This window comes from Coprococcus sp. AM97-35, from assembly GCF_027697525.1.
In the GTDB taxonomy this organism is placed as follows: domain Bacteria; phylum Bacillota; class Clostridia; order Lachnospirales; family Lachnospiraceae; genus Allocoprococcus; species Allocoprococcus comes.
Map to the genome: position 1 here is coordinate 1 of NZ_JAQESL010000003.1, position 57,671 is coordinate 57,671.

Genomic DNA, 57,671 nt, shown 5'->3' on the forward strand with positions numbered 1-57,671 from the left:
GCAATTCAGAATATTCTGACATTAGTTCAGCCATCCGTATAGTCAGACGGATTTCATGCTCGCATGAAAAGACGGTTGATTATACGGATGAGATGAGCGCCACACTATGAGCAAAATAGCTGCGCAGCAGCGACAAGTGCCGCAGGCACGCTTTTGCGAATGGCGCGGCTGAACGTCCCTTATTCCATTTCAGAATATAGCCTCAGCAATCGTTCTCCAACTTTTCCAAAACTTTTATTACAAGCAATTTTCCGTTCTTCCTTTTTCATCAAACGAACATCCTGACTGAAAATCGCAGTTATCTTTTCCTGAAACTCTTTTATTGTCTCTGCTTTATATACCTGTTTTTCATCTTCAAGCCATCCTTCATACACAGGAATGTTTCTTACTATTGTCGGAATTTCACAGGCAAGAGCTTCTAAAACAACGATTCCTTCCGTTTCTTCATAACTCATAAACGAAAATACGTCTGCCCCACAATATGCATCACGCAGTTCATCAGACTTTACGAATCCTGCAAACAATACATTATCCGGTTTCTTTGATATCGCCTCTTTGATTTCTGCTGTCACCAAGCTTTCATTACCGCCTCCAAACCAGATAAACTGTACTTTCGGCATCATTCTGGCCAGTTCAAGAAAATCCAGAATTCCTTTTCTTCCAATCAAATGTCCCACAGATATCACAACCTTCTGCTCTTCCGTTAGCTGATATTTTGCGCGGAAGCGTATTCTCCCCTCTGGATCAGGTTTGAAAAATTCTGTATCCACACCATTAGTAATCGAATAAATTTTTCGTTTCAATCCATACCCTTCCAACAATTTTCTGGAATACTCGGTTGGCGTCACAACAACATCCCCCAAATTATAACAAAAGCAGATCCATTTTTTAAAAATCGGCGCTGCAAGATTAGAACCAATAAAGGAATTTTTAAAATCTTCCATTGTAGAATGCCCATAATAAATCACTTTTTTCTTCTGCATTTTTGCTATAAAGGCCGCAATCACCGAATCTGGAAAAACTGTATTCATATGAACCACGGTTGCTTCTTTCCACCTGGCTGCACGCGGTGCCTCTACTGCATTCAGCATTTTCTCCTGATGCTCGATTGCTTTTCCGACACCACTTTTTTCTACAATCGGAAACCCACCTCTGTATATATATGTTTTCATAATCTTTACCCTATTCCTTTTATAATGAAAATAACATCTTAAATGCTGTCGTAAGCCCCAGACTGTAAAGTGCAATAGAAAATGGTTTTCCAAGTACAATAACTGCTGTAAACTGTTTCCACGTCATTTTTGTAGTTCCCGCAAGATAGCACAAGAAATCATCCGGTGCCACCGGGAAAAAGATTGCCAGCGCAAATAATTTCAAAAACTTACCGTCCTTCTGGGTCCATCCATCATATTTTTCTATCATTTTTTCAGAAAACATTTTGTATAAAACCGGCCTTCCTATTGTCTTTGAAATTCCAAACACTGCAATTGATCCTATACAGATACCAATATAATTATAAAGAAATCCTAGCCACGGCCCAAAAAAGATCACACCACCCAGGCAACTGACTCCACCCGGTAGGATTGGAATAATAACCTGCACAACCTGGATCAGAATAAAAACGAGCATTCCAGTATAACCGAATTTCCAGATAAATGTCTGCAAAGAATCTACCGAATTTAAAATGCCGTTTTTATATGCCCAGATTGCAAGAAGCGCACATCCGGCCAGTCCGGCTATCGAAAGCAGATTGAAAAATCTAGTCAGATTTCTCTGTTTCTTAGGCTGCATTTTCATATCGGTATTTTCGTATTTGCTGTTCATAGATTTTTTCCACTCTTTCGGCAAAATTTCCGGAAGAAAATTTTTCTGCTGAAATAGCAGCCTTGTTTTGCATCCTACCTCTTGCATTTTCACCCATCCCCTTCCATTCTTGGATTCTCATAAGATAATCTTCTTTTTTATCATACTGCCATCCATTTTCCCCATCTGTCACAACTTGTTCCAGACATCCGTCTCTTCTGCAAAGGAGCGGAATACCACCTGCAAGCGCTTCTGCATAAGTCATTCCCTGTGTCTCGCTGGTAGAAGCACTGACAAAGAGATCTCCTGCCTGATAATAGCGTCCCACTTCTTCCGGTATGATCATTCCCGTAAAAATCACATTTTTAGCAAGCTTTAGCTCTTCGACCTTTTTTTTCAGCTCCGGAAGATATGGTCCATCCCCTACAAGGACTAAAATCACCCCGGATTTTGCTGCATCTTGCTGATATTCCAGAAGCTCTTCAATGTTTTTTTCCTTTGCCATTCTGCCTACATATACCAACACCAGTGCATCCTGTGATATACCAAGCTGCATACGGATTTTTTTACGCCAGTCTTCTTTTTTACATAGCTGATATTTTTCCAGATGGATTCCAGATGGAATAACTTCCACCGGACAAGACACCTGGTATCCTTCCAATATCTTACGGATCTTATCACTGGGTGCAATTAGGGTTTCTACCGCATTTGCAAGTTTCTTTGTCATCAACTGCACAATATTTCTTCCCCATACTTTCTGCGGTGAAAAATAATGGGTATAGTCCTCGTAAACTGTATGGTACGTATGTACAATCGGAACATGAAGTTCAGATGCGATCCTTTTCGCTAAGAAAAATGTGGAAAATTCACACTGTGAATGCACAATATCCGGTTTCCACTCAAGCAACATTTCCATATAGTCACCTGCTGCCTTTGGAATTTTTAATCTTGCCTGCGGATAAATGCATCCAAGTCCAATTGATCCTGCATAAACCACATCGCCTTCTATATAAGAATGAAATGTTCTTGATAATGTAAGAATTTTTACTTCATGTCCTCTTTCTCTTAGCTGTCTGGAAAGATTCATAACTGAAGTAACAACACCGTTTATAACCGGTTCGTACCAGTCTGTTGTAATCAATACTCTCATTTATTAATTCCTCCCGTTATCTTTTTATGAGCATAGTTTAACAGGAGATTGTTAAGATATGGAAAGGGCATTTCTAAAGAATTTTTAAACAAATGCGAAATATTCATTCAAGACAATATTTCAAAAAAAGTGTATCACTTTTTAGAACTCTCTAAAAAATGATACACTTTCTATTTACTCACTTAATACATCCAATGCACTCATTGCCAAGAGCTGAACAGAAGCATGCAGATTTCTTTTTCCTTCTTCTCCGCCTGCTGCTACTGCAAACTCTTTTGTATGTGTCCCTACATGCTCTTTCAATTTCACATAAAACTGAATTGCCGGTATTTCATGGGTTACATTTCCAACATCAGTCGAACCGATTCCCTGAGTCAGGTCACGCTCTATATACTCTTCACCAATAAAGTCCATGTTCTTACGAACATACTGAACCAGTTTCTTATCATTACGCACATCTTTGATAACTTCATCCAACTGTCTTTCTTCAACTTCTGTCCTGGTTGCAATTGCCGCTCCTTTCGCACAATCACGAATAGCATCAACCATTTCCATCATATAATCATATTCCAGTGAACGAATATTAAATACTGCTTTCGCTTCATCTGTTATAGTATTATGAGCTACTCCGCCTTCTGTAATAATTCCGTGTACTCTGCTGTAATCTTTAAAATGTAAACGCATCATATCAACCGCATGGAACATTAACTGAACTCCACTCAATGCATTTGCTCCCTTCCATGGGCAAGCTGCCGCATGAGCCGGTTTTCCTTTGAAGGTGAATTCCAATGTAATTGCTGCAAAAGAAATATCATCTGGCATAGATTCATCACACGGATGCATCAGAAGTGCAGCATCAATTCCTTCAAATACTCCATGGCGAACCATAATCGCTTTGCCACTGCCCTTTTCTTCGGCCGGAGTACCTAATACTTTTAACACGCCACCTATCTCATGCTTTTCCATAACTTCCTTTAATACAATTCCTGCACCGGCTGCTGATGTTCCGATCAGATTATGTCCGCAACCATGTCCGATTTCTGGAAGACAATCATATTCTCCCATAAGTGCTACTGTTTTCCCTGGTTTTCCAGAATCAAAAACTGCTTCAAAAGACGTCGGCATTTCTGCAATTCCTCGTTTAACAACAAAGCCATGGCTTTCCAACAGTTTGCAAAGTGCTTCCTGTGATTTATATTCTTTAAATGCCAGTTCAGGGTTTGCAAAAATATAATCACTTACTTTTTCAAATTCTTCCTTTTTCTCTTTTGCAAGATTACTGATTTCCTGTTTCATTAATTCTAAATTATCCATATTCTTCACCTCTCATTTTATCTGTATGGTTTTAGATCATTCCTTTTAAAGATAAGATAATATTTGAAATTGCTGCTGATCCAAAATAAGTAGATGCCATAACCACAAAGGATACAATTACGATTTTCCAGCTGAGTTTTTTGAAAACCTCAAGCTGGTCTCCTACAGCAATTCCAGCAAAAGCAAGTAGCGGAAGTCCTACAAGTCCAAAACTATATGCACTCATTGCATTTACGATAAAATCTGCAATCGGAGATATCGGCAATGTCAAAACAAAGGATACCAGTGTAGCCCACGCAAATCCTGGAAGATTAGGTTTTTTCACAACATTTTTCAAGGTAATCGCAATCACTACCATTACAAAGCTTACCACTGTCGACTTTGCCAAATCCGGAAGTTTGCTTCCAATAGAAACCATATGTATAATTATGACAATTCCATAAATCACCAATACTATTTTAATTTGTTCTAAAATATTACTTAATGTCGATTTTTCTTGTGGAGTTTGTTTTGTATTTTCCATCTTATGCCTCCTCAGATGCTTTTTTAAATAATTTAGCCCTTAATTTTTCAATACCTGGATTAACACGATTATAATACCAGTTCGCTAATGGCAATGCCAAAAACATTTCCACATACACACCTGTTACTGCAGTTAAAAGTCCACTGGTTGCAGAATATGCAAGAATTTGTTCTGCATACATAGGTGCCGCTGCATTTGTCAACGCTGCAGTAGCCGCATTCATCATAGATGCACTTCCCATACCTGATGCCATCGCAAGTGCATAAGGATGAAATCCGATTGCTAACCCGATCGGTGCCAGGAAAGAATAGAAGAGAGTACCAAATACACTTCCGCTAATATAAGTTCCAAGTGTTCCCATTCCTTCTCTGGATTCCAGACCATATTTATCTCCGATAATACCAAGTGCCGTATCTCTGCAAAGAGAGAACGTTCCACCCACAGCACTTCTTCCTAATCCAAGGAGTAAGCCAAGCGGTAATGCAATCAGCATCGTCATCATATTTCCCGCTTCCTGAAACAGTAAAGCAGGACCTGCCTGTAAAACAATTCCAACCTTTGGACCTGCATTGATACCAAACATAATTCCAAGCGGATATAATGTAAGAGACAACAAAAACGGTGCCCGTTTAATTTCTGCGTTACTAATAAATTTCTTCAGTGGGGGAATCACTTTTCCTAATAATGTTGGAGATAAAAGAATTCCCATGATGATAACCCAGATCATCGTCAATATCTTCACGTCAATCCCCATCACCTTAAATTGAAGTGGACCAATCAGCTCCGCAATAATGCAAATAATAATAGTTGCGATCATGCAATTTACAGTCCCTGTTCTTTCTTTCACATTTCCTTCCTCCGTTTCTTCCGAATTCTTATTTGACTACAGTATAACATTGACTTCTTAAAGTGTCGACGCTCTCCATGCACCATAATGTCCCTGTTTTTTATGCACTTTGCACATTTATTATTCTTCCAAAAATATAGCATGTGCATTTCGCCCAACTATTTTCTTTCTTTTTAGGCACGCACAATATCGACTTTCCTATTTAGTAATGCTAAACTTTGCTTGTCAATTAAAAAACTATTTTAGTTAGAAAGAGAGGATTTAAGATGTTATTCAAACAATTAATAGAAGCTTTCGACATTATAGACAGTAAGAACGTAAACGGCAACTCTGTCGCATCTTATTTAAAATCCATAAAACAAGATGCGGATATTCAGGTTTATCCTTTAGTTGGACCAAAAGGTTCTACAGATATGTTAAAAATTCGCATCCCGGGTCTTCACGGAAAGACTTCCGGAGGCGATGCTCCGACAATTGGACTTCTTGGGAGATTAGGCGGACTTGGTGCTCGTCCTGAGCGAATCGGGTATGTATCTGACGGTGATGGTGCCCTCGTTGCAATTGCTCTTGCTGCCAAATTATTAGATATGCAGAATAAAGGGGATTTTTTAGAAGGTGACGTATTCATTTCTACACATATTTGTCCGGATGCACCGACCGCGCCACATGTTCCGGTTCCATTTATGGGATCACCTGTAGAAATGGCACAGGTAAATGCCGAAGAGCTCACACCGGAACTTGACGCAGTTCTCTCTGTAGATACTACTAAAGGAAATCGCGTGATCAATCACAATGGATTTGCAATCTCACCTACAGTAAAAGAAGGCTACATCCTTCGTACTTCCGAAGATCTTCTTGATTTAATGCAGATTACTACGGGAAAACTTCCAAAAGTATTTCCATTAACACAGCAGGATATCACTCCTTATGGCAATGATCTTCATCATCTAAACAGTATTCTGCAACCGGCAACTGCTACTAATGCACCTGTAGTCGGGATTGCCATCACAACAGAAACAACTGTTCCCGGTTGTGCAACCGGAGCCAGTCATATGACTGATCTTGATGAAGCTGCACGCTTTATGTTAGAAGTTGCCAAATCCTTTGGCCGTCGTTCTCTTAAATTATACGACGAAGAAGAATTCGAAAAATTACAAAGTTTATACGGTTCAATGAATCATTTCCAAAAACTGAATCCTTTCTCGTAATAGATACATACTGTTTTGAAATAAAAGATGCCCCGAAAAGGCATCTTTTATTTCAAAAATTTCTTTATTCGAAGCGCAAGCGCTATCTCAAGAATACTATTCGGATCTGACAAATCATATCCTGTCTGATTTTCAATTTTTTTAATTCTGTATATTAAAGTATTTCGATGCAAATGAAGTGCATTTGCTGTTACATTTCTTGCCCCTAAATTATTCACGAGAACTTCCAGCGTTTCTAAAAGTTCACTTTCATTTTTTTGATCATATTCAATAAACGCATTCAACTTGTCCTCCATAAACTCCTGACACATCTCATGCTTACTGATTTCTTTCATGATTCTCCAAAAGCCTGCATCTTCTATACAAAGTACTTTTGAATTGAATTCCTGGCACACTGCAATTTCTACTGCATCCCTTGCATCCTGATAAGCCTTTCCGAAACGTTGGTAGGAATTTTCGACTTTCGAAACACCTATCGCTGCAGTATATCCTGTCTTTTCCGAAATATTTTTCTGAATCTTCTCGAAATACTCCTTCGTTATAGTTTTCTCTTTTGTCCGTTTTAATATGCATTGAAAATTATCATTATTCGACAAAACAATTACTTTTTCCTCGCCAAAAGATTCTTTTATCATATTTTCGATTTTCTCAATTTTTTCATGAACAATCTCTTCCTGTAGTTCATGTAATTTTTGTTTAATTCCATCAATTTCAATATAAACGATCTGGTACGGAGGTGATGGCCATTTTTGTTCTTCGATCCGATAGTTTCCTTCTTCATTACATGTGATATTTCCTGTCAAAAGATCAATAAACAATCTTTTATCCATTTCCCGACGGTTATATTTTTCAATTCGAGAATAAATGCTATCCATCAAATTATTCTGTGATTTTATCAATGCCTCCATCACAAGATAATTCATTTCTATGAAAGGCAAATCTTCCGGCCACAAAATGATTGGGAACTGTAATTCATTAGCCAATTTGATCGCATCATCCAAAAAACAACCAATATATCTATATTTTGTCGCGAGCGCAGCTGCCTTTGCTTCATACAAATTTCTTATCAGATTCATTATTTCTTCTTTTGTGTCACTATATGCATATCCAGTTGTAATATACAAAACATTTGGGCGCATCCATGCTTTCATATCTGGTATTTCCATACAATCCACAAAGCGAACAATCCTATCAATTCCACCTTCTCCGGCTGCTAATGTACATCCTTTCGACTGTGCCAGCTCTAATACCTCTTTTACTTTTATTGACACTTTCTATTCCATCCCTTTTTATTTGTATTATAGATAAATATAGAATATCATAAAACACTGTTTTTTCAAATATCATCTTACGCTTAACTTTATCCAGATTGCGTTTCTGACCGAACGTCATTTTTTCTCATGGATTTTTTCCACACTTTTTGCTATACTATTCTCAATACTGGCACTATTAACGACATTACACAGGAGGTTCACATGAAGAAAGTGCTTCAAATATTTCAGAGAGATTTAAAGAGACTCTTACGTAGCCCTGCTGCTGCTCTCGTCATGGTGGGAGTCTGCATTCTCCCTTCTCTCTATGCATGGTTCAACATTGCCGCCAACATGGATCCCTACGGCAATACAAAAAATGTAAAAGTGGCGATTGCAAATTGTGACACCGGTGGACACACCGGTTCGATGGATCTGAATGCCGGAGCCACCATCGTACAGAATCTGAAAAAAAATCACCAGCTTGGCTGGACCTTTGTTGATGAAAAGAAAGCCAAAAGCGGTGTCCATTCCGGCAAATACTACGCTGCCATTGTAATCCCGGAGGATTTCAGCGAGTCTCTCCTCAGCATCCTTTCCGGGAATTTAAAGCAGCCGCAGCTCGACTATTATATTAATGAAAAGAAAAACGCGATCGCTCCGAAGATCACCGCCACCGGCGCAAGCACGATCCAGCAGCAGATCAATGACACCTTTTCGTCCGTTGCCGCTGACTCCATTGCGAAGATCGTGCAGAAATCGGCCGGTACACTGACCGGCAAGCTTGACGGAACAAATTCTACGCTGATGCAGGCACTTACCGATACCCGTAAGAATCTTGCTGACTATCAGAACGCCCTGAAGGATTTCCAGGCTACGGTAAAAGATTCCGGTTCTTTGATCGATGACACTCTGAAAACACTGGACTCTGTAAATGCTGTTGCCTCTTCCGGTTCTGCTGCCCTTGCAGATACATCAGATCTGCTTGCCACCAGCCGGACAGCAATCGGAACCTTTTCAACAGAATTTTCTACCAGCCTGTCAGATGGCGAGACGCTTTTAACCAATGTCTACACCTCCGCAGCCTTAAAGCTCGGAACTTTTGAGACAAAAGCCACACAGGTCAACACTGCGATCGGAGACAGTATTTCTTCTGCCAGCTCTTTAAATAAGAAAAATGCAGAAATTCTGGAAAAGCTTGCCGCCCTTCAGCAGCAGATCGGAAGTGATTCTTCCCTGTCCGGTATCGTCAGCGAAAAAATTGCAGAACTCCAGGCACAGAATGATTCTCTTCAGGAACTCATTGATTCTCTTGGGAACAGCAATTCCAGCATAGGAAATGCACTGACTACAGCAAGTAATACCAGAAGTTCTCTTGAGACACTCACTGCCCAGAACCGACAGTCTCTGCAGAATTACCGAAGCAGTCTGAACCAGTCGCTTCTGCCACAGCTGAACCAGTCACTTGACGGACTTGCCACATTAAGCGGAAGCCTTTCTTCTACTTTAACCGGGGTAAATCCGACGATCACACAGTTAAAGGTGATCCTTACCCAGTTAAAGAGCAGTTTAAACGAAAGTGCAGACGCACTTGGTCAGACCGGAGGAACTCTTGAAAGCGTAGATACTGCTCTGGAAAATATTACCGCTGACCTAAAAGCTCTGCAGAGTTCCGAAACCTACCAGCATCTGATCTCACTGGAAGGCATCGACTCAGATTCCATTTCTGATTTTATGTCCTCACCGGTTTCGATCAATTCAAAGGTACTTTATGATGTGGAAAATTACGGTTCCGGAATGACTCCGTTTTACACTAATCTGGCACTCTGGGTTGGCGGACTGATCCTGGTATCCATCTTGAAACAGGAAGTAGACAAAGACGAAACCATTTCCCGTTTTACTCCGACAACTGCTTATTTCGGACGTTGGATGCTCTTTGTCGTGGTCGGACTGATCCAGGGATTTATTGTGTGCATAGGAGATCTGCTGCTTCTGAAAGTACAGTGCGTCCACCCGGTTGCATTTGTGTGCGCTGGTATGCTCTGCTCCTTTGTGTATGTCAATCTGATCTATGCAATGGCGCTGACCTTCAAGCACATTGGAAAAGCACTTGCCGTTGTCCTGGTCATCCTGCAGATCCCTGGTTCTTCCGGAACCTATCCGATCGAGATGACACCGGTCTTTTTCCAGAGACTGCATCCGCTTCTGCCGTTCTCTTACGGAATTGGCGCTATGCGTGAGTGTATTGCCGGATTTTACAAAAATAACTACGCAAAGGATCTGCTGACCCTGCTGCTTTTCCTTCTCCTTGCATTCTTCATCGGACTGCTACTGAGACCACTTCTGATGAATCTGAACCATCTGTTCGACAAACGTCTTGCCGAGACAGATCTGATGCTGGGAGAGACTGCAACCGGTGAGCTCTCCCGCCCACAGCTTACACTGATGATGAAAACCATGATGCAGGATGAAGACGGACGGGCTGATTTTATCCGACGTGCCAACCGCTTCGAAAAACGGTATCCAAAGCTGATCCGTACCGGTTTTATCCTGATCCTTGTAATTCCACTGATCTTTCTTCTTCTGATGTTCAGTCTGGAATCCAAGATCATATACCTGACACTGTGGATCATTTCCCTGATCGTACTCGCCGTCTATCTGATCTGTGTGGAATATATTCACGACAAGACCTCCAGACAGCTTTCCTATATCCATCTGTCTGAGGAAGAATTTTTTAAAAAAGTAAAGGAGGGAAAAGACAAATGAGAAATATATGGACCATCTTCACAAGAGATATCCGGAAAATAAGAACAAATGTCATTGCTCTGATCGTCGTTCTTGGCGTCACAGTGGTTCCCTGCCTTTATGCATGGTACAACATTGCGGCAAGCTGGGATCCCTATGGGAATACCGGGAATCTGAAGGTCGCCGTGGCAAGCGTAGACGAAGGCTATATAGGAAATCTGATCCCGCTCCAGCTGAATCTTGGCGATCAGGTATTGTCTGCTCTTCGGGAGAATACACAGCTCAACTGGGTATTTACAACCAAAAGTAAAGCAATGAAGGGTGTAAAATCCGGAGAATATTACGCAGCGATCGTAATCCCGGAAGATTTCAGTACGAACCTGATGAGTGTATTTTCCAGTGATATTAAGAAACCAGAAATTACCTATTACTCCAATGCAAAAGAAAATGCCATTGCACCGAAGGTAACAGACAAAGGAGCAACCGCAGTCCAGACACAGGTCAACGAAGTATTTATCGAAACCATTTCCGATACGGTGCTGACTGCACTTCAGACTGTTGCAAATACCGCAGACTCCAGGGATTCGGATGAGCTTGCAGGTACACTGATCACAAACCTGAATAAAATCGGTTCTGATCTGTCTGCTTCTTCGACGACTCTGCATTCCTTCTCACAGATGACCGATTCTGCGCAGCAGCTTCTGGACACAACTGCCGGGTTCTTAAAAGTAACGAAAGAACAGGCTTCTGCAAATGCAGATACTCTTTCCGGTACACAGCAGTCCTTCTCCGGGATTCAGGAGACTCTGGACGGAGCTACAGACGGAATCAATACTGCGCTGACCTCTACCAAAAGCTTTTACGAGCAGATGTCACAGACGATCGATCAGGCATTCCAGTCGCAGTCACAGGATGCTTCTTCTGTTGCCAGCACCCTTGACCTTCTTAGCGACCGTGTCAATGCGATCGTACAGTCTTACCAGGGAATCCGTGACAGCATTGCACAGATTGCAGATGCACACCCGGAGCTGTCTGATCTTACCGCACCAATCCTTGCAAAGTTGGATGACTCCATAGCTGTTCAGGGAGAACTTCGTGATAAACTCACAAACGCAGCATCTTCTCTTCGCGATACAGCCGGCAGCGTAACGACCTCCAAAAAAGAGCTAGATGATCTGATCAGTTCCAGCATTTCAGGAATTACTGCTGTCAAATCTGACTATGAAACCAATGTATCCGGTTCTCTAAAACAGCTGTCTGGCTCCCTTGGTTCTACCAAAAATGATCTGTCCGATCTGCTCTCCCAGCTTGGTGCAAGTGCAGATGGAATTTATACCCTTGCCTCCTCCGCAGGTTCTGATCTGTCACAAATCCAGAAGGCTCTGGAGACCTCTTCTGATCTGTTGGAGACAGCATCCAAAAAGATTACCGATACAACTTCCAGGTTAAGCCAGATGGAGGCAACCGGAGACTTTTCCGAACTGGAAGACCTGATTTCCGGCGATAAGAACAGCATCAGCTCCTTCCTCGCTGCACCGGTAGAGCTGAAAACCAACAAAGTGTACCCGATTGAAAATTACGGTTCTTCCATGGCCCCATTCTACTCTACACTTTCCATCTGGATCGGCGGAATTGTCCTGGTTGCCATGCTCAAGGTCACTGTATCCGAAAACAGCACCACCGGGCTTAAACATCTGAAGCTCCATCAGATTTATCTTGGAAGATACCTTATCTTCCTGATTCTCGGGCTTTTGCAGAGCACCCTTATCTGCCTCGGTGATCTGTTCTACCTTGGCATCCAGTGCAAGCACCCGTTCCTCTTCCTCCTTGCCGGATGGATATCCAGCATCGTATATGTCAATATCATTTATACACTGACTGTCTCCTTCGGCGATATCGGAAAAGCGGTCAGTGTTGTGCTTCTGGTTATGCAGGTAGCCGGAACCGGTGGAACCTTCCCGATCGAAGTCGCACCTAGATTCTTCAAAGCGGTGTATTCACTGTTTCCATTTACCCACAGTATGGCAGCACTGCGCGAAGCAGTCGGTGGACTGTATGCTATGGATTACTGGATCGATATTGGAAAGCTTTGTATCTTCCTTGTTGTATTCCTGGTCATGGGACTGGTGCTTAGGAAGCCGATCATTAAGGTGAATGAGGCGTTCTCAGAGAAGCTGGAAGAGACGAAGATTATGTAATTTTCAATATTTTTTACCAGAATACGTTGGATTCTAATTTACGTTCGAAGCCCCCAATAAAAGGAGCCCGTCAGCACGATTTTCAAATCTGCCGACGGGCTTCTTGCAATTATACGCTTCTCTCTTTTGCTACCTGAACATATCCAGTTTTACCGGCGTTCCATCATCATAAAATTCATACAACTTTTCTCCGTCCTTTACCCGAAATCCCTTTCTGTCCGTTCCGTCCGAACAAGGCTGCCATAGTTCCTCCGGAATATCTACATAAATAATCGTTCCTTCTGCCTTTGTACACGAAACATCATCAATTGTAAGCTGAAATTTTGTTCCGTCCGATTTATTCTGCCCCCAACCCAATGTACCTGTTCCTTTTTCAAATACATTATCTCTGGACTCCATATCATCATTTACAATATCAAATACCATGCAGAAATCCTTTTTCTGGTGTACCTTATAGATTCCAAGATGATACAGATCTCCTTCTGACTGATATTCATTATATTCTAAATGTTCTTCTCTAATGCTGAAAAATTCCTTCCAGTTCTCTTTCGTAAACTTCTCTTTCTTTATGTATGAACGGAATTTATCGCCTGATAATTCATAAAATTCTGTATTTACAATTTCATTCTCCTGTATCGTTACCGATTCATTGTCATCATCATATACTTCTATCTCCTTTATACGATCTTTTTCAGACGCCGTATCCTTTCCACCACAGGCAATGGTTCCTGCTACGATCAAAATAATTCCCAAAAATATAGCATATTTTCTCTTTTTCATCTCATCCACCTCCCGTTTTGAATAGTCTGCCTTTTTCTTTTATTCTATCATATATTCAGTCATTTTATCCATCCAAAGAAAAATGATGCCGATAGAATTTTTCTATTTCTATCAGCATCATATAACATATTTTCTATATTCCAAATCCACTCAGCAATACATAATATCCTGTCAAGATCACTACAAACACCACAATAACCGGGATTGTCTTCTTCATCAGCTGCCCCCAGGATACCCGGAAATATTCCGTAATGATCGCAAGGCAGATGTGCGTCGGCGAAATCTGCATTGCCGCATAAGAAAGTGCCATCAGGTACACCAGAAGTCCGGCTCCTGCATGCGGTATGCTTGCAAATGCCAGCGGAATCAATAGCACAATCATAGAATTTGCTCCACTGATAATCGTTCCAAGAAACATAATGATTCCAAATGCCGCAAACTGTGGAATTGCAGATCCTGCAAACAAATCCGGAAGTTTTCCGATTGCCCCTGTATAGGTAAGAATGTTCTTGAACATCATCAGAATGATCGTATTGAAGATGATTCTCCACTCTACCGATGTCTTTGCAAAATCCAGTACTTCCTTCAGACTTAACCGATATACAATAATCGAAAGCACAATAATAAACGGCAGTACCTTGATCACAGAAAGATTCAGTGCGATCACAAGCACAATACAAAGCACCAGTGGCCAGAAACAGTACAGAAGCTGTTTGAATTCTTCTTTTTTGTCTATCATTTCATCCTCACTTGCTTCATATCCTTTCGAAAGCTTCCGCAGATAAAATACATATCCCAGTACCAGAAGCACCACAACCATCGGCGCCATAAAAAGTACAAATTGCCCGGTTGATACCGCTGTAATGGAAAGTGCCAGCAGAATTGCATTATAAGTCGGCGAAAAGCTTTCTGAAATATGGCGGTAGTAACTGGTCACAAACGTCTTTTCTTCCACATCCAGATCTTTTCCTGTCGCCTTATCTACGATCGCCCCACAGATATTGACAGCTCCTGCAGACGGAAGGAATCCAATGATCACCGGCGCAATTACACACACCATACGCCTGTCTCCGCTAAGCCTCTGCAGTGCCATCTCCGCTCTTTCCAGAAGTTTCCGGTTCTCCATGATCCGCTGCAAAAAGGTTACAAGAATAAAGCTTCCGACCACCAGCAGCGTATCCTTTTCATAAACCGACTGTATCATCAATTTTGCTGCATCCCCAAGCGGAATTCCAAACAGGATCACAGTCAGCAAAATGGCAGCGATCATCGCATCACGCAGTTTTAATTTTGCCAGGACCATCACCATAATGACAATAAAAATCACTGCAAGCTTTATAAATTCGGTCTGCATCTCTTTACTCCAATTCTCTTTTTTCTAATTTCCCTTTTTTCATCCACAGACACCGGTCCGCATAATTTGCGAATTCTCTGTCGTGGGTACTGACCAGGATTGTCGTTCCTTCTTTTGCCATTTTTTGAAAATATTTCATAATGATCTCTGAATTTTCCATATCCAGACTGCTTGTCGGTTCATCTGCGACTACCAGTTTCGGGTTCTGCGCAAATGTCCTTGCGATCGACACACGCCTTTGCTCTCCGCCGGACAGATTTGCCGGATATTCGGAAAGCATATTCTGGATTCCAAGAAGCTCCGTCAGATACGTGATCCTTTCTTTATCCGGTTTCCGGTTTTTCCCCAGCGAAAGTGGCAGCAGGATATTTTCCATGACCGTCAGATTCTGGAGAAGATTTTGTCCCTGCATGATATAACCAAGGTCGCCTCCCCGCAGAACCGATAACTGTCTGTCATTCATTTTTTCAATCTCATGATCCAGTACTGTGATCTTTCCTTCTGTCGGTTTCAGGATCCCGGTCAGCATATGGAAGAGGGTGGATTTTCCACTTCCTGACTGTCCCATGATCGCAACCAGTTCTTTTTCTTCCACTTCCAGATTCACGTGGTCTACTGCGTAAAACTGATTCTTTCCACGTACAAATTCCCGACTCAGATTTTCTGTCTTTACAATCATGATTCCACCTCCTGGATCAGTTTATATAGTTCCATACGATTCGCTCTGACTGCCGCATATAAGGTGGCAAGAAGGCTGACACCAACCGCAAGCCCCAGGCTCTGCAATGCAAGAATCACATATTGGGAAACATTTACATTCAGATACGGCATATTCATACTTTCCATGATCACGTCTTTAAATAACAGGATTCCGCCTCCGGAGAACACCACTCCAAGAAATCCTCCAAGCACACCGATCATTCCTGCTTCCAGAAGAAGCATCTGGAAAATCTGGCTTTTTCGTGCACCAATAGAAAGTAGTACCCCAAACTCCTTCAAACGTTCATTCACAGTAATGTTAAAAATGCAGATCAGTGCCAGGACTGCCATTAAAAACAACAGTCCGATCAGAAGCGCGCTGTAAGACCGCATCTGTTCCAGTGTATCTGAAACTTTTCCGGACATTGCTTTTGCCGTATAAGCTTTCAGACCGGAATCTCTCATCTTTGTGTTGATCGTGTTCGCCACTTCTTTCGGATCTGCTCCGTCTTTCGTCCGGATCGTCAGAAGGGAAACATATTTCTGCGGTTCTGTAAGATCCGTCACATACTTGATCTGAAAACTGTCAAATAATGTATATGCCGTCTCAAAATTCATGAATGCGCAGTTATCATAACTGGTTCCTGTTTCTTCGAGTTTTCCTGCAACCTCGTATTCCTGTCCAAAGAAAGAAATTTTATCTCCCGCTTTTGCCGTAATCTTGCTTCCAACAACAGTCTGACCCTTTTTCAATTCACTCACATTGCTTCCAGACATCCACGGCTGTACAATAAAATCACTTTCCGGTTCAAAAGCAACAATCTGTACCGGAACTGAACAGCATGCCGCATCCAGTGATGCAATGTAGAGCTGCGGAGAAATTTTGTCAATTCCATCCGTCTTTTTCACCTGATCCACCAAAGACTTTTCAAAATAGAAACTGCACAACCCTCCCGAAAACAGAGAATCGCTTAAATCTGATTCATATTCTCCCGGTGCTACGATCACATCCGCCCCAATCCGATCTACTGTCTTATCAATACAAGTTTTCATACTTTCTGTCAATACTCTACTGGTAAACAGCGCTGCCGATAAAATCAGCACCAGTGCTGCCAGAAACATCGTCCTGACTCTTCGATGCCGCAGATTTCTGACTGCAAGTCCAGGTACAGTCAACATTTTCTGTTCCATTTTTCTTTCCTTCCTTTTTTAACATTTTGTTCGGAAAACCCCCGTAATTTTCCAATTAAAATAAGGAATGTGCCTTGGCACTTTCCTAATATATAAGACAAAAGAGGAGCTTCCACTCATCCCAGAGTTCAAAGCTCCTCCACCTCATTCATTTATGTGTCTGATTATTTTGTGCTTACTTTTTCAGCAAGTGGCTGCCATGCTGTCTCTACGACTTTATCTACAGTCCAGTCAGAGGTAATGATTCCTGCCTCAATGTAGTCCTTTGCAACAGCTTTAATTGTTTCCTTTGTATCTGCATTGGATACTGCCCAGTTCTGCTGATCAAGCATGTATTTTGTAAGCTCGATGTCACCAGATACCATACCCTCATCAAGCATGATCTGTGCAGCTTCGTCTTTGTTTTCTGCAATGTACATATATGCATCCATTACACATTTTGTAAGTACCTGAGAGATTACCGGATTTTCTTTTACGAATTTTCCGCTCATAGCCATTACGCAGCATGTTTCATCTTTGAAATCATCATCCCATGTGATAGAACGAAGAACTTTTAATGTTCCGTCATCTACGAATTTCTTTGCAAAACGGTCACTCAGAAGGCAAGCTTTGATGTCACCTGACTGAAGAGACTGGATTGCTGCACTTGATTCAACCTGTACACATGTTGCTGCATCCTGTTTCAATCCATCTGCAAGGAAGAAACGGATGATCATGTTGTGTGAAGATCCACCGATCGGGCTATCCATACCAACAGTTGTGCCTTCCAGGTCTTTTGTTGATTCGATTCCTGAATCAGCAAGTACATATAATGATTTGCATCCTGTCTGCGCACTTCCTGTAAATACGATGTCCATTCCGTTTGTGATCGGAACTAACATATGTGCAATATGGTGTACTCCAAACTGAGCTTTTCCAGTTCCAAGTGCTTCTGTGATTTCAGTACCAGCTGCGATCTGAACATCTAATCCCCAATTATCATAGTATCCGAGTGCTTTTGCCATGCTAGGTCCTGATGTACAGTCACCACCATCATATTCGGCTGTGATGGTTGTTCCCCATGCCGGCTCTTTTTTCATTGCTTCTTTAATTTCATCATCTGACATTTTTGTGATATCAGTCACTTCTTTCTCTGTAGAAGCTTCCTGTTTTTTGGAATCACTTGTGTCTTCCTTCTTTTCTGATGAGCTTGATGAACCGCCACATGCAACCAGTGATACGGTCATTGCGCATGCAAGTAACGTTGCAAACAATCTTTTTTTCATAATTCTTTTCTCCTCTTCGTGTTTTTACTTTGTTGCTTTTATATTTATCTTTCAATAAATATCCATTTAATGATCTGTATGATGCTTCAGATCAAGCATCTTCAGAATCCTGTTCCGATATGCTTGGAACTCTTCGCTGTCTCTCTGCTTTGGTTCAGCCAGTTCAATCGGTATATCTGCCTTTACACGTCCCGGTCTTGGCTCCATAACCAGCACTCTTGTTCCCATATAAATTGCTTCTTCTACATCATGTGTAACCATGACGACCGTCTGTTTCTGTTCTCTCCAGATATTCAGGATCTCATCCTGCATATTCATTCTGGTAAATGCGTCCAGCGCGCCAAGAGGCTCGTCCAGAAGCAGAATATCCGGATGATTGATCAGCGATCTTACCAGCGCCACTCTCTGCGCCATACCTCCGGAGAGCTGATGCGGATAGTCTTTTCGGAAATCTTCAAGTCCTACCATTTTCAGCATATGCTCTACCAGTTCTTTATCCTGCTTTTTCTGCATACGCAAGCTGAAGGATACATTCTTCTCTACCGTAAGCCACGGAAACAATGTTGCTTTCTGGAATACCATTCCACGATCCGGTCCGGCTCCAACAATCGGTTTTCCGCCAAGTCTGATCTCACCGGTAGTCGGTCTGATCAGTCCTGCGATCAATCGCAAAATCGTTGATTTTCCACATCCACTTGTTCCAACAATACTGACAAACTCACCCGGCTGGATCGTCAGATTCACCTCTGCCAACGCATGTGTGATCTCGTTACTGTCTGTCTTTGCAAAACTCTTTGTTACTTTGTCAAACTCCAGGACACGCCCGTGTCCCTGCTTCTCATCCACTGATGCCATCTTATTTCACAACTCCTTCCTGCCAGCGAAGCACTATTCTTTTGATCACATTCAGTATAAAGGTAACTGCTGTGAAAATAAGACAAATTAAAACGATAGCTGCATACATTTTAGAATAGATCGCCCATGATTTCTGCCACTGGATATACCATCCAAGACCTGCCTCGGCTCCCATCATCTCAGCAACCAGAAGTGCTGTACAGGCAGAACTCATTCCCTGTGTCATCCCCTGAAGAATGTTTGGCATTGCATGTGGGATTGCCACCCGGAATACCAGCTGGTGACCTTTGGCACCTAATGTTCTGGCCGCTTCCAGATATGCCTTGTCTACATTCTGGATACCGGTTGACGATGCGATCGTAAGTGCAAACCATACACCAAGAGCGATGATAAATACACTTCCTTTAAACAGTGAGGATACCAGAACCATGATGATCGGGATCCATGTTGTGGAAGGGATCGGTCCAAGCATCTTAATGATCGGTGAAACCCAGTAGTTAATCCTTTTGCTGTATCCACAGGCAACACCTGTGATCAGTCCAAGGATCGCTCCAATAAAATATCCCGTGAATAATAATCGCAGTGAGTACAATGTACTTTTCAATAACAGTGCCCGGTCATCAATGATCGCACACAAAATCGTATTCACACATGGGAAGAACGGCTGTTTTAAAATACCTGTCTTAACCGTCAGAAAATCATACAGCATAATTACCAGTATGATCACAGAGTAAAGCGGTGCTTTATGACGTACTTTTGCAAAATAACTTTTATTCAGTAATCCTCTCATTACCATGATCAGATATAATGCCAAAAAAAAGCAGACGACAATAGTAAACACATGCGGATTAAAATTCTGAACGGCATCCGGCATCAGATAATATATTAAAAACATAATTATCGCTGCAAAATACGGACAAAAACAAATTACCACATCCAACATATGTTGCATCTTCGTCTTCGGAGCACTTTCCATTTCTAGCAACTCTTCTCTCGTAAGCTGTCTTTTACTCTCCATTTTTCATTTGACTCCTTTGTAAATTTTTACCATTTCCTTTAAATGCTTTTTAACTATATCAGCATTTTGCACAAATGTAAAATTGTTATTTCTTATATACAATTTGATTTATTACAATTTTCTATAGTTTTTATCTGGTAAAAGTAAACTTATTAACCATAAGTATGTTATACTAAATACAATAAATTTTTAAAGGAGATATGAATTATGAATTCACAAAAATTATCCGGAGCAGTTTCCTGTCTTGCAGCAATTCTTATTCTTGCAGCAGATAAGATCTTTGCCCCGGTATGCAAAGGAACCATGGAACTTGCAAACGGAGGAGAATGCATGATGCGGTGTCATTATTATGGAATTGCACTGTTTCTTTTTGGTCTGCTCCTGCTTGCAGAATCCGTTCTTCTTTTCTTCGGAACACACGATTTTAAATTACCGGTTGTCATCATTATCACTGCTGTTCTGATCCTGCTTCTTAGCAATACTTCAATTGGCATTGGTATTTGTGCCAAGGCAGGTATGATGTGCCACAAAACTGCTCTTTGGGGAAGAATTGGTGCTGTTCTGGCAATCATCGGTGCCGGAATCAGTCTCTTTGTACATAAATCACAGATGCCACAGGCGAATTAGGATTCACGCAACAACATTTCAAACAGAATATCTGATTACCTTTCCTGTAATCTATAATCAGGAGTCAAAACTTTCTGTGTACGCAAAGAAGCCGGAGTCTGACCGATAACACAACTGCCTATATCCAGGCTTTTCTGTTATCAGCCAGATCCCAGCTTCTTTTTTCGCTCTTTAAAGTGTTTCTGCCACTTTCATATTTGCAATCAGTCCCCGCAGCTGAATCAATGAAGAATATCCATCAGTACAGTCATCAATCTTTCCATTTGCCGCAGGATGGAAATAGCGTCCTTCCTTCTCCGCTCTCTTTCCCTCGGCAATTGCTTCTCTCAAAATCTCCCTGTCTTCTATCCGCCTTTCTTCCGGGATTTCATTGATGATGAGCATTGGTGGCTTTACCGTTTCTGTACCGTTTTCTGCCTTTCCCTGCAGTTCAACTTTTTCTCCACAAAATACATAGCCGGTACAGTAATTTCTTTCTGTTCCGATCACCTTCACTCCGTGCGATATCAGCCAATCGATCGTTGCTTTCCGGTCCAGCATATCTTTTGGTCCTGCCGAGATCAGGATCACCGGAATCTGCTGAAGAGCCGGAAGATCCGGGCAGAGTTCTTCTCCTTTGATGTCCCCGATTCCACCCATTCCACAGGTAATTGCAACCGGAATTCCCATTTTCACACAGACTGCCATTGTCCCGGAAGCGGTAAGTGCGCCTGATTGCTTTTCCGCTAATGCCTTTTCCAGCAGATCACAGTCAATTCTTGGATAAGCGGCTGCCCGGCTTCTAAATTCAAGAAACTCATCGATATCCCCGATCCTGATTTCCCCATGATCAATCCAGGTGATCTTTTTTCCCGGATCTTGCCATTCTTTTTTTATTGTTTCATTTGATACCGATTTTAATCCATGTGTCAATAATGCTGATTCTACTAAATATTCCATCTGTTGTTATTCCACCTTTCTCCTTCTGGATATCAATCCCGTACTTTTTCTCATCATATCATACTTTTCCAGCTCAAATTAAAAAACCGGATAAAAATTTGCATTTCTACCCGGTTCCTGTATTATTTCAACAATTGCATCAGCTCTTCAAAAAAGCTTTTTGAGGTTTCTTCTGAAATCGTATAATCTGACGTTATCTCTTTAATGATCTTTTTCAACCATTCGTCCCATTTCATAGTCCACCTTCTTTTCCGCCAAAGGCTTCTATTTTGTATTGTCTACCGCATCCTCCACCAAAGAGTAATCGGCATTATCGCCCACAACATCTGCGTATAGATCATCCAGTGTCGGGTATCCATAATATTTCCATACCATGCTGGAAATACCGTCTGTCTTTGCATCAGTCTTGATCTTAAAGAAATTGCCAGGTGTTCCATAGTCAGACAGATCAATATCTGTATTTCCTTCCCCGTCTGCAAGAATTGTTCCATAATGCATATACCAGTAAACATCATTCACCTTGTCATAAGATCCATCATCATTACTGTACTGATCCCGTACTTTTACATGATAAATAAGATACAGTTCATTTCCATTGCCCACAACAGGCTCCAGCAGATAATCTCCCATATAAGTAAGGCTCTCCAGAGATTCGGAATCTACCCAGCTGCTCTCCACATGATCATTGTATTCCTGTTCCGCCCGGTCCTTCATTTGCTGCATTGTATCATCATCGATGTCACTGGCTGATGTGATATAATACCACAGTCCTTTTACGGTATATTCTTTTTCCCATTTTTCCGGCAGCTTTCCTATGTTGGCGGCATAGCTGTCTGCCATAGATTTATCCAGATATACTTTAATCTTGTCTCCGTTTGCCAATGTTCCATTTGATGCATCTGTCTGAAAATCAGCAGATGTAAGATCAGATCCTGTATAATCAAATGAAACGGCTCCTCCCGGGCTTATTCCGTTAAATGATACCTGCAGGTCTTTGAATGCATCAAATGTCTTAACCTCTTCCAGCCCTTTGATTTTATAGGTTTTATTTTTATATTTCAGGTTGCATTTCACATATTTTGCATAATCTTTATTGACATTCCAGTTGTATTTGACTTTATCTTTGTTGGAAAGATTGCTGTCCGATTTCATTTCCACACTAACATAGGACTGCAGTACCGCTACCGGTGATATGGAATCTGTATTTTTTCCATACTGTTCTTCAAATTCTTTTGTAAACTTCAGTCTGGAATCATATTTTTTCTGAATCTTCTCCCAGTCGATCTGCGGATATACATTTCCATATCCGTTATATCCTGTTGTTTCAAAGGTGACATACTTGTTCAGATCGATTGTTCTTCTTGCACGCGATATCAAAAGCCCTGCTGCGATCACTACAACGACAACCGCACATGCCAGACCGATCAGGAACTTGTTCAGTCCTCTTGATTTTTTATGTGTGAGTGATTTTGTTTCTGCTGTACTTGTTAGCGTCTCTTCTGTATTCTGGGCAACCTCTTCTTTCTGCTCTTCTGCATTCTGGACAGTCTCTTCTTTCTGTTCTGCTACATTTTTAGCAGGTTCTTCCTGTTCCAGTGGTTTTCCGCATGTTGCACAGAATCTTGAACCATCTGGATTCTCAGTTCCACAATTTTTGCACCTCATATCTCTTTTACATCCTTTCTGTATGCTATATTTTTCTCGTTTATATTATTAAGACGAGTCAAAATCTAGTTTGGTTTTAAAAACAAGAAAAAATTTTTATTTTTTTAATAATGACTGATCTGGTTGATGATCTCATGGTATGAAACAGCTTCATTGCCCAGTGCTTCCGGCTTTCTGTTTCCAAACAATTTCTTTAATTTCTTTTCATATTTCTTATTTGTGACTTCTTTTCCATCCCATTTATACTGGAAAACATAGTCTCCATTTTCATCATACTCCGGATTCGTATTATCTTCTATTCTACATTCGCCATCGCCGATCTGTAACCATTCCCCATCTTTGATTTCAAAAACGCGGTCATAAAAAACACCCATATTTCCGTCATTGTTGTCCAGTACATTGCCGCCCGGAATATACCACATCCCGATCCGGTAGATCTCTTCTTCCCGGATTCCATCCGGTGTACAGGTCGCTACGGTCGCACCATCCGCCATGCAGGATCCAACCCGCACGATCTCGGGTACATCATCTCCATTCATGTCAAAGAGTTCAAACCTTGTGTCATCACTCCACTTTCCAACCCAGTCTTTGTAAGCCGCCTGCCATTCTTCTTTGGTAACTTTCTGCTCTTTTGCCTGGTGGATATGATATCCCACGACAGCACCTCCGCCGATCACTGCCGCTCCTACAACTCCGGCAACAGCCTTTGTACCGATGATTTTCCCGGCTGCTTTTCCTGCCGCACTCTTTACAATCTTTCGTCCGGCTGCCTGCCCGTTCTTTACCGGATCTGTCTTCCTGATTCCACTTTTACCCGAACCGGTATTTCCGCTTGTGGGTGCACTTCCGCTTTTTACGATGCCGGCACCCTGTCTCACCAATTCTTTTCCAAATGAACCAGGCACCGATATCGTCTGCTCGCCCTCTCTGAGCATCCAAAGTATAAACGGAAGCGGCGCTACGCTGTATAATTTTGTTCCTTTTCTTTCCAGTTCTTCTACATCATTTCTGATCTTTTTCCGGGCATAATTCAGTCTGCTCTTTACTGTTCCGGTCGAACATCCAAGTGCATCTGCAATGTCTGCAACCGACAATTCCTCATAATAATACATCAGCACACACAGCTTCTGATCTTCTGGCAGACCGTCCAGAATTTCTTTCATCAATCGCTTTGTCTCTGCATAATCCACGGACTCTTCCGGTGAAAATGTCAGATTCTCATCTGCAATTGTATCTTCAAATTCCCGGTCATCATCCCCTGTCGGTATATCAGAAAATAGCTGCGGCTTCTTCTTTTTCAGCCAGTCTTTACATTTGTTTGCCACAATGCAGTTGAACCAGCTTTTCAACCGCTTTGGATCCTCAATCTGCTTCAGATTACGGAATGCAGAAATATAGGCATCCTGCATGATATCCATTGCATCCTGCTCATTTTTCACCATCTGAAGTGCGATTGCAAACCCTTGCACATAAGTCAGATTGTAAATTTTCTCCAGAGCGTTCTCTTCTCCGGCGGCAGCTTTTTCTATCATCTCTTTCAGATCATTTTTTTCTTGATAATTGACATTCTTCGCTCCACAGTTTCCGCAGAACTTCTGATCACTCCTGATTTCTTTCCCACATCTGGTGCAATACATGTTTTCTGTCCTCCAACGCATCAACCGGTCGTTCCTGTGTAAGCACAAATCTGTAACCGGCTCATCATATACATAAAAGACCGGATAGACTAACTCCTATCCGGCTTTTTGCATATACTCTTTCATTTTTTCATATTCTGACCTGCATTTCATCACTCGATGCTTTGCCTTCTAGTTTTCCTCAGTTGCCTTATCATCTTCTATTTTTGTTCCACAGTTTGTACAGAATACAGCCCCCTCTTCCAGCGGCTTTCCACAGGACTTGCACACTTTCACTTCTGCCTTTTCCTCCGGTTGTTCTGTCGGTGCTTCCAGTGCCGCTCCACAGTAAATACAGAATTTACTTCCAGGGTTCACTTTCTTTCCACACTGCGGGCAGATCTCTTCTGTCGATAATTTTTCAATCATCTCTTTGTTGACCGCGATCTCATCCTGCAGGGATTTGATCTGTGCTGCAAGCTCCGGCATCTTTTCCATGCATTCGTCCCTGTAATTGGCATAGTATGTACTGCCAATCTGGTAAATGACTTTTTCAATTTCTTTTTCTTTCGTCTTATTTAAATTTGTCAGGCGGAAAATCTCTGTCGTATCTTTTGCCTTCTGTGATAAATCCTGACCGGTTTCTGTCAGGCTGTTTTTCAGATTATCAAAAAATCCCATTTGTCTCATTCCTTTCTGTAAATTTTATCTTACCACTTTTCTTGCATTTATCAATAAGCAATTTGTATAATTTACAGCTACTTTACAATCTTTAAAAATCATGATTCAAAAAAATCAAACACTTTCTTCCAGTATTCTTCCGCAATCGTATTTTCCGCATTGAATATCTCATGCTTGGACTCCGGGAACTTCACAAGCTCGGCACTTTCCGGTCTGTTCTTGTTTAGTTTTCGCACAAAACGTTCCTGCGCTGCATTCGACACCAGATTATCCTTGCCTGCCGAAAAGAGCATGACAGGTGCTTTGATCTTCTTCCATCCGGTCTTTTCCAGATACCGGTTCAGACGCATTGCATTTCCGAGCCATCCATAAGACGGTGCGTTCAGATGATAATGGGCTTCCTTCGTCCTTTTTTCTTCATAATACTCAAATCTCGGACGGGAAAGGGAGCAGCTCTCTTCAAATTTTCCTGGCTCCTTGTATGGCTTCTGACCGACTACATATTTTTTATTCCTTCCCACCTTGCAGGATGTCTTTGCGATCGCCTTTGCCACATGCCACGGCACCCCTCCGGTCAGTGGGCGGATCATCGGTGACGACAGAATTACCTTCTCAAACATTTCCGGTGCTCTTGCCGCAACTGCTGCCGCAATTCCGCCTCCCATAGAATGTCCGTACAGATAAATCTTCATCCCCGGATTGTCCTCTTTTGCCTTCTTGGTTACAAAGATAAAGTCCTCTACATAACGTTCAAAGCTGTCCAGATGCACCAGGGATTCATCTTCTGTCAGACGATAGCTGAAGCCATGTCCGCAGTGCTCCGGAAGATATACGCTAAAACCTTCTTTTGCAAAATAATAGGCGATCTCCTTATATTTTTCCGCGTTTTCAATAAATCCATGTGACAACATCACAACCGCATGTGGGTTCTCCGGAACATAATGCATACAGTGGATCTTCTGCCCTGCATGTCTTTCCAGATAGAATTCCGTTCCGATAGATACAAGATACGGTTCTACGATGGTCTGCATTTCTTCTTTGTAGTTACTTTCCTGTAAAATAGGTGTCTGCATGTGTGATAACCTCCCCGATAGATTTTGGTTCGTACTTTTTATTTTCTGATATGATTATAGCAGAGAGGGGAACTCTCTGCTATAGGATTTCTGTATACAGTTCTTTAAAGTTGTTCAAAATTATAAAGTTGCGCTTTTTCCACTTACATAATTCAGCAATCGCATTAAATCTGTAATCGTTACGTTTCCATCTCCATTGATATCCGCTGCATGACTTTCGAATATCCTTTGGCTTAAATATCATATGCATCACAAGTTAATTATAACAGAAAGAAAGACCTTGAGTTCATTATAAACTCTTGGTCTTTCTTTTTTTGGGGACTATTCTTTTTTCACAGCCCCTTTCTCTCCACATTTAGTGATGTCCTGCAATCAATGCCTCAATTTCTTCCGGTCGTGGCATCACCCGCAATGCTCCCTTACGTGTTGTGATAATTGATGCGGCAGCATTTGCATAAGTCAGCATTTCCTTTAAATTTTTCTCAGTCAGATTTTCTAGTCCATGTTTACATATGTAATGCAAAACACATGCGCAAAATGTATCTCCGGCACCAGTTGTTTCTATTGTATTTTCGTTTATAAAAGGTGCTTTTTCAACCATCCTGTCCTGATAATAAGCTCTACTGCCTTCTTTTCCCATAGATACCAGGATAAGCGGGATATCATATTTCTCCCTGATCCATTTTACAGCCTCTGTATAGTCATTTTTTCCTGTCAGCCACTGAATTTCATTATCTGAAATTTTCAGGATATGACACTGTCCCAGACCATACAATACCTGCTCTTTTGCCTCATCCATTGTATTCCACAGTGGCTCACGTATATTAGGATCAAATGAAATGATCGCACCAGCCTGTTTTGCAATTGCAACTGCTTTTTTTGTCGCTCTGCGTACTTTCTCATGTGTCATAGACAGGGTCCCAAAATGAAAAATCCGTGTCTCAAGAATTAATTCCTCTGGAATTTCCTCTTCTGTCAGCATCATATCCGCTCCCGGATCTCGATAAAAAGAGAAATCTCTGTCTCCATCCGGATAAGTATGAACCAATGCCAATGTCGTATGTACTTTATCATCTTTTCTCAGACCGGTCACATTGATTCCAATTGCTTTAATTGCATCTTCCAATTGCTTTCCAAAAAAATCATTTCCTACTTTTCCAATAAAAGCCGTTTTGTGTCCCAACTTCGTTAACATTGCCAGGACATTGCATGGTGCCCCTCCCGGATTTGCCTCAAACAATGGGTTTCCCTGGCTACTAATACCATTTTCTGTAAAATCAATCAGCAATTCCCCTAAAGCTACTACGTCCATTTCTTATTCTCCTGCTTTTTACATTATAATATCATGCTTTTCAACACTCATTGTCATTTTCTTATCGCTGAAAAAATAAATATCTTTCGCATTCAGAGGCGTACAGATTGCAGTGGTCGCCGTCTGCTGTCCATCATTAATAAAAAGTTCGATCGAATGATAATCCAGGATAAAACGCATCTTTTTAAGCCCTGCCGGATCCTCAATTCTGAATTTTCGTACACATACCACATCTTTTGTAACACCGCAGTATGTACGGTCGATTTCCAGAAGTCTGGTTTCCTTATTATAGGTATAACTCGTTTCATACTCACTATCTGCTGCCAGTTTGATAGAAAAGATTGTATTTTCTCCATCTTCCAGTGTCACCGTAAGATCAATTGTGCGTCCCTCTACTCCTGCAAGCACTGTCTCGCCTTCGATTTCTGCGTGTTCATAGCAACATGGATTCTGATGATAATTTTCCAGTTCTTTCACCGGATTTTGCCAGATACGGTTTTCTTTTATCTCCAATTCTCTCGGAAATGTCATCATTCCCTGCCAGTCCTGCGAATTCGGTATCACACAGGCATCCCATGATTTCATCCATGCGATCATGATCCGTCTGCCATCCGGAAGTTCTGTTGTCTGTGGAGCATAGAAGTCCATACCATAGTCAAGTGTATGCGGCTGTTCTTTGCTGAATCTGCATCTGTTTGCATCGTAGTCTCCCAAAAAATACACCGAATTATGTCCATTGTGAAACTCATATTTCCGCGCCTTCATATCCTGTGGCGAACAGATCAGCACATGTCTGTCTTTTAAAGCAAAGAAATCCGGGCATTCCCACATCGTTCCTATATCACCATTTTCATTTGATGCCAGAATTGTCTCAAATTTCCAGTCTGTCAGATTTTTGCTCGAACAAAGCACAACTTGCCCAACCTGATTATCATTCTTATTTCCAACGATTAGATAATAGGTATCGTTTTCTTTCCAGATCTTCGGGTCACGGAAATCAATCCGGCTGCATCCTTCTGGAAGCATCTCACCTGTTACAACCGGATTCTTTTCATACTTTACATAATCTTTTCCATCACCAAATGCAATACACTGATTCTGCCGTTCCTGCTCACTTCCATCTGCCTGCTTTACTCTGGTAACTCCGGTATATACAAGTACATGCTTTCCATCTGCTTCGATCGCACTTCCGGAAAAACATCCTGCCTTATCATATTCCTGATCCGGTGCAATCGCTGCCGGAAGCTGCTCCCAGCGGACCATATCGTCAGTCACACTATGTCCCCAATGCATTGGTCCCCACTCTCTCTGATATGGATTGTACTGATAGAACAAATGTATTTTCCCATCATATACGGAAAAACCATTCGGATCATTGATCCATCCGGTCGGTGCCGTAACATGGAACAGTGGTTTGGTCGTTTTCTTTACATACACTTGTTTTTCTGTCTCATAATTTCTTGCTTTTTCTAACATCTCACTCATGCATTTTCTCCTGCTACTTATTCTCTTCTGAAAGCGATTTCTGGTACTGATCGAAATACTTCTGTTTAATAGCCAGATAATCGGAAAGTCCGTACTTTTCCATTTTATCAAGGTAAGAATCCCACTCTTTTTCGATTCCACCATTTAAGATCCAGTCGGCTTTCTTCTGCTCTGCATATTTTTTGATGTCGGTATCATACTGTGACACTTTATTGGTATCTTCGATACTCATGAATACATTTGGATATACATATTTGCTGTTCATATCTTTCAGAAAAGTGCATGTAGCCGTCAGGCCACATGCACTTTTGCATTTTCCTATCTTCTATTCCGCCAGCACTTCTTCCGCAATATTTCTGGCATGGTCGGAAATTCTTTCCAGGCATACCAGAGAATCAAGGAATACCACTCCGGCTTCTGTGTTACACTGCTGGTTGGTAAGACGCTTAATATGCTTTGCGCGGAGGGAAATCTCCAGCCCGTCTGCCTCTGTTTCTTTCTCGATGGTCTTTAACGCACTTTCGCGGTCATTGGACTCAAAGGCTTCCAACGCATACAGATAACTTGCAATGCAGACATCCAGCATCTTGTTCAGATGTTCCACTCCAACCTCAGAGAAATCCACCTGCTTTTCCAGCAGTGATTCCGCGAACTCAGAAATGTTTTCGCAGTAATCACTGATACGTTCCATATCCGACACGATCTGGAGCATATGCGCCACCTCTTCATGCTCACGTTCATTGATCTGCAGAGTCGACAGCTTGATCGCATAGGATGTGATACCGGCACTTAACCGGTCTACCTTGCTTTCTTCTTCCTTCAGGAACGCAATCTGTTCTTCTTTTCGTTCGAACATAACTTTTCTTGCAACCTCCAGAGAATCCGCAACCACATGTCCCATTCGGACAAGCTCGGAAACGGTTGACTGAATCGCGATACCAGGGGTCTCCAGCATACGGTCATCCAGAAGGACTACACTTTCATCCTGTACCTCTTCTTCCACATGTCCGATCTTCTTGGCAAGCTTGATGATCCAGTCAGAAACCGGGAACAGCAGAACGGTTGTCACAATATTGAATACCGTATGCACCATACTGATCTGTGTCTGGGTGATATTTCCATGCGCCCATGCCGGATTCACAATACTCAGATATGCGATCGCAATAATACTGAAAATGATCGTTCCGATGATATTAAAGATCAGATGCATCAGCGCTGCGGTTTTCGCATTTTTCTTTGCACCCACACTGGACAGGATTGCAGTTACGCAGGTACCGATATTCTGTCCCATGATAATATAGATTGCTGCGCCAAACGGTACAAGACCTGCTGCTGCAAGGCTCTGCAGGATTCCGACCGATGCAGATGAGCTCTGGATGATCGCCGTAACGGCTGCACCCGCCACAATTCCAAGCAACGGATTGTGTCCCAGTGATACGAAAATATTGCAGAATGCTGCATTATCTTTCAGTGGTTCCACCGCTGAGGACATGGATGAAATCCCGACAAATAAAAGTCCGAAACCAACCACAATACTTGCGATATCTTTTGTCGAACGCCTCTTTCCGGTCAGCATAATGATCACACCGATCATGATCGCAACCGGTGCCAGATTGGACGGACTTAAAAATTTGGCCCATTCTACACTGGATACCAGCCATCCGGTAACTGTTGTACCGATGTTCGCACCCATGATAACTCCCATCGCCTGCTGAAGGTTCATGATACCGGCATTTACAAAACCGACTACCATGACGGTCGTCGCAGATGAGCTCTGGATCACTGCGGTAATGAACGCTCCAAGCAATACGCCGAAGAACTTATTCTTTGTAAGTGCTTCAAGCAATGACTTCATCCGGTTGCCGGCAGCATTCTCCAGCCCCTGTGCCATGATCTGCATTCCATAAATGAACATACCAAGGCCTCCGACAAACGGAATAATGATACTTGTGTACTTCATAGTCGTGTTATCTCCTCTTATGTACTTTTTCTTTTTCACTCTGATTCTTATTTTACAGGCCATTTACACAGCCACGATTTCATCTTAACATCATTTTTCTCTCTGTACAATAAATTTTCTTTCGTAGTTCTGACGAAAAATATTCCCATTACCCCTTCATCTTTGGTTCAAATATCCATGATGCAATGTACCCAAAAATCAATGCGCCGCTGATTCCTGCCGCACTTGCCTTGAATCCTCCAAGAAAAATTCCGATAAATCCTTCCTTGTCGACTGCCTCTTTTACCCCGTTCCATAAAGTATTTCCAAAACCGAGCAATGGCACGCTCACGCCTGCCCCCGCATACTCCTGCAGTGGTTTAAATATCTGTACAAAACCAAGAATACAGCCAAGTACCACCAGGCTTACCATGACTCTTCCCGGCATCATTTTCGTCCGGTCAAGCAGGATCTGCGCCAGTGCACAGATGAGTCCTCCTACCCAGAATGCATTGATATAGTCCATTTTCTTTCCTCCTTTAACAATGTTCCAGCACAATTCCATGTGCAATTCCCGGAACGCTTTCTCCTTCATTGAAGCTGACCGTCGACATCAGCGCCCCCGTTGGTACAAAAAGGATCCTTTTCCACTCCCCCGATATCAGCTGTGGCATAATATATGCTGCAAGAGTGATCGCCGCGCAGCCGCAGCCGCTTCCACCGGAATTGGTATGCTGTGTCTGCTGATCGAAGATCGTCATTCCGCAGTCCATATGATTTTCTTTGATATCCAGCCCTTTCTTACGAAGCAGGTCAAATAAAATCGATTGTCCCACATAGCCCAGGTCTCCGGTAATGATCCGGTCGTAATCCTTTTCACCCCTTCCAAAATCCATAAGATTCTGCAGAATCGTATCACACGCTGCCGGTGCCATACACGCTCCCATATTCTGTGAATCCTTCAGCCCATAATCCACAATTTTCCCAATCGTCACTCCACTGATCCGCACCCGGCTTTTCTTTTTTCCTACCAGAAAGGCTCCGCTTCCTGTCACTGTCCAAGTAGAAGAAAGTGGTCTCTGATTCGCATAGCCAAGTGGAAAACGGAATTCTTTTTCTGCACTTCCAAAATGACTCGATGTTGCAGCAAGCACCAGATCTCCATAGCCTGCCGCCACAGTCATTGCAGCAAGGGCAAGTGCCTCTCCGGATGTGGAACATGCGCCGAAAAGACCAAACACCGGAATCTGAAGTTCTTCCGCCCCCATCGATGTAGCAATTCCCTGTCTTAAAAGATCACCGCCAAAGAGATAGCGTACCTCCTCCGGTTGTACTCCCGCATTTTTCAATGCCAGCTTACACGCAAGCTTCTGCATTGTTCCTTCTGCAAGCTCCCAGGTTTTCTCTCCGAAAAGGTCATCCTCCGATGCAATATCAAAATATTTTCCAAGTGGCCCTTCTCCTTCTTTTTTTCCGGCAACCGATCCGGCGCTTACCAGATACGGACTTTCCGAAAATGCAATACTCTGCGTTCCTTTCATCGCATTCATGTCCATCCCTCCTTGCTCACACAATTCCGATCAGCGTCCCAATCCAATAGAGCAGTCCCAGAACCCAGCTGGTGAAAACTCCGTACAGGATCACAGGTCCTGCGATCGTAAATATCTTGCAGCCAATTCCGAAAACCTGCCCCTCTTTTTTGTATTCAATTGCCGGCGCCGCAACGGAATTGGCAAATCCGGTGATCGGCACCAGTGCTCCCGCTCCTCCCCAGTTCGCGATCTTCGGATAGATTCCAAATCCGGTCAGCACCACACTTGCCAGGATCAGAATCAGTGAACACCAGCTTGCAGAAATATCCTTTGACATTCCCGCCTTTTCGCACGCATTTAAGATCGTCTGTCCAATCGTACAGATGATCCCGCCGGTCACGAATGCTTTTGCCATCGCAGGTCCAGGCTTCCTGACCGGTGTTTTCTCTTTTACATATGTTTCATACTCTTTTTCTTTCTCTTGTTGCTTCATTTTCTCCTCCAGTTACCATCTTTTATAGAAAAACAGAAGTGCTCCAAGGCTTTTCCCAAGCGCCATCCCAAAAATCAGCCATGGCACACATTTCAGAATTTTGATCCTCCGGATAAAAATCGGAAAAATATTCAGGATTTCCGCAAGTGCCATTGACCAGCAACCAACAAAAATTCCGGAAAAAAGTCCAAACACCGGAACGATCCATTTGCCGCCAGGCATCGCGAGCCCGTATACCCAGAAAATATTTCCAAGGATCCCACCTGCCATAATGCAGTTTTCATACAGCATGACATGCTTCCCGGTATGTGTCCGGTCTGCAAAATCTGACACTACGCCAAGTCCGATAATAAATGAAAACAGTCCTGCCGCGACTGCAAATCCGGATGCAAGACCAACCACCGCCACCAGAATCTGCCTAATCCACATCGACTTCTTTTTCCTTTCTCGCATAAGCTTCGATCAAAGTTTCCTGAATATCATTTTCATACAAACGCATTTCCACTTCCATCGGCGTCGGATCTGCTGTAAATTTCTTTCTTCCTAAATGATTGAAGAAAATCAGGATCCCTACGATCAGCCCGATGCAGTAAGTCAGCTCTATCAGGGTAAATCCATTCGATTCTTCTCCGGTAAGAAGCAGATAAATCCGGGAAAACATCTTTGTCACCGACACATCATTGTTAAATGCCATGATGGAAAATGCTGCTCCGATAAATGTGATTCCCGCAACTACAACCACTTTAATTCCCTGCCAGATAGCATTTCGTTTTTTCTCCCCTTCATAGGTAATGATCAGGTCACTTTCTCCTTCGTTCTGAATCTGTAGTCCGGGAATTTCCCGATGGATACATTCTATGATTTTCAGAACAGACACCACATATCTGTGCTGTTCTTTTTTCGGGATTTTCAGGATCCGCAGTGGTTTAATCCTGTTCATGATGGAAGAATTGCTGCATTCCATTGTCAGGATATCTCCCAATGTCACATTTGGTTCTTTCACCTCGGTATTCTTTTCCCCTTTGATATAAAGTATTTCATTTCCCGAAGACATCTGTATCCGTCCTTTCTTTTACCGGTAGCGCCTGCCAGATCAGCGTTCCTTCACTTACCTGGTCTGTCCCCCGGACGTCATTATAATAGTAGATCATTCCGATCAGAACAGCTGTCAGCAGGGCACAAAGAACACAGCCCCAGATATATTTTTTTCTTCTTTCCAATCGCATCCGCCTCCTTTGTGATCTGTTTCAGATAGGAAATAGTATCCCTGTTTTTCCAGAAAACATACATCCTTTTATTCTTTTGCGTGTTCCCGCATGGTTTTCAGGATCTTTTTCTCCATCCGCGATACCTGCACCTGGGAAATTCCAAGCTCTTCGCCGATTTCTGTCTGCGTCTTATCTGCAAAATAGCGCAGATACAGAAGCTTTCTCTCGTCTTTTTTTAATTCTTTTATCAGCTCTGTAAGCAGAAGATGATCCAGGATCTTTTCTTCTGCACCGCCTGTATCTGCAATCTTTTCCAGCAGCATTACTTCATTTCCATCTTTCATACCGACCGGTCTGTGAAGCGATTCCACTTCTCCTGCTGCCTCCATCGCCATCACCAGCTCCTCTTTTTCCACACCCGTTTCTTCCGCAATTTCTTCCAGCAGCGGTTCTCTTCCAAGCTTTTCCGTGAGCGCCTCCTTTGCCTGATATGCTTTATATGCAATCTCTTTTAAGGAACGGCTGACCTTCAACATCCCGTCATCACGCAGGAAACGCTTTATTTCTCCTGTGATCATCGGAACTGCATAGGTAGAAAATTTCACATCATAGCCCAGATCAAACTTATCGATCGCTTTTAAAAGCCCGATGCTTCCGATCTGAAATAAATCCTCTGCCTCTGTGCCCCGTCCGTAAAATCTTTTCACCACACACCAGATCAGACCGGTGTTTTCCTCCACAAGCTGTGCCCTCGCATTTTCATCCCCTTCGTGAGCCCGTCTGATCAATGCGATTGTGTGGTCCATACAGCTTCCTTCTTTTCCCCTCCTGTCGTTTTCTTCATCCAAACCGTAGTCCCTTTTCCAGGCACAGATTCCACCTGTACTTCATCCATAAATGCCTCCATAAATGCAAATCCCATCCCGGACCGATCCATATCCGACCTGGTCGTATAGAGTGGCTCCATCGCCTGCTCCACGTTTTCGATACCGATGCCCTGATCCTTCACTGTGACCAGAATGGTCTTCTTATCTTTTTCAATCCCGCACCAGACCGTGATCTTTCCGGACGTCCGGCCCTCATATCCATGAATAATGCTGTTCGTCACTGCTTCGGAGACCGCTGTCTTCACGTCTGCCACTTCCTCCAGAACCGGATCCATCTGCGTCATAAACGCAGCCACTGCCACCCTTGCAAATCCCTCATTCTCCGATCTGCTGTCAAAAACTACTTCCATCTCGTTAAAATATTCCATTACATCATTCCCTCCTCATAAATCTGTATGATCTTCGTCACGCCGGACATATTCAGAATCTGCCGCATCCGTTCACTTGTATGTATCGCCCATACTTCCCCGCCAAGAAGAAAGATATGCCGGTACCGTCCCATGATCACTCCAATCCCGGAACTGTCCATAAAATTCGTTCTTCCAAAATCAAAGATCACATATTTGATATGTTGCTCCTCGATCACCTTATCCGCCTCCCGTTTGATCTCCTCCGCATTGTGATGATCCACCTCCGCCGGAAGAAAAATCGTAAGACAATTTTCTTTGATCTGATACTGCATTTTTGCTTAAACCCCTTTCTGTCTTTTTTATTTATACAAATACGCCAATAGCCTTGATGGATTTATAAAAAGAGTGCGCATTTACAGCACGTAGTGCTTTTTGTTTTATAGGAAGTTCCTTCGGAATTTCCTATAAAACAAAAAGAGAAAGTAACGCCTTTTTTCGCTACTTTCTCTTTTGTGCCTTTTATATTTTATTGTCCCTGGGTGCCTGTTCCACCGGAAGTATTCTCCGAAGTTCCATCTGATCCCATTGCATCCAGTGCGCTCTGTGCCGAATATGCTGCCTGTGTTCCCGGATAATCGGTCGCTGCTTTTTCGTAATTGCTCTTTGCATTGTCCTTATCACCTTTACCGGCATACGCGTCTCCAAGAAGCTTGTACACACCACCATCACTATAAGAGTCATCCATCTTCTGGATCTTTTCAAGATCCGAAATGGCATCATCATAATTTCCACTCTGCACTTCATACTGCGCGGTCGAATACAGGCTCACACATACTCGCGGGAACACGGAACCGGAGATCGAATCGTAGATTTTCTGTCCCTCTTCTCCCAACGAATCCCTGTTCAGTCCAAGCAACGTATCTGCCATATCCGCATTGCTCGTTGTTCCGCCATAATACTGCTGATATACCTTGATCAGGGCATCATAGCTGTCCTGTGTGGATGCGGCGGTCTGCTTTGCCGATTCTACCTCATCACTGCTGTTACGGTATCCCTCCAGTTCATCCTTAAGCGTCTGGATCTGTGTCTTCTGTGAAGCTATCTGCTCGCTTAGTGCAATGACATTCCGGTTTTTTGTAGACGACTTTGTCTGGTTTACCGCCGGAGCGATCAGGAACCACACCACTGCCGCTCCAACCACCATACCGATCAGAATATTGACAACTGTCATCACTGCCGCATTATCTCGCAGTGTTGCTGCAGGCTGGATGATCGTCTCATTTCCCAGATTGTATGTGACAACCGACTGTCTGCCATGCTTTTCCTCTTTAATATGTGCAACCTGCCGATTCCGCTGACGGTTCAGCTCATGCATATACCGGAGCGTAATATCATTCGTCACATCCAGCTTGAGTGCCGTCTTCAGGCTCTGTCTTGCTTTGGAATACTGTCCGGAATGCATATAAAGAAGTGCCAGAAGCTGATATGCCTTCAGGAAAGACGGATGTGCCACAACCACCTTTTTCAGCTGGATGATCGCAAGATCTTCTCCATTCTGTCTACAGTATCCAAGACACTGGTTGTATTTGTGAACTGCCTGATTCACCTTCTCCAGCTCACTTGGATTATCCTGAACCTTACTGATATAGTAGCTGGCAATATTCTCTGAAGCCCTGAAGTTTTTACTGATGATCCACTCTACAAGAGCCTCCGCTACTTCTCCACGTCCATAATAGACAAGTCCGAGAAGATTCCTCGCTGTGATATTTTCTCTGTTAAACTGCAAACTTCTTTTTAACGACACAATTGCCCCGGACAGATCCCGGATCTGCGCTTTCTTCAGTCCATCATTGTACCAGTAGTTCGACTGGTACTCGAGTTTCTGCTTATAGTCCATCAAAATCTCCCCTATTTTTTCTGATCCATCATCTCTCTTAAGATATCTGTCATATCAGACAGATCCTCCTGATATACTGCATTCTCGATATCTTCTACTTCCAGACTTGGTTTGAACTTCTTAAGTTCTTCTTCAAAATTAAGCATCTTGTCCTCCTATCAGTTCTTTTAACTCCCCTATCAGATAGAGCGACCCCAGACAGTAAAGTTTCCCTTCGCTGCCCTTTTCATTCAGTGCACGTGTAAATGCATCAGCAAGCGTGTCCTCCCGATAGACCGGTCTGTCTGTATACTTCCGGAACAACGCGGCAAGTGTATCTGCCTGCGCTCCCCTTTTATTATCTACTTTGGCAATGACATAATCATCTGCTTTCGATTCTCTGCATAAAAGCTCGATCATATGACTATAATCCTTATCTGCAACGGCTGAAAAAAGGATTATCAGTGGATGGATTTCCCCTTCCACCTCTCTTTGCAGCCGGATACTCTTTGTAAATTCACGGATTGCCGCAAGATTATGCGCCCCGTCAAAGATAACTCCGGGAAGAACCTCTTCCATTCTTCCCTGCCATTTAACAGATGCAACCACCTTCTGCCATTTGCAGATTTCTGCCTTTTCGCCAAATGTATATCTCATCGCCCGGATTGCAAGTGCTGCGTTCATCACCTGATAGATTCCGGTGCTAGCCACCTGCCATACGGTATTATTATCATACTCATCCAAAATAGAAAAAGCAATATGTTTGTCTGTAATTTCTCGAATTTTCAACGCATCTTTTTCCATTTTATACCACGGTGCTTCTACATTTTCGGCAGTTTCTTCTATAACCCGACTACTTCTTTCATCAGAGCCGTCAAAAAATACCGGTACGCCTTTTTTGATGATTCCGGCTTTTTCTCCCGCGATCTTTTCAATCGTATCTCCAAGGATCTCTGTGTGATCCAGTCCGATCGATGTGATCACGCTCAGGAACGGATGCTCGAAGGAATTAGTCGCATCCAGCCTTCCGCCAAGTCCTGTCTCCAGTACAATATACTCTGCATCATTCTCTTCAAATGCAAGCATACCCATTCCATACAGGAATTCAAAATAAGAAGGATGTTCCATCCCTTCCTTTTCCAGTTCTTCTGCCACCTGCCGCACCTTTGCAAAAATCCGGCAGAAGGTATCATCGTCAATATCTTTTCCATTGATCCGGATCCGCTCGTTGAGCTTCACCAGATGTGGTGATGTAAAAAATCCGACACGCTTTCCCTCAAAAAGAAGAATCGCCTGCATATATGCGCAGACGCTTCCCTTTCCGTTCGTCCCTGCCACATGAAGAACCTTTCTTCCCTGGCAGGGATTCCCCAATCTTCTCATAAATTCACGGGTATGCAAAAGCGTATGCTTCTTTGTAAATTTTGGTATGTCCTCTATATATCGGACTACTTCTTCATACTTCACAATCTTTCCCGTCTTTCTTAAGCGGAACTCTACTGCTGCCCGCTCTTTTCTTCTTTATTATTCTGATCCTGCTGTTCTCCGGACTGTCCGGCATTTTCTGTCTTCTGCTGATCGCCGTCCATCTTTGCAGAATTCTTCTGTTCTTTTACTTCATCTGTATATTCCAGGATTTTTCCATCCATGTAAATATATTCTCTTGAAGTCCTGAAGATGGTATTGCTTGATCCGACCTGGCTGACCGTAATGATGTCTCCATCCTTCAACTTACTGTCCGGAAGTTCGATCCTTGTATTATTGAGGAAAGTAGATTCCTGCTTTTCATCATTGATGTAAACCTTGCTCCATTTAGTAAAGTTTGTTCCGTAGAGGCTGTAGGTCTCATCCAGATTTTCTACAAGATCCGTGAGCGTAACCTCCTTGATCCCCATCTGCATATGGCCTTCTGTGATCGGCGGCTTACCATTGTATACATACTGGTCTCCATACAGAATATCATACTGTAACAGCTCCAGATCCTTCAGATAATCCTTTGTCTGGCGTCTCTGCTGGTGATAGTTGAATACCGTACCGGAATGTAATCCCAGGCGGTCCATCACATCCGCCATGATCTGGTAGGACGGAATGTTCCGGTCCTCTTTCTGAAGTCCAAGATTGTCCCAGATCACATAATTTGTATTGTACAGATAACGGTTCTTCATATCCTTTGCTTCCAGTCCCATTGTCGGCAGATGGTCACCATAGAATACGACCACAGTCGGCTCACCGCGTTCTTCCATCATTTTTACCAGATTACCGGCAAACTGATCCATCTCATATACCTGGTTCACATAGTATTCCCAGGCATTGTTCTTCTCTTCTGTCGGTGCTCCTGTTACGGTGATCTTCGGGTTCTCAATCACCTTTTCTGTCGGATAATTTCCATGTCCCTGTACACTGACTGTAAATACAAAATCCTCCTGCTCGGTAGAGTCCAGAGCGTCTTTGATGTGCGTCAGAAGAATATCATCCTTCGACCATCCATTCTCTGTTGTCTGGAGAATATTCATAAACTCTTTACTTGTAAAGCTGTCAAAACCAATATTGTTAAATACCTTCGCACGGCTGTAGAAATTACCACCGTTGTTGTGAATCGCATGGGTTCCGTAACCGAATGCAGAAAATGCAGTTGCTGCACTTTCACATACCTGATTCTTAAGCTTTGTCTTATAAGGATACTCGCCCGGTCCGAAATAACGCAGGTTCATACCTGTCAGCACTTCAAATTCTGTATTGGCTGTTCCGGCTCCTACCGAAGGAACCTTAAAATATCCGGAAGAATAATTTTCAAACATCTTGCGCAGATTCGGAATCGGATCCTCTGACATCTGCAGATCCTCATATTCAATAGGATCAAAGAAAGATTCCAGCTGTACAAACAAGACATTCGGTCTCACACCATTGTCGGATGTGCTCTCTGTCATCTCTCTATTATCCGTGATCTTCTCGATCGTGTCTTTGTTATAATCATTCGGTTCTGAAATACCTGTATTAAAAAGGCTGGCCGAGAAACAATACGGAAGTCCGTAATCCTGATAAGCAAATGCGATATTTCCAAAGTAAGTAGAAATAATCCTCTTATCTACAGCAACATTTGTCAGTACAGAATATCCAAAAAACGCTGCAACAACAATAATCAGCATCGGGATCCTGTGCATCTTTCCTTCATACTGTCCGGCACGTCTCCACATGGCAACCAGCCAGATGAGCAGTGCCGGAACACCAATTCCCATCATCACAAGCTCTGCCACCGAGAAATAGTTTGTAAACAGTGACAGTCCTTCTGTAAATGTCTTTAGATCCTGTGCATTAAACGGCGTAACACGCTTTGCCAGCATCACTCCGTTGACAACACCCAGAAAGAGCCACAATGCACTGATGATCAGTCGTGTAAACACCCGGCGCCGCACCAGATAAGCGATTAAAAGTGTAACGAAAATCATTCCGGCATTGTACAAAAATACCAGCGGTGTTCCTGTCATATACTGCCAAGCTGCAATTGCAGAATGTCTGGACAGTGCTTCAATGATAAAGTTAATGATACAAGCCCACAGTGCCTGAAGCGGCAAAGAGAACCGGTTCATTATCTTATAGTACGGTGCCATCTTTTTTGCGAATTTGCTGTTTCGCCGCTTTTCAAGAATCTGCTGTCTTCGCTCATGCTGCTTTTTTAAATGCGCCTTTATATCTCCTGGCTTCATATTCTTCAGCTTCTGCCATTTTCCTTTCAGATCCGGTTTTTTCCACTGAATCTTTTTAAAATGAATTTCCTTCATCGTCTTTTAACCCCTTACGTGTTTCTGTACCGTCAGGCGCAGTTTATGCTGCGCCTGACGGTATATCCGGCTAAAAAAGAATATGCCTTAGTACTTTCCTGCAGTGATTATCTTCCTGCCTTTAAAGCCTCCAGACGTTCTTTCACCTGTTCCATCATCTGTGTATACTTTTCAAGCTTTGCTTTTTCTTCATCAACCTTTGCCTGTGGTGCTTTGCTGACGAATTTTTCATTTGAAAGCATTCCCTTTGCACGGTTGATTTCTTTTGTAAGCTTTTCTTCTTCTTTTGTCAGACGCTCGATTTCCTGTTCGAAGTCAATCAGCTCTTCCAGTGGTACATATACAGAAGCATCCGGTACTACGATCGATACGGCATCATCCGCAATACCTGCCTTATCAGCCTGGACAGCAAGTTCAGAAGCACTCATAAGCGGGCATGCGCATGTTGTCAGCTCTTCGAATCCTTCACAGAGCTTCTCATCTTCGCATACTACATAAACCTTTGCTTTACGGCTCGGCGGTACATTCATTTCTGCCCGCGCATTTCTGACACCACGGATAACTTCTTTCATATGATCTGTTATATTTTCAGCGTCTGCATAGCACCAGTCTTCGCTAAACTGCGGCCAGTCTGACATCATCAGAGATTTTTCCTCCGGTACCAGTGCGCTGTAGATTTCTTCTGTTACAAATGGCATAAATGGATGTAACATCTTCAGTGCATTACCAAGAACCGTCTTCAGTGTCCAAAGTGCTGCATTGGCGCTCTTATAATTTTCATCAGAATGGTAGATCCTGTATTTTACAAGCTCGATGTACCAGTCACAGAATTCATCCCAGATAAAGTCATATACTTTCTGTACTGCAATACCCAGTTCAAATTTATCCATGTTCTCAGTTACATCTTTTGCAAGTGTATTTACCTTGGATAAAATCCATTTATCGGTTACTTCAAAGTCTGCCTCATCCGGTTTGGAAATTACCTTATCTTCCATGTTCATCATGATAAATCTGGATGCATTCCATACCTTATTGGCAAAGTTACGGCTGGATTCTACACGTTCGTTGTAGAAACGCATATCATTTCCTGGTGCATTTCCTGTGATCAGAGTCAGACGGAGTGCATCTGCACCGTACTCATCAATGACCTCCAGCGGATCGATACCATTTCCAAGAGATTTACTCATCTTACGTCCCTGGGAATCCCTTACCAGTCCATGGATCAGAACAGTATGGAACGGTGCTTTTCCAGTATGTGCATATCCGGAGAATACCATACGGATTACCCAGAAGAAAATAATATCATAACCAGTTACCAGTACATCTGTCGGATAGAAATACTTGAAGTCCTCTGTCTCTTCCGGCCATCCAAGTGTTGAGAACGGCCACAGTGCTGAACTGAACCAGGTATCCAGTGTATCTTCATCCTGTGTCAGATGTGTGCATCCGCAATGCGGGCATTTTTCCGGCATCTCACGTGCAACAACCACTTCTCCACATTCATCACAATAGTAGGCCGGAATTCTGTGTCCCCACCAGATCTGACGTGAAATACACCAGTCACGGATATTTTCCAGCCAGTTCAGGTAGATCTTACCAAAACGTTCCGGTACGAATTTTAATTCGCCGGTCTTGATCGCATTGATCGCCGGTTTGGCAAGCTCATCCATCTTAACAAACCACTGTGGTTTAATCATCGGTTCAACGGTTGTCTTACATCTGTCATGTGTTCCAACGTTGTGTACATGTTCTTCGATGCTTACAAGGTATCCTTCTTTTTCCAGATCTTCTACGATTGCTTTTCTTGCTTCGTAGCGATCCATTCCGGAATATCTTCCGTATCCTTCTACGATGGTAGCATCATCGTTCAGGATGTTGATTTCCGGAAGATTATGTCTCTTTCCTACTTCAAAGTCATTCGGGTCATGTGCCGGTGTGATCTTAACCGCACCTGTTCCGAATTCTTTATCAACATAAGCGTCTGCCACGATCGGGATTTCTCTTCCAACTAACGGAAGGATGACATTCTTTCCTACGATATCTTTGTACCTGTCATCGTCCGGATGTACGGCGATCGCTGTATCTCCAAGCAGAGTTTCCGGACGTGTAGTTGCGATCTCAAGGAAACGTTCTGTTCCTACGATCGGGTACTTGATGTGCCAGAAATGTCCTGCCTGTTCCTCATGCTCAACTTCTGCGTCAGAAAGGGAAGTCTTACATACCGGACACCAGTTGATGATTCTGGAACCTTTGTAGATAAATCCTTTTTCGTGAAGACGAATGAATACTTCTTTGACCGCATTCGAGCATCCTTCATCCATGGTGAAACGTTCTCTGTCCCAGTCACAGGATACACCAAGCTTTTTCAGCTGACCTTCGATGGTTCCTGCGTACTCTTCTTTCCACTGCCAGGTTCTCTTAAGGAATCCTTCTCTTCCGAGTTCTTTCTTATCAATTCCCTCTGCCTTTAACTGGTTTGTAACCTTTACTTCTGTTGAAATTGCAGCGTGGTCTGTTCCCGGGATCCACAGTGCATTATATCCCTGCATTCTCTTGTAACGGATCAGGATATCCTGAAGTGTATTATCGAGAGCATGTCCCATATGCAGCTTACCGGTGATATTCGGTGGCGGCATTACCGTTGTAAATGGTTTCTTACTTCTGTCAACTTCAGCGTGAAAATACTTTTCTTCACACCATTTTTCATAAAGTTTCGCTTCAATCTCTTTCGGATTGTAGGTCTTTTCAAGATTCTTACTCATTGTTTCCTCCTCTTATAAGTCCACCGCGCACTTTTGCTCTCTCTCTAAAGAATAAAAAAAGCCCTTTACAATATGTAAAGGGCGTGTATAAACGCGGTACCACCTTTGTTCCACGAAATAAATCCATCTCGTATCTCTCACAGTTCTATAACGGAAACCACCCCGTGATATCCTACTCGCCCTTTTTCAGATACCCGGCTCCAAAGCTACCTTCTGCAACCACTTCCCGTAAACCGTCTCTCAGCCTGTGAACGGTTTTCTCTTCTTCGGACCAGTCTGCATACTCCTCTTTCTCATTGCCTTTTCCCATAACTATTGATAATCATAGTATTCAAAGTCCGATTTGTCAAGAAGTTCATGAAATCTTTAGAACTTCTTAAAGATTAAATTTTTCACTTAACTCAAAAAAGGCGAAATCCCTCTGAATAAGAAAGATCCCGCCCTAAATTCCTAAGCCTCGTCAATCGCTTTTCCGATATCGTGGCGCATATATTTGTTATCAAATTTAACCCATTCGGTTGCTTTGTAAGCATTGGCACGGGCCTCTTTGAGCGTTGCTCCTTTGGCTGTCACACCGAGGACACGTCCTCCGTTTGTCACGATCTGGTCTCCGTCGAATTTGGTTCCGGCATGGAAGCAATAGTATCCTTCATGTTTCTTGAACTCGTCAAGACCTGTGATCGGAAGTCCTTTTTCATAAGCGACCGGATAACCGTCAGATGCAAGTACCACACAGACTGCTGCATTGTCTTCAAACTGAAGATCTACCTGATCCAGTGTTCCGTCGATACAGGCTTCGATCACATCGATCAGATCATTCTTCATACGCGGAAGAACAACCTGTGCCTCAGGATCTCCGAATCTGGCATTGTATTCCAGAACCTTCGGTCCGTCTTCGGTAAGCATCAGTCCGAAGAAGATGATCCCCTTGAACTCTCTTCCCTCTGCTGCCATTGCATCTACCGTCTTCTGGTACACATATTTCCGGCAGAATTCGTCAACTTCTTTTGTATAGAAAGGACTCGGTGAGAAAGTTCCCATACCACCGGTATTCAATCCCTGATCTCCGTCTTTTGCTCTCTTGTGATCCTGCGCGCTTGTCATAGTCTTGATGGTCTTTCCATCTACAAAGGAAAGAACAGAAACCTCACGTCCTGTCATGAATTCTTCTACAACCATGGTATTACCGGATGCACCGAATTTCTTGTCCAGCATGATCTCTTTCACGCCGGCTTTTGCTTCTTCCAACGTATTACAGATCAGTACACCTTTTCCAAGTGCCAGACCATCTGCCTTCAGAACGATCGGAAATTTGGCTGTCTCCAGATAAGCCAGCGCTTCGTCTGCATTGTCAAAGTTCTCATATGCTGCGGTCGGGATGTCATATTTTTTCATCAGATCTTTTGAAAATGCCTTGCTTCCCTCCAGGATTGCTGCATTTTTTCTTGGTCCGAATGCGCGGATCCCAGCTTTTTCAAATTCATCTATAAGACCGCCAACCAGCGGATCATCCATTCCTACGATTGCCAGATCGATCTCTTTTTCCTTTGCAAATGTAACCAGCTTGTCAAATTCCATCGCACCAATCGGTACACATTCTGCAAGCTCTGCAATCCCGGCATTTCCCGGTGCACAGTACATCTTCTCTACCTTGCTGCTCTTTGCTACACAATATGCAATTGCGTGTTCTCTTCCGCCACCGCCTACGATCAATACTTTCATTGGTGCTCCTCCTTCTCTAACGGGCAATTGACACTCTGCCATCTTTTACTGTTACTTTTCCATTTGCGATCAGGTCGATCGCATGTGGAAGGATCTTCCACTCCGCCTGCTCCATCACACGTCTCTGCAGAACCTCCGGTGTATCGCCTTCTTCTACTTCAACAGCCTTCTGGAGAATGATCGGACCGGTATCCGTTCCTTCGTCTACAAAATGTACGGTTGCTCCAACCACCTTTACCCCTCTGGCAAGTGCTGCCTCATGAACCTTCAGTCCATAATATCCCGTTCCGCAGAACGACGGAATCAGAGATGGATGGATATTGATGATCTTATTCCGGTATCTGCTGATCATTTCTTCCGGGATCACAACCAAAAATCCCGCCAGAACGATAAGATCCGGTTTCAGTTCGTCTACCTTTTCAAGAAAAACTTTGTTAAACTCTTCTCTTGTCTCAAAATCCTTCGGCGAAACGCACTGTGCCGGGATCTGATGATTCCCGGCTCTTGTGAGTGCATATGCGTTCTTATTATTGCTGATGACACCGACCAGCTCTGTATTGGTGATCGTGCCATTTTCCACTGCATCAATGATTGCCTGCAGATTGGTTCCGCCTCCGGATACAAGTACAGCAACTCTTAACATAAAGTAACTCCTTTTTCTCCTGCTTCTACATAACCAACCACAAATGCTTCATCTCCAGCTTCTTTCATTGCCTTAATTGTAGCATCTACATCCTTTTCATCGACAGCGACAACCATACCGATACCCATATTGAAGGTATTGTACATCATCTCTTCTGCAATGTTGCCAGTCTTTGCAATCAGGTTGAAGATTGCAGGGATTTCATAGCTGTCCTTCTTTACCACTGCACGGATTCCTTCCGGAAGCATTCTCGGAATATTTTCATAGAATCCACCGCCTGTGATATGGCTGCATCCTTTGACTCTTACACCGGCTTCTTTTACGTTCTTCAGTGCTTTTACATAAATTCTGGTCGGAGCAAGAAGTGCTTCGCCAAGTGTCTTTCCTAATTCATCATAGTATGTATTTAAGGATTCTTCTGTAATGTCGAATACCTTACGAACCAGTGAAAATCCATTGCTGTGAACCCCTGTAGACGGCATTGCAACAAGTACATCACCTGGCTTAATATCAGAACCATCGATAATATCTTTCTTATCTACAACTCCGACTGCAAAACCTGCAAGGTCGTAATCATTCTCCGGCATCAGTCCCGGATGCTCTGCTGTCTCTCCACCTACAAGTGCACATCCTGACTGCTTGCAGCCCTCTGCCACACCGCTTACGATGGTAGCGATCTTTTCCGGGTAATTCTTGCCACAGGCAATATAATCCAGAAAGAATAACGGTTCTCCACCAGAGCATGCGATATCATTCACACACATGGCAACGGCATCAATACCGATCGTATCATGCTTGTCCATTACAAATGCAAGCTTCACCTTTGTTCCACATCCATCTGTTCCGGAAAGAAGTACTGGTTCTTCCATATTCTTGATTCCGCTTAGATCAAATGCACCTGCAAAACCGCCAAGTCCACCTAATACTTCCGGTCTCATGGTTTCTTTTACATGCTTTTTCATAAGTTCTACTGATTTATATCCTGCCTCGATATCTACGCCGGCTGTCTTATAATCCAACATTTTCTATATCCTCCTGGTATTTTCACTGACATCTGTATGCCTACATCTGCTTGATATATTCTTTGTGTCCGATTTTTTCAAGCTTTTCTGCTTTTTTCTGGACGGTTTCTTTCATTTCTGCAGTGTAATCCTTCAGTTTCTGAAGAAGCTCAGGATCTGAGGTTGCAAGAATCTTTGCAGCCAGAATTGCTGCGTTTGCTCCGCCGTCGATCGCAACTGTGGCAACCGGGATTCCAGGCGGCATCTGAACGATTGAATAGAGTGCGTCGACACCCTCCAGATTCTTCCCTGACATTGGGATTCCGATAACCGGCATCGGGAAGATTGCTGCACACATTCCAGGAAGATGTGCTGCCATACCTGCACCTGCAATAATTACTTTGAAGTCTTTTGCTTCTGCAGACTTCGCATATTCATAGAATACGTCAGGCTCACGGTGTGCCGAGATGATCGTCATCTCATAATCGATTCCAAACTTTTCCAGCATGTCAGCAGCTTTTCCCATTACTTTCATATCTGAGTCGCTGCCCATTACGATTCCAACTTTTGGCATAATGATCTCCTTTTCTTTTATCTATAAGTATTTTAATAAATAGCTAACCACTTATAAGTTATTTTACTAAGTCTGTTGCGGTATGTCAACCGTTACTTATCTGACCATTATTTAATTTTACTTATTGGTATTATTGAAAATCCATAACTAATACTAATTCAGAGGTTCATTGAGGATCTCTGTTCCCGGAAGAACAAACCGTCCATCACGGATAATTTCTGTCTCTGTTCCGTCTTTCGCCACTACAACAATGCTTCCCAGCTCATCATAAGGGATGGTGATATCGGTATGGCACTGGAAATATGCTTTCGACGGATCCTCTTTTCTCAAGATCGATATGCTGTTGTCTCTTGCAATAATCTCTTTTCCATCCGGATTGTAAACCTTTACATCCTCTGCCCAGCTATAGCAGGTATCCCCTACTGCAAAATGCGGTCCCGTCTTTTCAGCGATCAGAATCGTATATTTATCTGCAATATCATATTTCTTCGCAACCGCATAAGCTGTGGTATTGGTTCCGATCGCAAACTCGCCAATCGGAAGTGTCTGATGATTGTGCAGAATGTTATCGAAAATATATTTTTTATTTTCTTCTTCTGAATCAAAATTGGTGCAGGTATACTCTGTGATCTTTCCTTCTTTAAAACTGATCTTCAGATTGTAATACGGAAGTCCGTGAAGGAATACCTTGCTCACAAAAAGGGTACCTTCTGTTCCTTCCAGTACCGGGGAAGTGAACACCTCACCTACCGGGATATTGACATCGGCAACACAGTTTTCAAAGATCGTCTCTTTTGCCGGATCGGCAAGCGGATGAAGCATCACTTTCAGATCCGTCTGGTTTTCGCCTGAGCCTGTTACTTTTACATACTCTCCTTTATCCAGTGCATCGATCATTGTCTGCTGCACCTTCTGGTAAAGCTTGTAATCCAGAGTATTGATCTTGATCGTTTCATCAAAGATCTCATGATACTGCTCTCCGATTTCCGGAACCGGCCAGGAAATGATCGTAAAACTTCTCTCATCTCCCGGAAGATATTCATTGGTCAGACGTCCGGCCCTTCCATTCATCGCAACCAGAAGTTCTTCCTGCTTTTCGCTTAATTTAACTGCCTCTGGTTTAGCCTGCGGAACAAAAGTCTTTTCTCCGAAAATGTCGATCACTGCCGGTCCTGCATAGCCTGCTGCAATCTCTTTATTCTGCTCGTAAGTGGTACGCATCACTTCCAGCTTTCGCTCTACATACTGTTTATCCATCACAAGCCCGATATCATCTCTGTGGTCATAGACATACTGCTTGTTGCCGGAAATATTGAAAAATCCGATCTGGCTGTTGCGTCCTCTTGTGATCACGCTGTGACTTGTCCGGAAAATACTCGGCTTTAATCCCATTTTGGCAAAATTCTCAATGGCTTTTTTTACGATCCGTTCAAATCCCATTGCATAGTAAATGTTGACTACAGATTTTTTTGACAGGTCTTTTCCGGTATTTACAAAACCAATCCTGTATCCTTCACTGAAGGTATCTGCCATCTTATCAATCTTCTCCTGTGAAAGTGAATTTAAGTATGCGGCTGTCTCTCTTTCATTTACCCCCACATATTCTCCCATACGGTAGAGATAACGCAGATCGGAAAGATCTTCATTCATGATCATATTCACAATGAAGCATCCTCTTTCCGGATCGATCTGGTCTTTGATGCGGTCTGCCGCAAATACATCGCAGTAATCACTTGCATACCAGTAAAAGATTTCCTTCAGGCTTTCCGGCTGCGGCTGCTTTTCTTCTTCAAATTTGTTGTAAATTTCAATCAAAAGCTCTGCTCCGATCACAACATACTCCATACGCTGTTCCTGAACATAAGAAATGCCTCCGCGGATCTCGGTGTAAACCGCAGACAAAAAGCTTCCCAGTTCTCCTCCCAGTACCAAAACCGCATAAGCCGGATTTGCATAAGATTTCTCATAGTTTGCTTCCAGTTCATCTGCATAAAGATCCTTCATCTCTTCCTGCAGCTCTTCTTCTGACATCTCTTTCTGCTTTCCGCTTTCCACATTCTGTTTCAGCTCATCAAGCTTTAAAATAAACCGAGCCACATGCTGGAAATACTCCCGATATGGCTCTGCTACTGTTTTTTCTTCTATTATTGCTTTCATTCTGTCAATTGCCAGATTATATCTTTCTTCCATTTATACACATCCTCTTATAAATACTAAGATCAGGGCAAGTAAAATAAGTCCGTTTACAACGATTCCGATCTTGCAGGTCAGATAATTTTTATCTCTTTCTTTAAATCCTTTTACACCCGTTACAATACCGATGCAGGCAAGAATCATATCGAAAACCCCAAAGCTTCCTACCATTGCTGCTGATTTCCCTTTATTCATAAATGCCATTACAATCAATCCCGCTATCACTGCCGTAACAAGTACTGCCATCACACAGGACCAGATTCCCTTGCGGGAATGCTTTCTTTTTATCTGACCATACTTCCGGCTTCTTTTATTTCTGTCTCTTTCACGTGCTCTTTTTTTATCTCTCCTGCTTCGCATCGTGCCATCTCCTTATCATATTACAAATCGCGAAGACGATATACCCAATCACACCGCCAAGGGTGTTGAGCAGCATATCATCCACATCAAAACTCCCCACTCTTGTTACCAGCTGAAAGCACTCCACAAAGAAGCTCACTCCAAAACTGTAGAAAAGGGTAAGAAAAAAGCTGCGATAACGGCTTGCCATCGGCATAAAAAATCCAAATGGCACGAAAATCAGGACATTTCCGAACAGATTTGCATAAGCTACCCATCCCAAAACATCTCGATACAGCCAAAATCTTTTTATTTCACAGAAAAGAACCAGGTTATAATGATATTCCCCGGTTCCTTCCCGTCCATACCAGTCAGAAAAAATCAGAAAGTAAAATAAAAATCCAATATACAGGACAAATAAAATCTTCCCAAGAACCCGAAGTCTTTTTCTGTTCTTTGCTTTCAACTTAAAGCGCCCTTCCTAAAATGTCAGTCCCTTTTTCGCACCAAGCAGCTTTCCACCGCTGACAAGCAAAATGATCCCGGTTGTCACACCAACAACAATAGAAATAATTCCGATCGCAATATTGGCACCGCCGGCAAGTCCCATCACCTTATATGTCTTTTCTGTCACTGTAACTCCTCCTTATTTTGCACCATACTGCTCATAGTATGCGTCGATTGCAGCCTTGATCTTGTCATCGATAACAATTTCACCATTGCATGGTTTGTTGTACAGATGCTCTACTACATCCTTCATGGTTACGATTGCATTAGTTTCAAATCCGTAAAGATCCTTTACTTCATCGAGTGCGCATTTCACACCGCCTTTTCCTACTTCCATACGGTCAAGGGATACCATCAGTCCAACAATTGTTACATCAGCGGCTCCTCTTACCTTCGGTACAGTCTCTTCCATGGATTTGCCGGATGTGGTAACATCTTCGATCATAACCACGCGGTCTCCGTCCTGAAGCTTGCTTCCGAGGAAGCTTCCCTTATCTGCTCCGTGATCTTTTTCTTCTTTACGGTCTGAGCAGTAACGGATCTCTTTTCCGTATAATTCACTGTAAGCGATCGCGGTTACAACTCCAAGCGGGATTCCTTTGTAAGCAGGTCCGAATAATACATCAAAATCATCCCCGTATTTGTCATGGATTGCTTTTGCGTAATATTCACCGAGTCTTTTGAGCTGTGATCCTGTCACATAAGCTCCTGCATTCATGAAGAAAGGGGACTTTCTTCCGCTTTTCAGTGTAAATTCTCCAAATTTAAGAACGTGGCTTTCTACCATAAAATCAATAAATTCCTGTTTGTAGCTTTCCATTTTATTTATCCTCCATCTCTTATATGTTCTTTATTTTACAATTCCAACCATATCTTTCACAGACTCAAAGCCATTCTTCTTCATGTAGGCTTCAATTCCATCGATTACTTCCATCGTCACTGCCGGATTGTGAAAGTTGGCTGTTCCTACGGATACGGCACTTGCTCCTGCAAGAAGGAACTCGATCGCATCTTCTGCGCAGGAAATACCGCCCATCCCGATGATTGGGATGTTCACTGCCTGTGCTACCTGATATACCATGCGGACAGCGATCGGTTTGACGATCGGTCCTGATACACCTCCGGTCTTATTTGCCACCGCAAATGTCTTACGATTGATATCAATCTTCATACCGGTCAGTGTATTGATCAGGGAAACTGCGTCCGCACCGCCTGCTTCTGCCGCTTTTGCTATCTCAGTAATATCGGTTACATTCGGTGTCAGCTTCATGATGATCGGCTGCTTTGCGATCTTCTTGATCTGTCCGGTCAGCTCTTCTACATGCTTTGCATCCTGTCCGAAAGCAAGGAATCCTGCATTGACATTTGGGCAGGAAATGTTGATTTCCATCATATCGATCGGTTCATCCGCAAGGCGTTCTACCACTTCAAGATACTCTTCCGGTGCATGTCCGCAGACATTCACAATGATCTTGGTATCATAGTTTTTCAGATACGGAATATCTCTTTTACAGAACAGATCGATTCCCGGATTCTGAAGTCCTATGGCGTTCATCATTCCGCCGTAAACCTCGGCTACACGCGGAGTCGGATTGCCCGGCCACGGTACATTTGCCACACCTTTTGTTGTCACAGCTCCAAGCTTGTTCAGATCTACAAATTCAGAAAACTCTTCTCCTGATCCGAAGGTTCCTGATGCCACTGTTACCGGATTCTTCCATTCTACTCCGGCAATATTTACACGCATATCCATTAGATTTCCACCTCCGTAGAAAGAAATACCGGTCCGTCTTTACAGATACGTTTGTTGTGCACATTGCTGTGCGCATCCTTTTCCTTTGACTTGCACACGCACGCAAGACAGGCACCGATTCCACATGCCATTCTCTCTTCCAGAGAAATATAGCATTCGATTCCGTTTGTTTCTGCATACTGTTTGATCGCACGAAGCATCGGAGTTGGTCCACAGGCATAGATCATATCTGCTTCCAGCGCATTCTCACGGATTGCATCCATGACATTTCCTTTTGTTCCGACACTGCCATCTTCGGTTGAAATATAAAGCTCTCCTGCCTGTTCAAATTCTTCTTTCAGGAAGGTATGTGCATCACGGTATCCAACCACAATCTGCTTTTTCTCACATTCCATCTGTTTTGCAAGCTCCAGGATCGGCGGCACACCGATTCCTCCTCCCATCAGAAATACCTTCTTTCCTTCGGCCTTCTCAAATGGGAATCCATTACCAAGTGGTCCGATCACCGGAATTGTATCTCCTGCCTTCATCTGTGAAAATTCTTCTGTTCCGGTTTTTTCCCCTGTTACACGGTAAACCACACGAAGTTTTCCACCTTCTTTATCGATCTCACAGATACTGATCGGGCGTGGAAGAAGCTTGCTTCCATCATTGGTATACATGGAAATAAACTGCCCCGGTCTTGCACTCCCTGCTGCTTCTGTCTGAATCCACATACTGAAGATTCCATCAGCAAGCTGCTCCTGCGATACAACCTTTGCCTGTTCTTTTTTCTTTGTAGTCATCTTCTATTCTCCTATAATCCGGATTTGCCGGTATGTCAGAAGCTTCTGTCACACCGGCTCATTCTTTTCTCTTATCTGTTCTCAAGCGCGCCTTTGATATCTGCTACCATGGCTTCTACTGCTGCACGGGATGCATCTCCAAAGTTCTCTGCACCGTATTTTGCATAAGCTTCCTGTTTATATGCTGCAATGATTCCTCTGGATGAGTTTACGATTGCTCCAAGTCCATCTTCATTGAAGAAATGAACCAGATCTTTTCCTTTTCCACCTTGTGCACCGTATCCCGGAACCAGAATGTAGGATTTCGGCATTACTTTACGAAGGACTTTTCCCATCTCCGGATAAGTAGCTCCCACAACTGCTCCGATGTAGCTATAATCATCACCCATGCAGTCTGCTCCCCACTCGGCAACCTTTTCTCCGACCAGTTCGTAAAGCGGACGACCATCGATCAGCCGATCCTGGAATTCTCCACTGGATGGATTGGATGTCTTAACAAGGATAAAAAGACCTTTCTTCTCTTCTTTACATACTTCGATAAATGGCTTTACTCCGTCAGATCCAAGATACGGATTCACAGTAGCGAAATCTTCATCGAACGGTACATAGGATTTGCTTCCTACCTGAACTCTTCCAAGATGTCCAACAGCATATGCTGCTGAAGTAGAACCGATATCACCTCTCTTGATATCTCCGATGACAACAAGTCCTTTTTCTTTACAGTAGTCTACCGTCTTCTTGAATGCCTGAAGTCCCGGAATTCCGAACTGTTCGTACATAGCGATCTGCGGTTTAACTGCCGGGATCAGATCATAAGTCTTATCCACGATCTCTTTGTTGAACTGCCAGATAGCTTCTGCTGCTCCTTCCAAAGTCTCGCCATACTCTGCAAATGCCTTTTTCTGTACCTGCTCTGGTACATAGGAAAGCATCGGATCCAGTCCGACAACGATAGGTGCTCCTGTTTTTTTAATGTTAGCGACTAATTTGTTAATCATCTTATTCCCTCCAGTTTTCTATTTATATTTTTGCTGTAACAGAAAGTATTGTCCTTTTGTTACCTGAAAAAAAATATTCTTTACTTATGATATCATATTAAAAACTAAAAGGGAATGCCGTTTTCGGCATTCCCTCCGGATTTCTGTTATTGATTGATTTTATTTCTCACCTGTTCCAATGCTGCATCAAGCTGATTATCTGCATTCGGATTATTCTCATCCCGCTGATATTCAACTTCTACGTCCGGCGTAATTCCTTTTTTGTGAATATTTCTTCCATTCGGAGTATAGTACTCAGCCATTGTCAGCTTCACACAGGTTCCGTCTCCAAGATCAAAAATCTGCTGAACGATTCCTTTTCCGTAAGTTGTTGTTCCCACGATCGATCCAAGTCCGTAGTCCTGGATCGCTCCTGCAAAAATCTCGGAAGCACTTGCACTGTTGCCGTCAACAACAACCGACATCGGCTTCGTAAACTGGTGTTCATCATCCGATGAGATCACCTCTTCGTGACCACTCTTGTCTTTTGTTGACACGATCGTACCTTTTGGCAACAGCAGATCCAGCATCTGTGTGACTGTCGCAAGATTACCTCCCGGATTAGCCCGAAGATCAACCACAAGTCCTTTCATCCCCTGGTCCTCCAGACTGCCGAGTGCACTCTTGAACTGGTCATAGGTCACACTGTCAAATTCCGTAACCCGAATATAACCGATCTGGTCATCCTTCATTTCAGACTTGACTGTCTCTACCTGGATTTTTCTCCGGGTAACCGTCATTGTCACTTCCTTCGCATCATCCCCACGCAGGACTGTGATATCAACAGTCGTATTCTCTACACCGCGGATCAGCTGTACAACATCGGAAAGATCCGTTCCACTTACGTCCTTATCTCCAACCTTATACAGAATATCATTTACCTGAATACCTGCTTCATTCGCCGGGCTGTTCTCATAAACCTGAACTGCAGTGATCACCTTAGTTTCCTGATTCTGCGAAAAAACAACTCCGATTCCCGAATACTCTCCCGAAGTTGATTCCTGCAGGGATCTGGTCTGTTCTTCATCATAATATACAGAATACGGATCTCCCAGTGCATTAATGTATCCACTGTAAAGTCCGTTCTCCAGATCTTCTTCTTTCAAATCATCTGTATAAAGATAATTTTCATCAATCAGCTTTTTCAGTTTATTCAGTTTTTTCTCTTCCTGCGCATTTACGACCTTTTCCTGACTGGTTCCAAGGTCTACACCTGCGACATTCATAATTCCAAGTGCCGCAGCACCTACCATAAACATGGCGAGGGCGCCTGCAAGCGCCCCCTTCCAAAAATTCTTTTTATTATTTTCCATCATTTACTCTTTCATACCTGTTATGTATTATCTTACAGATAGTTCAGTGGATTGACCGGTACACCACCTACATGAACTTCAAAGTGAAGATGTGGTCCTGTGGAAATTCCGGTCGTACCGACATTTCCGATCACCTGACCTCTTGCCACCGTCTGTCCCACGCTAACATTCATCGAACTCAGATGCTGATACCATGTCTGCATTCCATTACCGTGATTGATTACGATGTAATTTCCACGTGCACTATTGTACTGTGCGGTAATAACAGTTCCAGAATCAGCCGCATAAACTGCTGCTCCGTATCCTGCACCATAATCGATTCCGTCATGACCGGTTGTTGCACCTGCAGTCGGTGCCACACGTCCGCCAAAGCCACTGGTAATCGCTGCTCCCGGTACCGGATGTGTAAGTGATCCGGTTCCCGTTGCACTTGCATTGCTGCTTGTATTGCCTGAACTGCTTGTGCCTGCCGAAGCTGATGCCTGAGCTGCCGCCGCTGCCTGTGCAGCCTGAGCGGCTGCCGTTGCTTCTGCTTCTTTTCTGCGAGCTTCTGCCGCCTCTGCTTCTGCAATCAGCTGCTTCAGTTTGTCAGCATTACTACTGATCTCAGATGTCAGGTTATTGATCTGAATGTTCTTATCAGCAAGAAGCTTTTCTACATTTGCCTGTTCTCCCGCAAGTTCATCCTGCAGGCTTTCCAGCTCTGCATACTCTTTTTTAAGTGCATTTTCTCTGTTCTCGACATCTTTTCTTGTATCTTCGTATTCTACAAGAAGTTCACGGTCACATTTGGAAATCTTGTTGATGTATTCTGCTTTGTTCAGCAGATCTGCAATACTGTTAGCTTCCATCAGGATCTCCAGGAATTCATTGCTCCCGTTCTCATACATATACTTGATACGTAGCTTCATTGTCTGGTACTGGTCATCTTCGTTGGCTTTCGCAGTTACCAGCTCTGTCTCTGCATCATTGATCTCCGTCTCTTTTGCAGTCAGATCTGACTGTGTCTTCTCCATCTTTGATACAATGGAATCCAGTTCAGAAGAAAGTTCCGACTTCTCCGCCTCAGCCGTATTCTTCTGCTGTTCCAGCTCCTGCTGCTTCTTTTTCGCATCCGAAATATTATCAGCCTGTGCCGGAATTACCATACTGAAGCAAAGCGTAAACGCCAGTAACGCCCCAAGTATCTTTTTCCCTCTTATCATATTCGTCTCCCTTAAATATTATGCGACTAGACTCTTAAGTGCTTTCTAATCGTAAAGAAACTTCCCACAAAACCAATTCCGATTCCCAGTAAAAGTCCGACCGGAAGCAGTGTCTTGTATACCTGCCCCACCGGAAGGAAATCCAGAATATTATTCAGCAGACTGAATTTTGTAA

Annotated in this window: 56 protein-coding genes, 1 pseudogene and 1 other annotated feature (1 of these 58 running past the window's edge); of the genes and pseudogenes, 4 read left to right on the plus strand and 53 right to left on the minus strand. The window is 43.1% G+C overall.

Going from position 1 to position 57,671, the window contains the following annotated elements:
* Positions 1–179: 179 nt before the first annotated feature.
* The 6 genes from PG840_RS03375 to PG840_RS03400 all read right to left on the minus strand — a co-directional run bounded on the left by PG840_RS03375 (position 180) and on the right by PG840_RS03400 (position 5,637).
* A complete protein-coding gene (locus PG840_RS03375) occupies positions 180–1,172 on the minus strand; it encodes a glycosyltransferase (protein WP_270205880.1) in 993 nt (330 codons plus the stop codon).
* Between the two features lie 19 nt (positions 1,173–1,191).
* Positions 1,192–1,797 (minus strand): TVP38/TMEM64 family protein, encoded by a 606-nt coding sequence (locus tag PG840_RS03380; RefSeq protein WP_195250979.1) that lies wholly within the window; start codon positions 1,795–1,797, stop codon positions 1,192–1,194.
* Entirely contained in the window at positions 1,781–2,953 is a 1,173-nt protein-coding gene (locus PG840_RS03385; RefSeq protein ID WP_195250967.1) for a glycosyltransferase family 4 protein, read from the minus strand. Before PG840_RS03385 ends, PG840_RS03380 begins: the two co-directional genes overlap by 17 nt.
* Before the next feature lie 174 nt (positions 2,954–3,127).
* Positions 3,128–4,267 carry a M20 family metallopeptidase gene (locus tag PG840_RS03390; RefSeq protein WP_117557830.1) on the minus strand — a complete coding sequence of 380 codons (1,140 nt, stop codon included), beginning with the start codon at positions 4,265–4,267 and terminating at the stop codon, positions 3,128–3,130.
* A gap of 31 nt (positions 4,268–4,298) precedes the next feature.
* On the minus strand, positions 4,299–4,790 hold the full coding sequence (locus PG840_RS03395; RefSeq protein ID WP_117823568.1) for a hypothetical protein: 492 nt from the start codon (positions 4,788–4,790) through the stop codon (positions 4,299–4,301).
* Position 4,791: 1 nt separating this feature from the next.
* A complete protein-coding gene (locus PG840_RS03400) occupies positions 4,792–5,637 on the minus strand; it encodes a DUF3100 domain-containing protein (RefSeq protein WP_044999066.1) in 846 nt (281 codons plus the stop codon).
* A gap of 266 nt (positions 5,638–5,903) precedes the next feature.
* Here PG840_RS03400 and PG840_RS03405 point away from each other — a divergent pair, with 266 nt between their 5' ends.
* Positions 5,904–6,845 (plus strand): DUF1177 domain-containing protein, encoded by a 942-nt coding sequence (locus PG840_RS03405; RefSeq protein ID WP_008373020.1) that lies wholly within the window; start codon positions 5,904–5,906, stop codon positions 6,843–6,845.
* A 47-nt stretch (positions 6,846–6,892) separates the two neighbouring features.
* On the opposite strand, the gene PG840_RS03410 is transcribed toward PG840_RS03405, so the two are convergent.
* On the minus strand, positions 6,893–8,116 hold the full coding sequence (locus tag PG840_RS03410; RefSeq protein WP_118199288.1) for a PucR family transcriptional regulator: 1,224 nt from the start codon (positions 8,114–8,116) through the stop codon (positions 6,893–6,895).
* 204 nt (positions 8,117–8,320) lie between these two features.
* On the opposite strand from PG840_RS03410, the gene PG840_RS03415 reads away from it, so the two are divergent.
* Together PG840_RS03415 and PG840_RS03420 are read left to right on the plus strand one after the other, a co-directional pair.
* Entirely contained in the window at positions 8,321–10,861 is a 2,541-nt protein-coding gene (locus PG840_RS03415; RefSeq protein WP_270205882.1) for a YhgE/Pip domain-containing protein, read from the plus strand.
* Positions 10,858–13,038 (plus strand): YhgE/Pip domain-containing protein, encoded by a 2,181-nt coding sequence (locus tag PG840_RS03420; protein ID WP_270205883.1) that lies wholly within the window; start codon positions 10,858–10,860, stop codon positions 13,036–13,038. The genes PG840_RS03415 and PG840_RS03420 overlap by 4 nt, the downstream gene beginning before the upstream one ends.
* A gap of 129 nt (positions 13,039–13,167) precedes the next feature.
* Here PG840_RS03420 and PG840_RS03425 read toward each other — a convergent pair whose 3' ends face one another.
* The 7 genes from PG840_RS03425 to PG840_RS03455 all read right to left on the minus strand — a co-directional run bounded on the left by PG840_RS03425 (position 13,168) and on the right by PG840_RS03455 (position 20,200).
* Entirely contained in the window at positions 13,168–13,818 is a 651-nt protein-coding gene (locus tag PG840_RS03425) for a hypothetical protein (protein WP_270205884.1), read from the minus strand.
* Positions 13,819–13,951: 133 nt separating this feature from the next.
* A complete protein-coding gene (locus tag PG840_RS03430) occupies positions 13,952–15,172 on the minus strand; it encodes a DUF401 family protein (protein WP_195250977.1) in 1,221 nt (406 codons plus the stop codon).
* A gap of 4 nt (positions 15,173–15,176) precedes the next feature.
* Entirely contained in the window at positions 15,177–15,851 is a 675-nt protein-coding gene (locus PG840_RS03435) for an ABC transporter ATP-binding protein (protein WP_117557805.1), read from the minus strand.
* The gene (locus tag PG840_RS03440; RefSeq protein WP_117557803.1) at positions 15,848–17,062 is read right to left on the minus strand and encodes an ABC transporter permease; all 1,215 of its coding nucleotides are present in this window, start codon (positions 17,060–17,062) and stop codon (positions 15,848–15,850) included. Before PG840_RS03440 ends, PG840_RS03435 begins: the two co-directional genes overlap by 4 nt.
* Before the next feature lie 164 nt (positions 17,063–17,226).
* Positions 17,227–18,327, minus strand: coding sequence for an ABC transporter substrate-binding protein (locus PG840_RS03445; RefSeq protein ID WP_243006403.1), 1,101 nt, complete (start codon positions 18,325–18,327; stop codon positions 17,227–17,229).
* Positions 18,328–18,393: 66 nt separating this feature from the next.
* Positions 18,394–19,182, minus strand: a complete 789-nt coding sequence (locus PG840_RS03450; protein WP_117823543.1) for an ABC transporter ATP-binding protein — start codon at positions 19,180–19,182, stop codon at positions 18,394–18,396.
* Position 19,183: 1 nt separating this feature from the next.
* Positions 19,184–20,200, minus strand: coding sequence for an ABC transporter permease (locus PG840_RS03455; RefSeq protein WP_195502496.1), 1,017 nt, complete (start codon positions 20,198–20,200; stop codon positions 19,184–19,186).
* 207 nt (positions 20,201–20,407) lie between these two features.
* Between PG840_RS03455 and PG840_RS03460 the strand changes: the two genes are divergently transcribed.
* Positions 20,408–20,827: a DUF4418 family protein gene (locus PG840_RS03460; protein WP_055261133.1), complete on the plus strand. Its 420-nt coding sequence runs from the start codon at positions 20,408–20,410 to the stop codon at positions 20,825–20,827.
* A 171-nt stretch (positions 20,828–20,998) separates the two neighbouring features.
* Here PG840_RS03460 and PG840_RS03465 read toward each other — a convergent pair whose 3' ends face one another.
* The 39 genes and pseudogenes from PG840_RS03465 to ftsX form a co-directional block, all read right to left on the minus strand.
* Positions 20,999–21,766: a pseudouridine-5'-phosphate glycosidase gene (locus PG840_RS03465; RefSeq protein WP_270613363.1), complete on the minus strand. Its 768-nt coding sequence runs from the start codon at positions 21,764–21,766 to the stop codon at positions 20,999–21,001.
* 264 nt (positions 21,767–22,030) lie between these two features.
* Complete coding sequence (locus PG840_RS03470) at positions 22,031–23,431, minus strand: zinc ribbon domain-containing protein (protein ID WP_270205886.1); 1,401 nt, start codon at positions 23,429–23,431, stop codon at positions 22,031–22,033.
* Positions 23,432–23,535: 104 nt separating this feature from the next.
* Positions 23,536–25,068: a sigma-70 family RNA polymerase sigma factor gene (locus PG840_RS03475; protein ID WP_270613364.1), complete on the minus strand. Its 1,533-nt coding sequence runs from the start codon at positions 25,066–25,068 to the stop codon at positions 23,536–23,538.
* A 171-nt stretch (positions 25,069–25,239) separates the two neighbouring features.
* Complete coding sequence (locus PG840_RS03480) at positions 25,240–25,728, minus strand: zinc ribbon domain-containing protein (RefSeq protein ID WP_270205888.1); 489 nt, start codon at positions 25,726–25,728, stop codon at positions 25,240–25,242.
* Between the two features lie 98 nt (positions 25,729–25,826).
* Positions 25,827–26,801 carry an alpha/beta fold hydrolase gene (locus PG840_RS03485; RefSeq protein WP_195502501.1) on the minus strand — a complete coding sequence of 325 codons (975 nt, stop codon included), beginning with the start codon at positions 26,799–26,801 and terminating at the stop codon, positions 25,827–25,829.
* Between the two features lie 120 nt (positions 26,802–26,921).
* Positions 26,922–27,026 carry a dockerin type I domain-containing protein gene (locus PG840_RS17010; RefSeq protein ID WP_082424237.1) on the minus strand — a complete coding sequence of 35 codons (105 nt, stop codon included), beginning with the start codon at positions 27,024–27,026 and terminating at the stop codon, positions 26,922–26,924.
* Between the two features lie 130 nt (positions 27,027–27,156).
* Entirely contained in the window at positions 27,157–28,113 is a 957-nt protein-coding gene (locus PG840_RS03490) for a carbohydrate kinase family protein (RefSeq protein ID WP_270205889.1), read from the minus strand.
* 18 nt (positions 28,114–28,131) lie between these two features.
* Positions 28,132–29,598 carry a glycoside hydrolase family 32 protein gene (locus PG840_RS03495; RefSeq protein ID WP_270205890.1) on the minus strand — a complete coding sequence of 489 codons (1,467 nt, stop codon included), beginning with the start codon at positions 29,596–29,598 and terminating at the stop codon, positions 28,132–28,134.
* A gap of 13 nt (positions 29,599–29,611) precedes the next feature.
* Positions 29,612–29,875: pseudogene (locus PG840_RS03500) on the minus strand (ABC transporter substrate-binding protein); the annotation flags it as partial.
* A 48-nt stretch (positions 29,876–29,923) separates the two neighbouring features.
* On the minus strand, positions 29,924–31,558 hold the full coding sequence (locus PG840_RS03505; RefSeq protein WP_044999060.1) for a Na/Pi cotransporter family protein: 1,635 nt from the start codon (positions 31,556–31,558) through the stop codon (positions 29,924–29,926).
* A 148-nt stretch (positions 31,559–31,706) separates the two neighbouring features.
* The gene (locus tag PG840_RS03510; RefSeq protein WP_022220978.1) at positions 31,707–32,063 is read right to left on the minus strand and encodes a SpoVA/SpoVAEb family sporulation membrane protein; all 357 of its coding nucleotides are present in this window, start codon (positions 32,061–32,063) and stop codon (positions 31,707–31,709) included.
* Positions 32,064–32,076: 13 nt separating this feature from the next.
* Positions 32,077–33,087 carry a stage V sporulation protein AD gene (spoVAD, locus tag PG840_RS03515; RefSeq protein WP_022220979.1) on the minus strand — a complete coding sequence of 337 codons (1,011 nt, stop codon included), beginning with the start codon at positions 33,085–33,087 and terminating at the stop codon, positions 32,077–32,079.
* A gap of 16 nt (positions 33,088–33,103) precedes the next feature.
* Entirely contained in the window at positions 33,104–33,562 is a 459-nt protein-coding gene (locus PG840_RS03520) for a SpoVA/SpoVAEb family sporulation membrane protein (RefSeq protein WP_008372960.1), read from the minus strand.
* 12 nt (positions 33,563–33,574) lie between these two features.
* Positions 33,575–33,991, minus strand: a complete 417-nt coding sequence (locus PG840_RS03525) for a stage V sporulation protein AB (RefSeq protein ID WP_022220980.1) — start codon at positions 33,989–33,991, stop codon at positions 33,575–33,577.
* Entirely contained in the window at positions 33,981–34,616 is a 636-nt protein-coding gene (locus PG840_RS03530) for a stage V sporulation protein AA (protein ID WP_022220981.1), read from the minus strand. Before PG840_RS03530 ends, PG840_RS03525 begins: the two co-directional genes overlap by 11 nt.
* Positions 34,600–34,782, minus strand: a complete 183-nt coding sequence (locus PG840_RS03535) for a hypothetical protein (protein ID WP_044999057.1) — start codon at positions 34,780–34,782, stop codon at positions 34,600–34,602. The genes PG840_RS03530 and PG840_RS03535 overlap by 17 nt, the downstream gene beginning before the upstream one ends.
* A gap of 74 nt (positions 34,783–34,856) precedes the next feature.
* Entirely contained in the window at positions 34,857–35,576 is a 720-nt protein-coding gene (gene sigF, locus PG840_RS03540) for an RNA polymerase sporulation sigma factor SigF (protein WP_008372953.1), read from the minus strand.
* Complete coding sequence (gene spoIIAB, locus PG840_RS03545) at positions 35,555–36,025, minus strand: anti-sigma F factor (RefSeq protein WP_270205891.1); 471 nt, start codon at positions 36,023–36,025, stop codon at positions 35,555–35,557. The genes sigF and spoIIAB overlap by 22 nt, the downstream gene beginning before the upstream one ends.
* Complete coding sequence (locus tag PG840_RS03550) at positions 36,025–36,339, minus strand: STAS domain-containing protein (RefSeq protein WP_008372950.1); 315 nt, start codon at positions 36,337–36,339, stop codon at positions 36,025–36,027. Before PG840_RS03550 ends, spoIIAB begins: the two co-directional genes overlap by 1 nt.
* A gap of 194 nt (positions 36,340–36,533) precedes the next feature.
* A complete protein-coding gene (locus PG840_RS03555; RefSeq protein ID WP_008372948.1) occupies positions 36,534–37,904 on the minus strand; it encodes a tetratricopeptide repeat protein in 1,371 nt (456 codons plus the stop codon).
* Between the two features lie 11 nt (positions 37,905–37,915).
* Positions 37,916–38,050 carry a hypothetical protein gene (locus PG840_RS03560; RefSeq protein WP_022220983.1) on the minus strand — a complete coding sequence of 45 codons (135 nt, stop codon included), beginning with the start codon at positions 38,048–38,050 and terminating at the stop codon, positions 37,916–37,918.
* Positions 38,043–39,350: a bifunctional folylpolyglutamate synthase/dihydrofolate synthase gene (locus tag PG840_RS03565; RefSeq protein WP_270205892.1), complete on the minus strand. Its 1,308-nt coding sequence runs from the start codon at positions 39,348–39,350 to the stop codon at positions 38,043–38,045. Before PG840_RS03565 ends, PG840_RS03560 begins: the two co-directional genes overlap by 8 nt.
* A 29-nt stretch (positions 39,351–39,379) precedes the next feature.
* Positions 39,380–41,587 (minus strand): LTA synthase family protein, encoded by a 2,208-nt coding sequence (locus PG840_RS03570; protein WP_270205899.1) that lies wholly within the window; start codon positions 41,585–41,587, stop codon positions 39,380–39,382.
* A 182-nt stretch (positions 41,588–41,769) separates the two neighbouring features.
* Positions 41,770–44,424 (minus strand): valine--tRNA ligase, encoded by a 2,655-nt coding sequence (locus PG840_RS03575; RefSeq protein WP_270205893.1) that lies wholly within the window; start codon positions 44,422–44,424, stop codon positions 41,770–41,772.
* A gap of 74 nt (positions 44,425–44,498) precedes the next feature.
* Positions 44,499–44,730: a binding site (T-box leader), on the minus strand.
* Positions 44,731–44,874: 144 nt separating this feature from the next.
* Positions 44,875–46,146 (minus strand): phosphoribosylamine--glycine ligase, encoded by a 1,272-nt coding sequence (gene purD / locus PG840_RS03580; RefSeq protein ID WP_022220987.1) that lies wholly within the window; start codon positions 46,144–46,146, stop codon positions 44,875–44,877.
* A gap of 16 nt (positions 46,147–46,162) precedes the next feature.
* Positions 46,163–46,789, minus strand: a complete 627-nt coding sequence (purN, locus tag PG840_RS03585) for a phosphoribosylglycinamide formyltransferase (protein ID WP_022220988.1) — start codon at positions 46,787–46,789, stop codon at positions 46,163–46,165.
* Positions 46,783–47,808 carry a phosphoribosylformylglycinamidine cyclo-ligase gene (purM, locus tag PG840_RS03590; protein ID WP_055156423.1) on the minus strand — a complete coding sequence of 342 codons (1,026 nt, stop codon included), beginning with the start codon at positions 47,806–47,808 and terminating at the stop codon, positions 46,783–46,785. The genes purN and purM overlap by 7 nt, the downstream gene beginning before the upstream one ends.
* Before the next feature lie 43 nt (positions 47,809–47,851).
* Complete coding sequence (gene purE, locus PG840_RS03595; RefSeq protein WP_008372927.1) at positions 47,852–48,364, minus strand: 5-(carboxyamino)imidazole ribonucleotide mutase; 513 nt, start codon at positions 48,362–48,364, stop codon at positions 47,852–47,854.
* Between the two features lie 153 nt (positions 48,365–48,517).
* Entirely contained in the window at positions 48,518–50,554 is a 2,037-nt protein-coding gene (locus tag PG840_RS03600) for an aminopeptidase (RefSeq protein ID WP_055261105.1), read from the minus strand.
* Entirely contained in the window at positions 50,555–50,917 is a 363-nt protein-coding gene (locus tag PG840_RS03605) for a DUF6142 family protein (protein ID WP_008372922.1), read from the minus strand.
* Entirely contained in the window at positions 50,898–51,362 is a 465-nt protein-coding gene (locus PG840_RS03610; RefSeq protein ID WP_117834969.1) for a VanZ family protein, read from the minus strand. The genes PG840_RS03605 and PG840_RS03610 overlap by 20 nt, the downstream gene beginning before the upstream one ends.
* Before the next feature lie 15 nt (positions 51,363–51,377).
* Positions 51,378–51,530 (minus strand): hypothetical protein, encoded by a 153-nt coding sequence (locus tag PG840_RS03615; RefSeq protein WP_008372918.1) that lies wholly within the window; start codon positions 51,528–51,530, stop codon positions 51,378–51,380.
* A gap of 12 nt (positions 51,531–51,542) precedes the next feature.
* The gene (gene pyrE, locus PG840_RS03620; RefSeq protein ID WP_008372917.1) at positions 51,543–52,223 is read right to left on the minus strand and encodes an orotate phosphoribosyltransferase; all 681 of its coding nucleotides are present in this window, start codon (positions 52,221–52,223) and stop codon (positions 51,543–51,545) included.
* Between the two features lie 30 nt (positions 52,224–52,253).
* Positions 52,254–53,156: a dihydroorotate dehydrogenase gene (locus tag PG840_RS03625; RefSeq protein ID WP_008372915.1), complete on the minus strand. Its 903-nt coding sequence runs from the start codon at positions 53,154–53,156 to the stop codon at positions 52,254–52,256.
* Positions 53,156–53,941 carry a dihydroorotate dehydrogenase electron transfer subunit gene (locus PG840_RS03630; RefSeq protein ID WP_022220989.1) on the minus strand — a complete coding sequence of 262 codons (786 nt, stop codon included), beginning with the start codon at positions 53,939–53,941 and terminating at the stop codon, positions 53,156–53,158. Before PG840_RS03630 ends, PG840_RS03625 begins: the two co-directional genes overlap by 1 nt.
* 71 nt (positions 53,942–54,012) lie before the next feature.
* The gene (pyrF, locus tag PG840_RS03635) at positions 54,013–54,939 is read right to left on the minus strand and encodes an orotidine-5'-phosphate decarboxylase (protein ID WP_008372910.1); all 927 of its coding nucleotides are present in this window, start codon (positions 54,937–54,939) and stop codon (positions 54,013–54,015) included.
* A 146-nt stretch (positions 54,940–55,085) separates the two neighbouring features.
* Positions 55,086–56,294 (minus strand): S41 family peptidase, encoded by a 1,209-nt coding sequence (locus PG840_RS03640; RefSeq protein ID WP_441047115.1) that lies wholly within the window; start codon positions 56,292–56,294, stop codon positions 55,086–55,088.
* 29 nt (positions 56,295–56,323) lie between these two features.
* Positions 56,324–57,496, minus strand: coding sequence for a murein hydrolase activator EnvC family protein (locus PG840_RS03645; RefSeq protein ID WP_270202881.1), 1,173 nt, complete (start codon positions 57,494–57,496; stop codon positions 56,324–56,326).
* A gap of 26 nt (positions 57,497–57,522) precedes the next feature.
* Positions 57,523–57,671: the final stretch of a permease-like cell division protein FtsX gene (gene ftsX, locus PG840_RS03650; protein ID WP_118199623.1), read on the minus strand. 760 nt of this gene lie beyond the right edge of the window; only the last 149 of its 909 coding nucleotides appear in the window; its start codon lies beyond the right edge, outside the window — the gene reads right to left on this strand; the stop codon is at positions 57,523–57,525.

What these genes read in the sequence shown, in the direction of transcription:
- spoIIAB (WP_270205891.1), bottom strand. Translation starts at nt 36,025, where the DNA reads ATGGAATATTTTAACGAGATGGAAGTAGTTTTTGACAGCAGATCGGAG.
- PG840_RS03450 (WP_117823543.1), bottom strand. Translation starts at nt 19,182, where the DNA reads ATGGCATCAGTGGATGAGAAGCAGGGACACGGGCGTGTCCTGGAGTTT.
- PG840_RS03425 (WP_270205884.1), bottom strand. Translation starts at nt 13,818, where the DNA reads ATGAAAAAGAGAAAATATGCTATATTTTTGGGAATTATTTTGATCGTA.
- PG840_RS03505 (WP_044999060.1), bottom strand. Translation starts at nt 31,558, where the DNA reads ATGAAGTACACAAGTATCATTATTCCGTTTGTCGGAGGCCTTGGTATG.
- PG840_RS03475 (WP_270613364.1), bottom strand. Translation starts at nt 25,068, where the DNA reads ATGTATTGCACCAGATGTGGGAAAGAAATCAGGAGTGATCAGAAGTTC.
- PG840_RS03605 (WP_008372922.1), bottom strand. Translation starts at nt 50,917, where the DNA reads ATGCGAAGCAGGAGAGATAAAAAAAGAGCACGTGAAAGAGACAGAAAT.
- PG840_RS03640 (WP_441047115.1), bottom strand. Translation starts at nt 56,294, where the DNA reads ATGATGGAAAATAATAAAAAGAATTTTTGGAAGGGGGCGCTTGCAGGC.
- PG840_RS03385 (WP_195250967.1), bottom strand. Translation starts at nt 2,953, where the DNA reads ATGAGAGTATTGATTACAACAGACTGGTACGAACCGGTTATAAACGGT.
- purE (WP_008372927.1), bottom strand. Translation starts at nt 48,364, where the DNA reads ATGCCAAAAGTTGGAATCGTAATGGGCAGCGACTCAGATATGAAAGTA.
- PG840_RS03465 (WP_270613363.1), bottom strand. Translation starts at nt 21,766, where the DNA reads ATGGAATATTTAGTAGAATCAGCATTATTGACACATGGATTAAAATCG.
- PG840_RS03380 (WP_195250979.1), bottom strand. Translation starts at nt 1,797, where the DNA reads ATGAAAATGCAGCCTAAGAAACAGAGAAATCTGACTAGATTTTTCAAT.
- spoVAD (WP_022220979.1), bottom strand. Translation starts at nt 33,087, where the DNA reads ATGAATGCGATGAAAGGAACGCAGAGTATTGCATTTTCGGAAAGTCCG.
- PG840_RS03460 (WP_055261133.1), top strand. Translation starts at nt 20,408, where the DNA reads ATGAATTCACAAAAATTATCCGGAGCAGTTTCCTGTCTTGCAGCAATT.
- PG840_RS03495 (WP_270205890.1), bottom strand. Translation starts at nt 29,598, where the DNA reads ATGAGTGAGATGTTAGAAAAAGCAAGAAATTATGAGACAGAAAAACAA.
- PG840_RS03395 (WP_117823568.1), bottom strand. Translation starts at nt 4,790, where the DNA reads ATGGAAAATACAAAACAAACTCCACAAGAAAAATCGACATTAAGTAAT.
- PG840_RS03485 (WP_195502501.1), bottom strand. Translation starts at nt 26,801, where the DNA reads ATGCAGACACCTATTTTACAGGAAAGTAACTACAAAGAAGAAATGCAG.
- PG840_RS03575 (WP_270205893.1), bottom strand. Translation starts at nt 44,424, where the DNA reads ATGAGTAAGAATCTTGAAAAGACCTACAATCCGAAAGAGATTGAAGCG.
- pyrE (WP_008372917.1), bottom strand. Translation starts at nt 52,223, where the DNA reads ATGGAAAGCTACAAACAGGAATTTATTGATTTTATGGTAGAAAGCCAC.
- PG840_RS03550 (WP_008372950.1), bottom strand. Translation starts at nt 36,339, where the DNA reads ATGCAGTATCAGATCAAAGAAAATTGTCTTACGATTTTTCTTCCGGCG.
- PG840_RS03455 (WP_195502496.1), bottom strand. Translation starts at nt 20,200, where the DNA reads ATGGAGAGTAAAAGACAGCTTACGAGAGAAGAGTTGCTAGAAATGGAA.
- PG840_RS03405 (WP_008373020.1), top strand. Translation starts at nt 5,904, where the DNA reads ATGTTATTCAAACAATTAATAGAAGCTTTCGACATTATAGACAGTAAG.
- PG840_RS03440 (WP_117557803.1), bottom strand. Translation starts at nt 17,062, where the DNA reads ATGGAACAGAAAATGTTGACTGTACCTGGACTTGCAGTCAGAAATCTG.
- PG840_RS03390 (WP_117557830.1), bottom strand. Translation starts at nt 4,267, where the DNA reads ATGGATAATTTAGAATTAATGAAACAGGAAATCAGTAATCTTGCAAAA.
- PG840_RS03490 (WP_270205889.1), bottom strand. Translation starts at nt 28,113, where the DNA reads ATGGACGTAGTAGCTTTAGGGGAATTGCTGATTGATTTTACAGAAAAT.
- PG840_RS03420 (WP_270205883.1), top strand. Translation starts at nt 10,858, where the DNA reads ATGAGAAATATATGGACCATCTTCACAAGAGATATCCGGAAAATAAGA.
- PG840_RS03560 (WP_022220983.1), bottom strand. Translation starts at nt 38,050, where the DNA reads ATGCTTAATTTTGAAGAAGAACTTAAGAAGTTCAAACCAAGTCTGGAA.
- PG840_RS03445 (WP_243006403.1), bottom strand. Translation starts at nt 18,327, where the DNA reads ATGAAAAAAAGATTGTTTGCAACGTTACTTGCATGCGCAATGACCGTA.
- PG840_RS03555 (WP_008372948.1), bottom strand. Translation starts at nt 37,904, where the DNA reads ATGGACTATAAGCAGAAACTCGAGTACCAGTCGAACTACTGGTACAAT.
- PG840_RS03375 (WP_270205880.1), bottom strand. Translation starts at nt 1,172, where the DNA reads ATGAAAACATATATATACAGAGGTGGGTTTCCGATTGTAGAAAAAAGT.
- PG840_RS03570 (WP_270205899.1), bottom strand. Translation starts at nt 41,587, where the DNA reads ATGAAGCCAGGAGATATAAAGGCGCATTTAAAAAAGCAGCATGAGCGA.
- PG840_RS03525 (WP_022220980.1), bottom strand. Translation starts at nt 33,991, where the DNA reads ATGTGGATTAGGCAGATTCTGGTGGCGGTGGTTGGTCTTGCATCCGGA.
- PG840_RS03480 (WP_270205888.1), bottom strand. Translation starts at nt 25,728, where the DNA reads ATGGGATTTTTTGATAATCTGAAAAACAGCCTGACAGAAACCGGTCAG.
- PG840_RS03470 (WP_270205886.1), bottom strand. Translation starts at nt 23,431, where the DNA reads ATGAGGTGCAAAAATTGTGGAACTGAGAATCCAGATGGTTCAAGATTC.
- sigF (WP_008372953.1), bottom strand. Translation starts at nt 35,576, where the DNA reads ATGGACCACACAATCGCATTGATCAGACGGGCTCACGAAGGGGATGAA.
- PG840_RS03430 (WP_195250977.1), bottom strand. Translation starts at nt 15,172, where the DNA reads ATGCAGACCGAATTTATAAAGCTTGCAGTGATTTTTATTGTCATTATG.
- PG840_RS03415 (WP_270205882.1), top strand. Translation starts at nt 8,321, where the DNA reads ATGAAGAAAGTGCTTCAAATATTTCAGAGAGATTTAAAGAGACTCTTA.
- PG840_RS03435 (WP_117557805.1), bottom strand. Translation starts at nt 15,851, where the DNA reads ATGATTGTAAAGACAGAAAATCTGAGTCGGGAATTTGTACGTGGAAAG.
- PG840_RS03530 (WP_022220981.1), bottom strand. Translation starts at nt 34,616, where the DNA reads ATGTCTTCGGGAAATGAAATACTTTATATCAAAGGGGAAAAGAATACC.
- pyrF (WP_008372910.1), bottom strand. Translation starts at nt 54,939, where the DNA reads ATGATTAACAAATTAGTCGCTAACATTAAAAAAACAGGAGCACCTATC.
- purD (WP_022220987.1), bottom strand. Translation starts at nt 46,146, where the DNA reads ATGAAAGTATTGATCGTAGGCGGTGGCGGAAGAGAACACGCAATTGCA.
- PG840_RS03520 (WP_008372960.1), bottom strand. Translation starts at nt 33,562, where the DNA reads ATGAAGCAACAAGAGAAAGAAAAAGAGTATGAAACATATGTAAAAGAG.
- PG840_RS03645 (WP_270202881.1), bottom strand. Translation starts at nt 57,496, where the DNA reads ATGATAAGAGGGAAAAAGATACTTGGGGCGTTACTGGCGTTTACGCTT.
- PG840_RS03600 (WP_055261105.1), bottom strand. Translation starts at nt 50,554, where the DNA reads ATGGAAGAAAGATATAATCTGGCAATTGACAGAATGAAAGCAATAATA.
- PG840_RS03630 (WP_022220989.1), bottom strand. Translation starts at nt 53,941, where the DNA reads ATGACTACAAAGAAAAAAGAACAGGCAAAGGTTGTATCGCAGGAGCAG.
- PG840_RS03510 (WP_022220978.1), bottom strand. Translation starts at nt 32,063, where the DNA reads ATGGACTATATCAATGCATTCTGGGTAGGAGGACTCATCTGTGCACTG.
- PG840_RS03625 (WP_008372915.1), bottom strand. Translation starts at nt 53,156, where the DNA reads ATGGATATGCGTGTAAATATTGCCGGAGTAGAATGGAAGAATCCGGTA.
- purN (WP_022220988.1), bottom strand. Translation starts at nt 46,789, where the DNA reads ATGTTAAGAGTTGCTGTACTTGTATCCGGAGGCGGAACCAATCTGCAG.